Annotated in this window: 53 protein-coding genes, 4 tRNA genes and 1 pseudogene (1 of these 58 only partly in view); 33 read left to right on the top strand and 25 right to left on the bottom strand. The window is 69.4% G+C overall.

Annotated features, from left to right (window positions below):
* The 3 genes in view from MWU75_RS07690 to MWU75_RS07680 are tightly spaced (at most 10 nt apart) and all read right to left on the bottom strand, a layout consistent with a single transcriptional unit that may run on beyond the window.
* Window positions 1-428: the 5' portion of an allophanate hydrolase subunit 1 gene (locus tag MWU75_RS07690; RefSeq protein ID WP_247089386.1), read on the bottom strand. 181 nt of this gene lie to the left of the window's left edge; 428 of the gene's 609 nt are visible here — the first part of the coding sequence; its start codon is at window positions 426-428; its stop codon lies off the left edge, out of view.
* 2 nt (window positions 429-430) lie between these two features.
* Window positions 431-1,195: a 5-oxoprolinase subunit PxpA gene (locus MWU75_RS07685; RefSeq protein ID WP_247089385.1), complete on the bottom strand. Its 765-nt coding sequence runs from the start codon at window positions 1,193-1,195 to the stop codon at window positions 431-433.
* A gap of 10 nt (window positions 1,196-1,205) precedes the next feature.
* Window positions 1,206-2,444 carry an NRAMP family divalent metal transporter gene (locus tag MWU75_RS07680; RefSeq protein ID WP_247089384.1) on the bottom strand — a complete coding sequence of 413 codons (1,239 nt, stop codon included), beginning with the start codon at window positions 2,442-2,444 and terminating at the stop codon, window positions 1,206-1,208.
* A 116-nt stretch (window positions 2,445-2,560) separates the two neighbouring features.
* Between MWU75_RS07680 and MWU75_RS07675 the strand changes: the two genes are divergently transcribed.
* The 3 genes from MWU75_RS07675 to MWU75_RS07665 all read left to right on the top strand — a co-directional run bounded on the left by MWU75_RS07675 (window position 2,561) and on the right by MWU75_RS07665 (window position 4,693).
* Window positions 2,561-3,214, top strand: coding sequence for a GntR family transcriptional regulator (locus MWU75_RS07675; protein ID WP_247089383.1), 654 nt, complete (start codon window positions 2,561-2,563; stop codon window positions 3,212-3,214).
* A gap of 114 nt (window positions 3,215-3,328) precedes the next feature.
* Window positions 3,329-3,883, top strand: coding sequence for a Uma2 family endonuclease (locus tag MWU75_RS07670; RefSeq protein WP_247089382.1), 555 nt, complete (start codon window positions 3,329-3,331; stop codon window positions 3,881-3,883).
* A gap of 12 nt (window positions 3,884-3,895) precedes the next feature.
* Entirely contained in the window at window positions 3,896-4,693 is a 798-nt protein-coding gene (locus MWU75_RS07665) for a putative hydro-lyase (RefSeq protein ID WP_247089381.1), read from the top strand.
* Window positions 4,694-4,797: 104 nt separating this feature from the next.
* Here the strand turns inward: MWU75_RS07665 and MWU75_RS07660 are convergent, their stop codons facing one another.
* Window positions 4,798-5,577: a dienelactone hydrolase family protein gene (locus MWU75_RS07660; protein WP_247089380.1), complete on the bottom strand. Its 780-nt coding sequence runs from the start codon at window positions 5,575-5,577 to the stop codon at window positions 4,798-4,800.
* Between the two features lie 228 nt (window positions 5,578-5,805).
* On the opposite strand from MWU75_RS07660, the gene MWU75_RS19880 reads away from it, so the two are divergent.
* From MWU75_RS19880 to MWU75_RS07640, 4 genes are all read left to right on the top strand, one after another.
* Entirely contained in the window at window positions 5,806-10,011 is a 4,206-nt protein-coding gene (locus tag MWU75_RS19880) for a LamG-like jellyroll fold domain-containing protein (RefSeq protein ID WP_281496983.1), read from the top strand.
* Window positions 10,012-10,257: 246 nt separating this feature from the next.
* On the top strand, window positions 10,258-10,605 hold the full coding sequence (locus MWU75_RS07650) for a metalloregulator ArsR/SmtB family transcription factor (RefSeq protein WP_247089379.1): 348 nt from the start codon (window positions 10,258-10,260) through the stop codon (window positions 10,603-10,605).
* On the top strand, window positions 10,602-11,264 hold the full coding sequence (locus MWU75_RS07645) for an SRPBCC family protein (RefSeq protein WP_247089378.1): 663 nt from the start codon (window positions 10,602-10,604) through the stop codon (window positions 11,262-11,264). Before MWU75_RS07650 ends, MWU75_RS07645 begins: the two co-directional genes overlap by 4 nt.
* 54 nt (window positions 11,265-11,318) lie before the next feature.
* Window positions 11,319-11,708, top strand: coding sequence for a PPOX class F420-dependent oxidoreductase (locus MWU75_RS07640; RefSeq protein WP_247089377.1), 390 nt, complete (start codon window positions 11,319-11,321; stop codon window positions 11,706-11,708).
* A 109-nt stretch (window positions 11,709-11,817) separates the two neighbouring features.
* Here MWU75_RS07640 and MWU75_RS07635 read toward each other — a convergent pair whose 3' ends face one another.
* A complete protein-coding gene (locus tag MWU75_RS07635; protein WP_247089376.1) occupies window positions 11,818-12,327 on the bottom strand; it encodes a hypothetical protein in 510 nt (169 codons plus the stop codon).
* Window positions 12,328-12,517: 190 nt separating this feature from the next.
* Here MWU75_RS07635 and MWU75_RS07630 point away from each other — a divergent pair, with 190 nt between their 5' ends.
* The 7 genes from MWU75_RS07630 to cutA all read left to right on the top strand — a co-directional run bounded on the left by MWU75_RS07630 (window position 12,518) and on the right by cutA (window position 17,603).
* A complete protein-coding gene (locus MWU75_RS07630) occupies window positions 12,518-12,931 on the top strand; it encodes a universal stress protein (protein WP_247089375.1) in 414 nt (137 codons plus the stop codon).
* A gap of 55 nt (window positions 12,932-12,986) precedes the next feature.
* Entirely contained in the window at window positions 12,987-13,445 is a 459-nt protein-coding gene (locus MWU75_RS07625; protein ID WP_247089374.1) for a pyridoxamine 5'-phosphate oxidase family protein, read from the top strand.
* Window positions 13,446-13,534: 89 nt separating this feature from the next.
* Window positions 13,535-14,041, top strand: a complete 507-nt coding sequence (locus MWU75_RS07620; protein ID WP_247089373.1) for a hypothetical protein — start codon at window positions 13,535-13,537, stop codon at window positions 14,039-14,041.
* 66 nt (window positions 14,042-14,107) lie between these two features.
* Window positions 14,108-15,256: an acyl-CoA dehydrogenase family protein gene (locus MWU75_RS07615; protein ID WP_247089372.1), complete on the top strand. Its 1,149-nt coding sequence runs from the start codon at window positions 14,108-14,110 to the stop codon at window positions 15,254-15,256.
* 61 nt (window positions 15,257-15,317) lie between these two features.
* Window positions 15,318-15,848 carry a pyridoxamine 5'-phosphate oxidase family protein gene (locus MWU75_RS07610; protein ID WP_247089370.1) on the top strand — a complete coding sequence of 177 codons (531 nt, stop codon included), beginning with the start codon at window positions 15,318-15,320 and terminating at the stop codon, window positions 15,846-15,848.
* Window positions 15,849-15,907: 59 nt separating this feature from the next.
* Window positions 15,908-17,224, top strand: a complete 1,317-nt coding sequence (locus tag MWU75_RS07605) for an aspartate aminotransferase family protein (protein WP_247089368.1) — start codon at window positions 15,908-15,910, stop codon at window positions 17,222-17,224.
* Window positions 17,225-17,240: 16 nt separating this feature from the next.
* Window positions 17,241-17,603 (top strand): divalent-cation tolerance protein CutA, encoded by a 363-nt coding sequence (cutA, locus tag MWU75_RS07600; protein WP_247089366.1) that lies wholly within the window; start codon window positions 17,241-17,243, stop codon window positions 17,601-17,603.
* Window positions 17,604-17,742: 139 nt separating this feature from the next.
* Here cutA and MWU75_RS07595 read toward each other — a convergent pair whose 3' ends face one another.
* The 5 genes from MWU75_RS07595 to MWU75_RS07575 form a co-directional block, all read right to left on the bottom strand.
* Window positions 17,743-18,051, bottom strand: coding sequence for a hypothetical protein (locus tag MWU75_RS07595; protein WP_247089364.1), 309 nt, complete (start codon window positions 18,049-18,051; stop codon window positions 17,743-17,745).
* Window positions 18,052-18,734: 683 nt separating this feature from the next.
* A complete protein-coding gene (locus MWU75_RS07590) occupies window positions 18,735-19,361 on the bottom strand; it encodes a hypothetical protein (RefSeq protein WP_247089362.1) in 627 nt (208 codons plus the stop codon).
* Window positions 19,362-19,400: 39 nt separating this feature from the next.
* Window positions 19,401-19,474: transfer RNA gene (locus MWU75_RS07585), tRNA-Gly, on the bottom strand.
* Between the two features lie 82 nt (window positions 19,475-19,556).
* Window positions 19,557-19,841 carry a hypothetical protein gene (locus tag MWU75_RS07580; protein WP_247089360.1) on the bottom strand — a complete coding sequence of 95 codons (285 nt, stop codon included), beginning with the start codon at window positions 19,839-19,841 and terminating at the stop codon, window positions 19,557-19,559.
* Window positions 19,842-19,851: 10 nt separating this feature from the next.
* Entirely contained in the window at window positions 19,852-20,748 is an 897-nt protein-coding gene (locus tag MWU75_RS07575; RefSeq protein WP_247089358.1) for a hypothetical protein, read from the bottom strand.
* Window positions 20,749-21,010: 262 nt separating this feature from the next.
* Here MWU75_RS07575 and dcd point away from each other — a divergent pair, with 262 nt between their 5' ends.
* From dcd to MWU75_RS07540, 7 genes are all read left to right on the top strand, one after another.
* Window positions 21,011-21,586 (top strand): dCTP deaminase, encoded by a 576-nt coding sequence (gene dcd, locus MWU75_RS07570; protein WP_247089356.1) that lies wholly within the window; start codon window positions 21,011-21,013, stop codon window positions 21,584-21,586.
* A gap of 1 nt (window position 21,587) precedes the next feature.
* Window positions 21,588-23,222: a cell wall-binding repeat-containing protein gene (locus tag MWU75_RS07565; RefSeq protein WP_247089355.1), complete on the top strand. Its 1,635-nt coding sequence runs from the start codon at window positions 21,588-21,590 to the stop codon at window positions 23,220-23,222.
* A gap of 36 nt (window positions 23,223-23,258) precedes the next feature.
* On the top strand, window positions 23,259-24,365 hold the full coding sequence (locus tag MWU75_RS07560) for an ATP-binding cassette domain-containing protein (protein ID WP_247089353.1): 1,107 nt from the start codon (window positions 23,259-23,261) through the stop codon (window positions 24,363-24,365).
* Window positions 24,362-25,003, top strand: a complete 642-nt coding sequence (locus MWU75_RS07555; RefSeq protein ID WP_247089351.1) for an ABC transporter permease — start codon at window positions 24,362-24,364, stop codon at window positions 25,001-25,003. Before MWU75_RS07560 ends, MWU75_RS07555 begins: the two co-directional genes overlap by 4 nt.
* Window positions 25,000-25,689 carry an ABC transporter permease gene (locus MWU75_RS07550; RefSeq protein WP_247089349.1) on the top strand — a complete coding sequence of 230 codons (690 nt, stop codon included), beginning with the start codon at window positions 25,000-25,002 and terminating at the stop codon, window positions 25,687-25,689. Before MWU75_RS07555 ends, MWU75_RS07550 begins: the two co-directional genes overlap by 4 nt.
* Window positions 25,690-25,793: 104 nt before the next feature.
* Entirely contained in the window at window positions 25,794-26,708 is a 915-nt protein-coding gene (locus MWU75_RS07545) for an ABC transporter substrate-binding protein (protein ID WP_247089347.1), read from the top strand.
* A gap of 119 nt (window positions 26,709-26,827) precedes the next feature.
* Window positions 26,828-27,484: a hypothetical protein gene (locus MWU75_RS07540; protein ID WP_247089345.1), complete on the top strand. Its 657-nt coding sequence runs from the start codon at window positions 26,828-26,830 to the stop codon at window positions 27,482-27,484.
* A 316-nt stretch (window positions 27,485-27,800) separates the two neighbouring features.
* Here the strand turns inward: MWU75_RS07540 and MWU75_RS07535 are convergent, their stop codons facing one another.
* On the bottom strand, window positions 27,801-30,134 hold the full coding sequence (locus MWU75_RS07535) for a (Fe-S)-binding protein (protein WP_247089343.1): 2,334 nt from the start codon (window positions 30,132-30,134) through the stop codon (window positions 27,801-27,803).
* A gap of 161 nt (window positions 30,135-30,295) precedes the next feature.
* On the opposite strand from MWU75_RS07535, the gene cysK reads away from it, so the two are divergent.
* Both cysK and epsC read left to right on the top strand, forming a co-directional pair.
* A complete protein-coding gene (gene cysK, locus MWU75_RS07530) occupies window positions 30,296-31,228 on the top strand; it encodes a cysteine synthase A (RefSeq protein WP_348647751.1) in 933 nt (310 codons plus the stop codon).
* Window positions 31,228-31,860: a serine O-acetyltransferase EpsC gene (epsC, locus tag MWU75_RS07525; RefSeq protein ID WP_247089340.1), complete on the top strand. Its 633-nt coding sequence runs from the start codon at window positions 31,228-31,230 to the stop codon at window positions 31,858-31,860. The genes cysK and epsC overlap by 1 nt, the downstream gene beginning before the upstream one ends.
* A 28-nt stretch (window positions 31,861-31,888) precedes the next feature.
* Here epsC and MWU75_RS07520 read toward each other — a convergent pair whose 3' ends face one another.
* The 4 genes from MWU75_RS07520 to MWU75_RS07505 form a co-directional block, all read right to left on the bottom strand.
* On the bottom strand, window positions 31,889-33,961 hold the full coding sequence (locus tag MWU75_RS07520) for a hypothetical protein (protein ID WP_247089339.1): 2,073 nt from the start codon (window positions 33,959-33,961) through the stop codon (window positions 31,889-31,891).
* A gap of 153 nt (window positions 33,962-34,114) precedes the next feature.
* Window positions 34,115-34,474 (bottom strand): hypothetical protein, encoded by a 360-nt coding sequence (locus tag MWU75_RS07515; RefSeq protein ID WP_247089338.1) that lies wholly within the window; start codon window positions 34,472-34,474, stop codon window positions 34,115-34,117.
* Between the two features lie 76 nt (window positions 34,475-34,550).
* Window positions 34,551-35,753, bottom strand: a complete 1,203-nt coding sequence (locus tag MWU75_RS07510; protein WP_247089337.1) for an aminotransferase class I/II-fold pyridoxal phosphate-dependent enzyme — start codon at window positions 35,751-35,753, stop codon at window positions 34,551-34,553.
* 73 nt (window positions 35,754-35,826) lie between these two features.
* Window positions 35,827-35,912 (bottom strand) — tRNA-Ser (locus MWU75_RS07505).
* A gap of 384 nt (window positions 35,913-36,296) precedes the next feature.
* Here MWU75_RS07505 and MWU75_RS07500 point away from each other — a divergent pair.
* Window positions 36,297-36,500 carry a cold-shock protein gene (locus tag MWU75_RS07500; RefSeq protein WP_247089336.1) on the top strand — a complete coding sequence of 68 codons (204 nt, stop codon included), beginning with the start codon at window positions 36,297-36,299 and terminating at the stop codon, window positions 36,498-36,500.
* A 92-nt stretch (window positions 36,501-36,592) separates the two neighbouring features.
* Here MWU75_RS07500 and MWU75_RS07495 read toward each other — a convergent pair whose 3' ends face one another.
* A complete protein-coding gene (locus tag MWU75_RS07495) occupies window positions 36,593-38,722 on the bottom strand; it encodes a hypothetical protein (protein ID WP_247089335.1) in 2,130 nt (709 codons plus the stop codon).
* A 194-nt stretch (window positions 38,723-38,916) separates the two neighbouring features.
* Between MWU75_RS07495 and MWU75_RS07490 the strand changes: the two genes are divergently transcribed.
* A complete protein-coding gene (locus MWU75_RS07490) occupies window positions 38,917-39,348 on the top strand; it encodes a hypothetical protein (RefSeq protein ID WP_247089334.1) in 432 nt (143 codons plus the stop codon).
* 107 nt (window positions 39,349-39,455) lie between these two features.
* Here MWU75_RS07490 and MWU75_RS07485 read toward each other — a convergent pair whose 3' ends face one another.
* A complete protein-coding gene (locus MWU75_RS07485) occupies window positions 39,456-41,138 on the bottom strand; it encodes an LCP family protein (protein WP_247089332.1) in 1,683 nt (560 codons plus the stop codon).
* A gap of 169 nt (window positions 41,139-41,307) precedes the next feature.
* Here MWU75_RS07485 and MWU75_RS07480 point away from each other — a divergent pair.
* Window positions 41,308-41,398 (top strand) — tRNA-Ser (locus tag MWU75_RS07480).
* A 220-nt stretch (window positions 41,399-41,618) separates the two neighbouring features.
* Here MWU75_RS07480 and MWU75_RS07475 read toward each other — a convergent pair.
* Together MWU75_RS07475 and MWU75_RS07470 are read right to left on the bottom strand one after the other, a co-directional pair.
* Window positions 41,619-42,806, bottom strand: a complete 1,188-nt coding sequence (locus MWU75_RS07475; protein ID WP_247089330.1) for a glycosyltransferase — start codon at window positions 42,804-42,806, stop codon at window positions 41,619-41,621.
* On the bottom strand, window positions 42,803-44,623 hold the full coding sequence (locus MWU75_RS07470; RefSeq protein WP_247089328.1) for a phosphoenolpyruvate carboxykinase (GTP): 1,821 nt from the start codon (window positions 44,621-44,623) through the stop codon (window positions 42,803-42,805). The genes MWU75_RS07475 and MWU75_RS07470 overlap by 4 nt, the downstream gene beginning before the upstream one ends.
* 187 nt (window positions 44,624-44,810) lie before the next feature.
* Between MWU75_RS07470 and MWU75_RS07465 the strand changes: the two genes are divergently transcribed.
* Window positions 44,811-44,883 (top strand) — tRNA-Arg (locus MWU75_RS07465).
* A 398-nt stretch (window positions 44,884-45,281) separates the two neighbouring features.
* Window positions 45,282-46,118: a DUF559 domain-containing protein gene (locus MWU75_RS20245; protein WP_247089325.1), complete on the top strand. Its 837-nt coding sequence runs from the start codon at window positions 45,282-45,284 to the stop codon at window positions 46,116-46,118.
* 222 nt (window positions 46,119-46,340) lie between these two features.
* Here MWU75_RS20245 and MWU75_RS07455 read toward each other — a convergent pair whose 3' ends face one another.
* A complete protein-coding gene (locus MWU75_RS07455; protein WP_247089323.1) occupies window positions 46,341-48,068 on the bottom strand; it encodes a DUF6345 domain-containing protein in 1,728 nt (575 codons plus the stop codon).
* Between the two features lie 201 nt (window positions 48,069-48,269).
* Here MWU75_RS07455 and MWU75_RS07450 point away from each other — a divergent pair, with 201 nt between their 5' ends.
* Genes MWU75_RS07450 through MWU75_RS20240 form a run of 3 tightly spaced genes read left to right on the top strand, consistent with a single transcriptional unit; the run spans window position 48,270 to window position 49,221 of the window.
* Window positions 48,270-48,641 carry a hypothetical protein gene (locus MWU75_RS07450; protein ID WP_247089321.1) on the top strand — a complete coding sequence of 124 codons (372 nt, stop codon included), beginning with the start codon at window positions 48,270-48,272 and terminating at the stop codon, window positions 48,639-48,641.
* Between the two features lie 3 nt (window positions 48,642-48,644).
* Window positions 48,645-48,821 (top strand): hypothetical protein, encoded by a 177-nt coding sequence (locus MWU75_RS07445; RefSeq protein ID WP_247089319.1) that lies wholly within the window; start codon window positions 48,645-48,647, stop codon window positions 48,819-48,821.
* Window positions 48,814-49,221, top strand: a complete 408-nt coding sequence (locus MWU75_RS20240; protein ID WP_247089317.1) for a PH domain-containing protein — start codon at window positions 48,814-48,816, stop codon at window positions 49,219-49,221. The genes MWU75_RS07445 and MWU75_RS20240 overlap by 8 nt, the downstream gene beginning before the upstream one ends.
* 87 nt (window positions 49,222-49,308) lie before the next feature.
* Here MWU75_RS20240 and MWU75_RS07435 read toward each other — a convergent pair whose 3' ends face one another.
* The 4 genes from MWU75_RS07435 to MWU75_RS07420 form a co-directional block, all read right to left on the bottom strand.
* The gene (locus MWU75_RS07435; RefSeq protein WP_247089315.1) at window positions 49,309-49,620 is read right to left on the bottom strand and encodes a PIN domain-containing protein; all 312 of its coding nucleotides are present in this window, start codon (window positions 49,618-49,620) and stop codon (window positions 49,309-49,311) included.
* Window positions 49,621-49,706: 86 nt separating this feature from the next.
* A complete protein-coding gene (locus tag MWU75_RS07430) occupies window positions 49,707-49,985 on the bottom strand; it encodes a hypothetical protein (RefSeq protein WP_247089313.1) in 279 nt (92 codons plus the stop codon).
* Window positions 49,986-50,043: 58 nt separating this feature from the next.
* Window positions 50,044-52,218, bottom strand: coding sequence for a hypothetical protein (locus MWU75_RS07425; protein ID WP_247089310.1), 2,175 nt, complete (start codon window positions 52,216-52,218; stop codon window positions 50,044-50,046).
* Window positions 52,218-52,748, bottom strand: coding sequence for a SigE family RNA polymerase sigma factor (locus tag MWU75_RS07420; protein ID WP_247089308.1), 531 nt, complete (start codon window positions 52,746-52,748; stop codon window positions 52,218-52,220). The genes MWU75_RS07425 and MWU75_RS07420 overlap by 1 nt, the downstream gene beginning before the upstream one ends.
* Before the next feature lie 164 nt (window positions 52,749-52,912).
* On the opposite strand from MWU75_RS07420, the gene MWU75_RS07415 reads away from it, so the two are divergent.
* Window positions 52,913-54,622, top strand: a complete 1,710-nt coding sequence (locus tag MWU75_RS07415; RefSeq protein WP_247089306.1) for a rhamnan synthesis F family protein — start codon at window positions 52,913-52,915, stop codon at window positions 54,620-54,622.
* Window positions 54,623-54,681: 59 nt separating this feature from the next.
* Window positions 54,682-55,806: a glycosyltransferase family 4 protein gene (locus MWU75_RS07410; RefSeq protein WP_247089304.1), complete on the top strand. Its 1,125-nt coding sequence runs from the start codon at window positions 54,682-54,684 to the stop codon at window positions 55,804-55,806.
* Window positions 55,807-56,197: 391 nt separating this feature from the next.
* On the opposite strand, the pseudogene MWU75_RS07405 reads toward MWU75_RS07410, so the two are convergent.
* A pseudogene (locus MWU75_RS07405) lies at window positions 56,198-56,385 on the bottom strand (IS1634 family transposase); the annotation flags it as partial.

Below are 56,385 nucleotides of genomic sequence, written 5' to 3'. Positions count from 1 at the left end.
GTGCGCGGGCTGGACCGGCGCGGGGTGTCCCAGGTGAACTTCGCGCCGGCCAGATAGCCGAAGCCCGGCGCGAACCCGCAGAAGGCTACGGTCCACTCCTCCTCGAGGTGCCGGCGCACCAGCTCCTCCGGTGAGCACCCCAGCAGGTGAGCGGCGTCGGAGAGGTCCTCCCCGTCATACTGCACCGGGATCTCCACCGGCGCCCCGGTGACGCCGGTGTGCTCACCCGGCTCGATGCTCGCCAGCCGCCCGGCCAGCGCCTTGAGGTCGGTGTCGCGGTCCCCGATGACCAGGATCGTGCGCCCGGCCGGCACCAGGTCAAGGACGGGGAGCTCGGCGGCCTGCAGCGCGGCATACTGCGCGAGCACCTCCTCCAGCGAGTCGAGCTCGAGCAGCAGGGCGCGCGTGCCGCTGGGGAGGATGCGCACGGCTATCCGGCCTGGGCGAACGGCGCCAGCGGCACGCCGGCCCCCTCGAGCGCCGCCCGCACCTGGCGGGCGATCTCGACGGCGCCGGGGGTGTCGCCGTGCACGCAGATCGAGTCGGGCTGCAGCGTGAGCGGGTCGCCGTTGATGTCGTGGATGGGCTCGCCCGTGGCCATCGCGATGCAGCGCCGGGCGATCGCCTCCGGGTCGTGCAGCACGGAGTCCTTCTCCTTGCGGGAGACGAGGTGCCCCTCGGGGGTGTAGGCGCGGTCGGCGAAGGCCTCGTGCGCAGTCTGCAGGCCGGCCTCCTCGGCGAGTCTGAGCACCACGGAGCCGGGCAGACCCATCAACACCAGGTCGGGGTCGAAGGCCCGGACCGCGGCGACGACGGCCCCGGCCTGCTCCTCGTGGGTCACGATCGCGTTGTAGAGCCCGCCGTGCGGCTTGACGTAGCTGATGCGGCCACCGGCCTGCCGGGCGAAGCCGTCCAGGGCGCCGATCTGGTAGGTCACCTCGTCCTGCAGGGTCACCGGGTCGACGTCGATGAAGCGGCGACCGAAGCCCGTGAGGTCGCGGTAGGCGACGTGCGCGCCGATCGACACCCCGTTGGTCACCGCCTGCGTCGTCACGTGGCGCATGATCGAGGGGTCCCCGGCGTGGAAGCCGCAGGCGACGTTGGCGCTGGTGACGATCGACAGCAGGGCGTCGTCGTCGCCCATCGCCCAGCTGCCGTGCCCCTCGCCCAGGTCCGAGTTCAGGTCAACAGTCATCGTGTCCTCCTCAGCCGGTGACCAGGTCGATCGCGGGCTGGATCGAGTTGATCGCCAGGTAGATGGTCAGTACCCATGCTGCCGTACCGAGGGCGGCGAGCCACTTCGGGTAGGTGTAGTCGTTGAGCAGGTCGCGGCGGCGCCAGGCGACCCACATGATGACGCCGATGCCGACGGGCAGGAGGATGCCGTTGAACGCGCCGGCGAAGACGAGCAGTTCCTGGGGGGCGGCGCCGATGACCAGGTAGAGGACCAGGGACAGGGCGATGAACCCGGCGACGAGGAAGCCGGTGAGGCGCGGGGTCGTCCTGGTGCTGGAGGTCAGGAAGGTGATGGTGGTGTAGGAGCAGCCGATGACGCTGGTCAGGGCGGCGGCGGCGAACACGACGCCGAAGAGGCGGTAGCCGACGGTGCCGGCGGCGACCTCGAAGGCGGAGGCGGCCAGGTTGTCGGGGTCAAGGGTGGCGCCGGCGTGGACGACACCGAGGATGGCCAGGAAGAGGATGACGCGCATCAGGCCGGTGACCAGGATGCCCAGGATGGCGCTGTTGGTCAGCTGCTTGACGCGGCTGGGGCCGGTGATGCCGGCGTCGACCAGACGGTGGGCGCCGGCGTAGATGATGTAGCCGCCGATGGTGCCGCCGATCAGGGTGGTGATGGCCAGGGCGCTGAACGTCTCGGGGGCCACGGAGTTCTTCAGTGCCGAGGCGACCGGTGGACCGGAGGTGATCGCGACGTAGAGGGTGAGCAGGATCATCAACGCCCCGAGGACGACCACGACGCGGTCCATGGCCAGGCCGGCCTTCTTGGACAGGAAGATGCCGAAGGCCAGGGCGGCCAGGATGACCGCGCCGATCTTGGGGTCCAGGTCGAGCATGATGTTCATGCCCAGCCCGGCGCCGCTGACGTTGCCGATGTTGAAGACCAGGCCGCCGATGAGCAGCAGCCCGGCCATGAACCACCCCAGGCCGGGCAGCACGGAGTTGCCGAGCTCCTGGGCGCGCCGGCCGGAGACGCCGATGACCCGCCACACGTTGGTCTGGATGGCGATGTCGACCAGGATCGAGATCAGGATCGCGAAGGCGAACGCCGCCCCGAGCTCCACGGTGAACGTCGTGGTCTGGGTGATGAAGCCCGGTCCGATGGACGAGGTCGCCATCAGGAAGATGGCGCCCAACAGGGTCCCACGACTCGTGGCGCTGAGGCGTGAGGGCTCCTCCGTCGTGGTGGCTCCGGTGTGCTCTGACATGGGTTCCTCCGGGTGGGGCGGTCCGGTCGTCTGGCCTGTTCACCCGAACGTAACGGATTGTTCAACAATCTGTCTAGAGTGTTGAACAATTCTTTACCTCCCGGCACAATGGCGGGATGAGTCAGGGATCGACCGCCCGCGCGGTGGGCGAGCACCTCAGCGAGTGGATCACCGAGGGGCGGCTGGCCCCGGGCGACAAGGTGTCCGAGACGTCCGTCGCCTCGCAGCTGGAGGTCTCACGCAACACGGTGCGGGAGGCCTTCCGGCTGCTCGCGCACGACGGCCTGCTGGTCCACGAGTTCAACCGTGGGGTCTTCGTCCCGCAGGTGACCAGCGCCGATGTGCGCGACGTCTATCGGTTGCGCCTGATCATCGAGCCCGGGGTCGTCCGGGCCCTGACGGCCCGCGACACCCACCGGCTCGGCACTCTCGAGGCCGCGGTCGCCGAGGCGCGCACCGCCGCCCGGCGCCGGGACTGGCCGCGGGTCGGCACCGCCAACATGCACTTCCACCGCTCGCTCGTCGCACTCGCCGGCAGCCCCCGGCTGGATGTCATGATGCGCCGGCTCACCGCCGAGCTGCGGCTGCTGTTCGCCGTGATCGACGACCCCCGCTACCTCTACCAGCCCTTCGTCAAGCGCAACAAGGAGCTCCTGGCGCTGATGACCAAGGGACGCTTCGAGGAGGGCGCGGACTATCTGGAGAGCTACCTCGGCGACTCCGAGGGCGCCATCCTCGCCGCCTTCGAGGAGCGGGAGCGGACGGCCTGACGCTCCCTGGCGCCCGACGCACCCGTCGGGTGGCGCTGTGGATGAGTTCGGAGCCGTGTCGGTGAGTCCTGTCATCCTTGGCAGCCATGAGACGAAGGGGGCACCATGGTGGGTATGACCGTCGAGGAGATCGCGATCTACACGGTCGCGGACCTGGAGCGGGAGCGCGTTCTCGATGACCGGCTCCGCTGGGAGTTGCTCGAGGGCGAGTTGGTCATGACACCGTCTCCCCGCACGGTTCACCAGCAGCTGGTGCTCAGGCTCGCCGTCCGACTGCTGGCAGCGGTTGATGAGACGGTGCTTGATGTCATCCCGGCACCGGTCGACGTCCGGATGTCAGACCGCACGGTCCTGCAACCAGACCTGGTCGTGGCCACGCTCAAGCAGATCCAGGACGACGGGATCGTGGGTGCCCCGGTGCTGGCCGTCGAGGTCCTCTCGCCGTCCACCAGGCGGCGCGACCTGGTCACCAAGCTCGAGATCATGCAACGCTCCGGTTGCCCCCACTACTGGGTGCTCGACCCGGACGAGGTCTCCCTGCGGGCCTGGCGACTGGTCGAGGGCCGCTACGTGCTCCACGCCCATGCCGTCGGCGACCAGCAGGTGCGGCTCGCCGAGCCCGCCGACGTCACCTTCAGCGTCGTCGAACTGCTGCCAGCCCGACGCTGACAGGGGACCGTGATGACCAGCCAGAACAAGGCCGCCTCGACCGACACGCCGGCCGGTGCGCGCACGGCATACCGCGGCGGTGCGGTGGTCCCCACCAGCGGCCACGCGAGCGGCTTCACCCAGGCCAACCTGGTGATCCTGCCGCGCGACTGGGCGTGGGACATGCTCCTGTTCGGCCAGCGCAACCCGCAGCCGGTGCCGCTGCTGGACGTGACCGAGCCCGGCTCGCCGCACACCGAGCTGGCGCCCGGAGCGGACCTGCGCACCGACCTGCCTCTCTATCGAGTATGGCGTGAGGGCGAGCTGGTCGAGGAGGTGCCGGACATCTCCGCGCTGTGGGCCGAGGACCTGGTCTCGTTCCTCATCGGCTGCTCATTCAGCTTCGAGCGGGCGCTGCTGGACGCGGGTGTGCCGGTGCGCAACATCGAGCAGGGGCGCAACGTGGCGATGTACCGCACGAACCGGCAGTGCCGGCCCGCCGGGCGGCTCTCGGGTGAGCTGGTGGTCTCGATGCGGCCGGTGCCGGCGGCGCTGGTGCCGACGGCGGTGCAGGTGACCGGTCGGATGCCGGCGGTGCACGGCGCGCCGGTGCACGTGGGCGACCCGGCCTCGCTGGGGATCACCGACCTGGGTGCACCCGACTTCGGCGAGCCGATCGAGGCGGACGAGGGCGACGTGCCGGTCTTCTGGGCGTGCGGTGTGACCCCGCAGGCAGCGCTGATGGCCTCCAGGCCGCCGTTCGCGATCACGCACGCGCCGGGTCACATGTTCGTGACCGACGTGCCGGACGCGGTCTACCGGCTCCCCTAAAAGTTCAGGGGTTTTGCGCCTCCGCCCCGTCTTTTCTCAGGGGTTTTGCAGGTCTTGCCCGCCCTTTCTCAGAGCTCTTGCTGCCCGGCGGGGCAGGGTCGCAGCTACACAGAGCGCACGTCCCGCAGGAAGCGCAGCACCAGGCGCCACGACTCGTCGCACGCCTCCGAGTGGTCGCCGTGGGTCCGGTCGAAGAACGAGTGCGGCGCACCGTCGAAGGTGACGAACTCGTGCTCCACCCCGGCGCTGCGCAGCGCACCGTCGAACCGGTCGCGCATCTCCTGCGTGATCGAGGCGTCCGCGCCGCCGTAGATCGCCAGCAGCGGACCCCGCATCCGGTCGGCCGCCTCGGCCGGGTCGTCGAAGACCCCCAGCCGGCTCCCGTCGAGACCGCCGTAGAACGCGATCGCCCCGGCCACGTCCAGCGCCGGGTCGGTGGTCGCGTAGTAGGACATCGTCCCGCCCAGGCAGAACCCCACGGTCACGACGTCCCGCACCCCGAGCTCCTCGCGGAGCCAGCCCGCCGCCACCCGCGCGTCGGCCTGGACCTGCTCGACGGTCAGCTGGCGCACGTGCGGCATGAAGTCGAAGTCGGCGCCCCGGTCCGTCGAGGCCTCCGTGCGGGCGAAGTAGTCGATCGCGATCGCGTGGTGCCCGGCCGACGCGAACCGGTCCGCGAGCCGTTTGTAGTAGTCGAACAGCCCCCGCACGTCGGGCAGGATGACCACCGCGGCAGTATGCGGGTCGCTGGCGACCGCGGAGTAGGTCGCCAGCGGCGCGCCCTCCTCGGTGGTGAGCGTCAGGTCCTGCGAGCGGAAGTCCGCCGGATGGGGGAGGGCGTCGGCGGGGATGGCGGGGGGTGTGGCGGCCGGGTCGAAGCACATGCCTTCGCACTGTAGTCACACGATCCCCTGCCCGGACGGGCACGACCCGTTGCCTTTACGTGCAAGCAGGCCACCTCGGGCCGCGTCGCCACTACGTTGGAACCCGCGCCCCGATCTCGGTTGCCGGGTAGGTGACCAAGGTTGTTGAGGAAGCCGACTCCCGGGCGGGATCCAACGTCCCGGGCTCAGGAAACAACTGTTCACCGATCACGTCCGAGGACCACGGCCATGGCCGAACGCACTCTGTTCACTCTGCAAGTTGGCGCCGGGGGGCCGTTCGACGGCTCGCTCAGCGCCCGGGCACTCGTGGTGTCCCCCAAGGTCAAACAGCTCAAGGGCACCGGTGCGGTGCGCTTCACCGAGGGTGCCTATATCGAGGTGCCGCCACCGGAGAAGGCCGCCGCGTTCGAGGAGTTCAGCGTCCGGGCCGAGCTCGTCGCCGGCAGCACGGACCGGCGGCAGAGCATCGTCGAGGGGGCTGACCCGCCGGTGTCGCTCTATCTCGACAAGGGCGGCCACGTGGTGGGAGCCATCCACACCGCCCGCGGCTGGCAGAAGGTGACCAGCGACAAGCCCGTGCCCGCCGACAAGAAGGTCGCGATCACGTTCACCCGCGAGGGCGGTGAGCTGCGCCTGGCGGTCAACGGCACCGCGGCTGGCATCCGGAAGGTGTCCGGACAGCTGGCCAGCACCGGCGCTGCCGGCCTTGTGGTCGGCACCGCGATCGACCACAAGAGTCACCAGTTCCAGGGGCAGCTGATCGACCTGGTGATCAAGGACGGCCTGGTCTCGCAGCAGGTCAGGACCGCCCGCCTGCAGAGGTCCGAGGCGCTCCAGGCGACGATCAAGGAGTCCCTCGGCCTGCAGAAGGTGCGGATCGACCCTGGGCTGGAGAACGGCTATGCGCGACTCCAACCGATCAAGAGCATCATCCGGGCCGTCGGCGTCGAGAAGCTCACCGACCTGGCCACGCTCAACGTGCCCAGCGGGACCGTCATCACGCCCGGCAAGATCATGGTTGCCCCGCCGAAGTCGAGCGGCCCGGTCATCCATATCGACTGGAGCAAGATCGCCGTCGAGCTGCGCGCGGCCAAGGCGACCGAGGGGCGTGGGCTGCTGGCCAAGTACGTCCCGAACCGCAACAGCACCACGACGATCCTGAAGGCCATCGAGGCGGGAAGCGCCAAGCCCACGAAGCCGACCGGGCCCACGAAGCCGACCAGGCCCACGAAACCTTCCACGCCGGACCCGAAGCTCGAGACCAAGCCAGGTCCGGTCGTCCCGCCCGTCCTGCGCGGTGGGGGACTTGGGCGTGGTGGGGAGCTGGGCCCGATCCTGCGCGGCCGGTTCCCGACACTCCCGGTGACCCCGCTCGGGGACACCCATGGGGACACTCCCGGAGCGCGGCCCATCGACCGGATCGAGCGTCAACTGGTCAGCCGCCGGCTGGCCGACCTGACGAACCTGTCCTCGCTCATCGAGCTGAAGGGGGCCGGCCTGCACATCAAGGACACCGGGCTGCCCGACCGGCTGGAGAGCGCGGCCCCGCAGGAGTGGCCGCTGCTGGACGGGCCGAGGGTGCTGATCTCGGACTCGTTCGTCATCCCCGTCGACACCTCGGTGATGATGGCCGACGTCCTGGACCTGCGGGGCGTGGAGCTCCGGGTCGAGCCGGGGGTGGCCAAGCTCTATCTCATCGCCGAGCAGATCAGGGTCGACGCCGCCACCACCATCACCTGGCGGGAACCGGGCGGGTCGACCCCGCCCCGCGCGGACAACGCCGACCTCAATGGGCGCGGCTACAGCGGCCAGCACCTCAAGCCCAACTCGTGGGACGGCCTGGACGGTGAGGACGGCCGCTCCGGCGGGAGCGGCATCGGTGGAGGAGCCGGACGCTCGGCCCCCGCCCTGGAGATCTGGGCGCGCTCGATGACCGGTATGCCGAACCTCGACCTCAACGGCCAGGACGGCATCCGCGGCGGGCGTGGTCAGCGCGGCGGGCGTGGCGGCGACGGTGCCGACGGTCGCGTCGGCAAGCGCATCTGGGTCTTCGACTGGATCTGCACGAGCGACCCCGGCGACGGAGGCGACGGCGGTGACGGCGGCGATGGTGGCCGCGGTGGCCGGGGCGGCCCGGGCGGTGACGGCGGCGACATCACCATCGGCACCCTGGAGGACACCCTCGAGGCGGTGGTGACCGCCAACACCTTCCGCGTCAAGAACGAGGGCGGCCGCGCGGGCCGCGGTGGCGACGGAGGACCCGGCGGTGCGGGCGGCCGCGGCGGTCGAAGCGGCGCGGGAGAGACCTGCAAGGACGCCGACGACGGCCACACCGGGTCACGCGGTCAACCGGGGCGCACCGGCGAGGACGGCACCTCCCGCGGAGGAGACGGCTACCTCGACTTCTTCGAGTTCGACGAGGACGCCTGGGACGAGCTCCTCACCCGCCCCTGGGTGACCGAGGTGTCGCCGGAGTACCTCTTCCCCGGCAACACGGTGACGCTCTCCGGCAGCCGGTTCACGCCGACGGACCGCGTCCACGTGGGCAGTCACGTGCTGGCCCCGGTCGTCAACGCCGACGAGTCGATCTCGGTGGACCTGCCCGACTCGATCTCTGGCGGCGAGCAGACTGTCTTCGTGCGACGTCCGGACGGCACTGAGAGCAACCGGCTCAGGTTGTGGGTCAAGCCGCAGCTGAGCGCCTTCAGCGCGGTGCTCGCACCGGGTGCGACCGTCGGTCTGACCGGCAAGGCGTTCCGGCACGGCGCGAGCGTCGTGATGGACGGCGAGGCCGTGCCGACGACCTTCGTCTCGGAGAGCGCCGTGGACTTCGAGGTGCCGGGCACGGGCGGCGGGGGCAGCACCGAGCGCAGCGTGCAGCTGCGGGTCCGCAATCCCGACGGCCTGGTGTCCAACCCCCGGACCGCGACCGTGCCGCAGATCCTGGAGATCCCGTTCCGCTTCCCCGAGCACGCGCTGAACTTCAGCAACTTCGCGGAGGGAAGCCCCTCGTGGGGGACCTACGAGGACACCTACGGGGCCGCCGAGGTCTACCACGAGCTGCTCGACCCGATCTTCGGGCACCCGGTGCTCACGGCTGCCTTCTACGGCTTCTACCACTACTTCCTGCTGGGCGACGACAACGGCGGGCTGGCCACGGGCTTCTGCACGTCACTGACGACCAAGGTGCTGGACGAGCTGTGGACGGGCAGCACGGACACCTTCACCCGAGTCAACCTGAACGCCGAGACGCGACGTGACCTCACCGCCATCCACGGGCGGCTGCTCAGCCGCGAGAGCCTGATCCACTTCCACGACCAGGGCCGCCAGGGCGTGAGCCGGGTCGAGACGACCTACCGCGAGATCGAGTCCACCTTCCACGACGGGTGCGACCGGCACAACGCCCCGATGCTCTTCTTCATCCCGGCCGGCGCGGTCTGGGACTCGGGCTACGTCGACGGGCTGGGGTCCAGCCACTGCATCGCGCCGATCCGTTTCGTCTACCCGCCCGGCCATCCCGGCCCGTCACCCGCCGGGCTGACCGACCCCGACGGCGTCACCCTCTTCTGCTGGGACTGCAACCACTCCCCGACCGACGACACCGCCGCCCGGGAGTCGGAGAACTGCCGGCTGGTCTTCAAGCGGGTCGACGGGGTGCTGCACTACGACTACTTCGACGGCGGCTCGACACCGAAGTTCTGCTCCGAGGACGGCATCACGCTGGGCATGATGACCAACGGTGCCTACCTGCACTCCGACCACGACCTGCCCTTCAGCGGGCCGTTCGGCGTGACCCGCTTCGTGCTCGACTTCCTGCTCTCCCCGGCGGACCTGCAGGTGACCGACGAGGACGGGCTGCGCACCGGGCGGTTCGGCAGCCAGATCCTCTCGGAGATCCCGGGCAGCCACCCGTGCTACCTGACGAAGGGTGCCTACCTGCTCCCGGCGGACACGGCGCTGGTGCGCACCATCACCGGGCTGGACAGCGGGGAGTACGCCTACCACTCCGTCGCCCCGGGTGGCACCTCCATCTCGCTGGAGGGGGTGTCGACGGCGGCCGGGCAGGCCGACCAGCTGTCAATGAGCGCGGACGGCTCGCAGATCAGGGTTGCTCCCGGTGCCGCCAAGGACTTCTCCCTCCAGATCGCCCGTGAGGTGGGCGAGGAGATCCGCGCGGTCTCCGTCCAGGGAGTCGGCGGCACCGCCACCGAGGAGGTCGACATCACGGTGTCGCCGGACCTGTCGGTCCTGCGGGTCGGCAACCGCGCCGCGGACCGCTCCGTGAGCGTGAAGGCGTTCGCGGCCAACAAGACCACGATGGCGCACGCGTCCGCCGACCGGGGCGGCGTCTCGCTGCCGCAGGACCACGACCTGGTCGTCACCGTCACCGACTGGACCGATCTGGACCTGGACGTGGGCACGCTCCACTTCTGATCTCACCCAGTCGTCGGCGAGCGGTGCGACTCTCGCCCAGTCGTGGGCGAGCCGCGACTCTCGCCCAGTCGTGGGCGAGCCGCGACTCTTGCCCAGTCGTGGGCGAGCCGTGCGACATTTCTGTGCGCCGCGGGAGCGCCAGGACGTCTCAGGGCGCACATCTGGTCGCATGGCGCGTCGCGGGGAGACCACCCATCTAATAGTGTAAGGGTTGACTTATATAAGCGTTGACTGCATGATGGGCACGTGCACGCCTTCGACATCCTCGGCGACCCGGTGCGACGCCGGATCCTCGAGCTGCTCGCGGACGGAGAGGCGACGGCCGGAGCCGTCAGCGACGTCATCCGCGCCGAGTTCGGGATCAGCCAGCCCGCGGTCTCCCAGCACCTGCGGGTGCTGCGTGAGGCCGGGTTCGCCCGGGTCCGTGCGGAGGGCACCCGTCGGATCTACGCGGTCCAGGCGGAGGCGCTGCACGAGGTCGACGAGTGGCTCACCCCGTTCCGCAGGTATTGGGGTCCGCGGCTCGCGGCACTGGACACCGAGATCGCGCGCGGCAAACGTGCGCGACGACAGACCGAGGAGCGCACACCATGAGAGAGAACCAGCAGGACACCAGCACGGCAATGCCCGCGGCCGACCCACAGGCCATCAGCCGTGGGCTGGTCAGCCGCCCGCACGATCAGGGCGAGGCCTACGTCCAGACGGTCGCGCAGACCTACGCCACCACCGTCGACGACCTCTGGGACGCGGTGACCAACGTGGAGCGGTTGCCGCGCTGGTTCAACGCGGTCAGCGGCGACCTGCGGCAGGGAGGGCGCTACCAGATCGAGGGCAACGCAGGCGGCACGATCCAGACCTGCGAGGCGCCCCGCAGCTTCACCGCGACCTGGGAATTCGGCGGCAACACCAGTTGGATCGTGGTCCGGATCAGCCCGGAGGGCGAGGGGGCACGCCTCGAGCTCGAGCACACCGCGCTGGTGCCGGAGGACACGACCTTCTGGGACGAGTTCGGCCCGGGCGCCACCGGCGTCGGCTGGGACCTCACCCTCATGGGCCTGGGCGCGCACGTCGCCACCGGCGAGACCATCACCGGCGACGTCGCACAGGGCTGGGAGACGACTCCGGAGGGTCTGGCGTTCATCAGCGGCAGCAGCCGGTTGTGGGCCGAGGCGAGTGTCGCCTTCGGCACACCCCCGGAGGCCGCCGAGGCTGCGCAGGCACGCACGACCTCGTTCTACACCGGCCAGCCCTGACCCGTCCCGGACCCCAGCGGTTGAGTTCGCCGGCTACTGCGGCACGATGGCAGGGTGAGCATCGAGATCCCTGAGAAGTACCGGCATCTGTTCGAGAACGCCAACTTCGGCAGCCTGGGCACCGTCCGACCTGACGACACGGTCCAGGTCTCGCCGATGTGGTTCGAGTATGACGGTGAGACGTTGCGCTTCACGCACACCACGAAGCGCGCGAAGTACCGCAACCTGCAGCGCAATCCGTCGATGTCGCTCGCGGTGATGGACCCGGACAAGCCGGTCCACTACGCCGAGGCGCGCGGTCGCCTGATCGAGGTCGTGCCCGACCCGACGGGTGCGTTCTACGACCAGTTGCACCGCCGCTACGGCGGGGAAGGGATGATCCCTCCCGACGCGGCGGACCGGGTGATCCTGGTGATGTCGATCGAGAAGGTTAACGGCCAGTAGGTGCCGCGTCCCCGGGGAGGGGGAAAGCCCGGCAACAGGGGGTGTGCCGGGGCCTTCGTGGGGGTGGGGACTGGGGTGGCGAGGCGGATGTGCTCCTCGCCGTCGAGGGTCAGGCGCCGTAGCTGTCCGGGGAGTCGGCCGACACGGACTCGGGGCTGTCCGGGGTCTGCGGGCTGTCGGGGCTGTTCGGCGAGTCGACCGAGGCGGGGGACTGGACCGAGGCCGGCGAGTCGACCGAGGCCGAGGCCGGGGACTGGGCCGACTGTGCGCTGACCGCAGAGTCGGCGCTCTGGACGGACTGGACGCTGGCGGACTGGACATCCTGGGCAGCGGTGGCCCCGCCGGCCTTGCTGAACGGGCTGTCCGCGCTCGGAACGCTCTCCGCCTGCCAGTCGCCGACCTTGGCGGCCAGGGCGGTCCACTGGGCGCTGCCGGCGGGCTTGCTCTCGGCGGCGATCGGACGCTGCTCGGACAGGGCCACGTTGACCGTCTCGCTCTGCGGGACCTGGGCGTTGCTGCCCCAGGCGGCTGCGGCGGTGGCACCACCGATGGCGGTGACGGCGGTGGCGGCGACGACGACGGTCCAGGCGCGGGACTTCGGGCTGGTGCTGCTACTCATGATCGTTCCTTTCGGGACCGGTGTTCCGGGCTGATGACTCAATCTTCGAAGACCCAGATGAGCAGATTCTTTGACCGTCGTGAGAAAGCTCTCACCAGCCACGACCCGGTCAGCACTCGCACATTCTCCGCCAAGACGCGAGGCTGGGTCCAGCCCGGGAGAGTCCAGCCAGGAGAAGGAGGAGCTCGTCATGGTCAACGAGGTGATCGTCGTGGGACTGGACGGGTCCGACCGTTCGCACGACGCGTTGCGGTTCGCCCTCGAGGAGGCACGGTTGCGCGACGCCGCCGTCGAGGTGATCACGACCTGGCGCGAGGACAGCCAGGGTGACACCCGCGAGCAGGCCGAGGAGGTCCAGGCCGTGGCGCGGGGCCAAATCCCCGCGGACGGCGCACCTCCCGTCGACTTCCAGATCGTGCACGGCCGGCCCCAGGAGGCACTGGTCAACGCCTCGGCCCGGGCGAGCCTGCTGGTGATCGGCGCGCACGGGGTGCAGTCCATCCGTCGCGCGGCACTCGGCTCGATCAGTGAGTATGTCGCGCGCCTGGCCAGCTGCCCCGTCGTGGTCATCCCGGCGGGAGCGGCCCCGCGGACCACCGGCTGACAGCGGTGCGGCACCGCCCCTTGCCCGTCCGCGGATAACCGGGGAGGCTGGCGTCATGAGCGCGCACCCAGGAACTGAGGTGCTGGACACCGCGACCTGTCTGGCCCTGCTGCGCGAGGCGGCGTTCGGCCGGCTCGCCGTCATCGTCAACGGACGTCCGGAGATCTACCCCGTCAACCACGCCGTGCACCACGGGTCGGTGGTCTTCCGCACCGGCAGGGGCTCCAAGCTGGCCGGTGCCGTCGGGCAAGCCGTGGCCTACGAGGTCGACGGCGTCGATGAGGCCACCGGGCAGGCCTGGAGCGTCGTGGTCGCCGGGCACGCCCACGAGGTCCAGCAGCTCCACGACATACTCGAGGCTCTTGACCTGCCCGTCTTCCCGTGGGAGGAGGGCCCCAAGCCCCACTTCGTGCGGATCGACCCCGACGGGATCACCGGCCGCCGGTTCGTGATCCACGGCGGCAAGCAGGGGGCAGGCGCCGGGCTAGCCGGCGAGACGGAGGGCTCCGACTAAAGTCACCGACTTCGGTCGGTTTCCCGGGCCCACCAGGGGCTGTCAGGCTGGGTCGTCGTGGACGAGACGATCATCCGGGAGGACAGCCCATGAGTATGCCGGGACACCAGGGCGGCACGGACCCGGCCGGGGCGACCCGGCTCGGGATGTCTGGTGGTGACACCGCCTTCCTGGCAGTGCTCGGAGCGGGCCTGGGGGCGGGCGCCGCGGCCGTGCTGCCGGTGGTCGCACGGTGGACGGAGCAGCGTGGCGTGCCGTTCCCCGGCCCACTGCAGCTGCTGGCCTCGTTCGACTCGGACTGGCTGGTGTGGGGCCGTCCCGTGATCGGCCTGGTCGTCGGTGTGGTCGCGGCACTGCTCATCGCCCACCACCAGCCGGTGCTGCACATCACCCGCGACTCCGTGCTCGTGGAGAAGGGGTCCGACCGCCGCCGGATCCGCCGCGAGGACGTGGCCGGGGTCTTCCGGGAGGGCAGTAAGCTGGTCATCGAGACCGAGCAGGGGCGCCGGCTCTACGAGGGCGATGTGGACGGCGGCCGCGAGAAGGTGCGGGACGCGTTCCGCGGACACGGCTACCCCTGGGAGAACGAGGACTGACCCCACCCGAGGTTCGACCGGGCATGATGTGGGGCAACCGACCGGTAACCAACCCAGGAGCCACCCGTGCGCCGCACCATCTTCACCGAGGACCACGAGGCCTTCCGCGCCTCCGCCCGCGAGTTCATCGACAGGGTCGCCCGCCCGCGAGCCGAGGAGATGATCCGGTCCCACGGCATACCTCGCGAGGTCTGGTTGGAGGCCGGGCGGCAGGGGCTGCTGGGCCTGTCCATCCCCGAGGAGTATGGCGGCAGCGGCGCAGGTGACTACCGCTTCAATGCGGTGCTCGCCGAGGAGCAGTCCCGGCTGAGCGCGGCGTTCTCGTCGTGTCTGGGGATCCACTCCGACGTCTGCCCGCCCTACCTCGTGGCGCACGGCACGGAGGAGCAGAAGCAGCGGTGGCTGCCCGGCATCGCCTCCGGGGAGTCCATCATCGCCATCGCCATGACCGAGCCCTCGGGCGGCTCGGACCTGGCGGCGCTGAAGACCACCGCGGTCCGCGACGGCGAGGACTGGGTGCTCAACGGGTCGAAGACGTTCATCACCAACGGCTACAGCTGCGACCTGGTGATCGTCGCCGCCCGCACCGACCCGAGCCGCGGCGCCAAGGGCATCACGCTCTTCGTGCTGGAGGCCGGGATGGAGGGCTTCACCAAGGGCGAGCCGCTGGACAAGGTCGGGCAGGACGAGGCGGACACCTGCGAGCTCTTCTTCGACGACGTGCGCGTGCCGGACAGCCACCGGCTCGGGGAGGAGGGCCGCGGCTTCATCCTCATGATGGAGCACCTCACCCAGGAGCGCGCCGGTGCGGCGGTGTCCAACATCGCGCACGCCGCGCAGATCCTCAGCGAGACCCTCGCGTACGCCAAGGACCGGCAGGCCTTCGGGCAGCCGATCGGTCAGTTCCAGCACAACAAGTTCCTGCTCGCCGAGCTGATCACCAAGGTCGACGTCACCCAGGCCTTCGTCGACCAGTGCGTCCTCGCGCACGGCCAGGGCGCGCTCACTCCGGTCGACGCCGCCAAGGCGAAATGGTGGTCGGCGCAGGTGCAGGGCGAGGTGCTCGACGCCTGCGTGCAGCTCTACGGCGGCTACGGCTTCATGAACGAGTACCGCGTCGCCCGCGCCTGGCGCGACGCGCGCGTCACCCGCATCTGGGCCGGCTCCAACGAGATCATGAAGGAGATCATCGGGCGCGACCTCGGTCTCGGCTGAGCCGATGAGTTGCGGTGGCCGTGCCGGTCGGTATCAGTGACCCGAGGCACCTGGAGGAGCCATGACGACACCGACACCGACTCATGAGCGCAATCTCGACACGCAGTATGGCGGAGGTCCGCTCACCTGGGAGACCGTCAGTCAGGCGGTGGCCGAGGACGTGCAGAAGATGGAGACGGCCGTCTTCCTCGGCACGGTCCGCCCCGACGGGCGCCCGCACTCGGCGGCGATCGGAGCCTTCTGGACCGACGGGGAGATCTTCGTGGTCAGCGGTCCCGGCACCCGCAAGTCCCGCAACCTGGCCGCCAACCCGCACTGCACCCTGTCGGTCCGGACCAGCGTCGGTGACGTGATCTTCGAGGGCACGGCCGCGCGCGTCACCGACGCGCCCACCCTGGAGCGGGTCGCCGCCGGCGCGCGGGACGGCGGCTGGCCCGCACAGGTCGAGGGCGAGGCAGTCACCGCGCCCTACAGCGCACAGTCGGCCGGCCCACCGCCGTGGTGGGTCTACCGGATCACCTACGACACGGTCTTCGGTGTGGCCACCAGCGAGCCGTTCGGTGCGACCCGTTGGAGTTTCACCGCCACCTGACCTGGGCACAGGTCGGGTCCCCGTGTCCGCCCGGGGCGCGCACGCGGCATACTCAAGTCATGTCACTGAGCACCGAGCAGAGCCAGCGCGACCGCATCAAGGAACTGAGTCGCAAGCACGTCTTCACATCCTGGTCGGCGCAGGGCGCGCTCGATCAGCTGCCGCTCGCCGGCGGTGAGGGCGCGCACTTCTGGGACCACGAGGGCAACCGCTACCTCGACCTGACCTCGCAGCTGGTCAATGTCAACATCGGCTACCAGCACCCCAAGCTCGTCGCCGCCATCCAGAAGGCGGCCGGGCAGCTGATCACCATCGGCCCCGGGTTCGACAGCGACTCCCGGGCCGAGGCAGCGCGGATGATCTCCGAGCGCGCGGGCGAGGGCATGAGCAAGGTGTTCTTCACCAACGCCGGTGCCGAGGCCGTGGAGAATGCCATCCGGTTCGCGCGCGTCCACACGGGGCGGCACAAGATCCTGGCGGCCTACCGCAGCTACCACGGCGCGACCCACGGGGCGATCTCGCTGACCGGTGAGGCGCGGCGCCTGGGCTCCGAGCCGGCGATCCCCGGCGTCGTGCACTTCTGGGGTCCCTACCTCTACCGCTCGGCGTTCCACGCCAGCAGCGAGGAGGAGGAGAGCCAGCGCGCGCTGGAGCACCTGCGGGCGACGATCACGTTCGAGGGGCCCTCGCACATCGCCGCGATCATCCTGGAGCCGGTCGTCGGGTCCAACGGGATCCTCGTGCCGCCGCCCGGCTACCTCGAGGGTGTCCGTGCCCTCTGCGACGAGTTCGGCATCATGCTGATCGCCGACGAGGTGATGGCCGGCTTCGCCCGCACCGGGCAGTGGTTCGCGTTCCAGAACTGGGACGTGCAGCCCGACCTGATCACCTTCGCCAAGGGCGTCAACTCCGGCTACATCCCGCTTGGCGGAGTCGTGATCTCTGATGCGATCTCCGCGACCTTCGATGAGAAGCCCTACCCGGGCGGGCTCACCTACTCCGGCCACCCGCTGGCCTGCGCGTCAGCCGTGGCCTCGATGACGATCATGGAGGAGGAGGGGATCCTGGAGCACGTGCGCCAGCTTGGCGAGAACGTGCTCGGCCCCGGCCTGCAGGCTCTGTCCGAGCACCCGGTCGTGGGTGACGTGCGCGGCCTGGGTGCCTTCTGGGCGGTGGAGCTCGTGGCGGATCGGGAGACCCGTGAGCCCTTGGCGGCCGACAAGCTCGCTGCGATCGGGCGCGCCTGCAAGGACGAGGGCGTGTGGCCGCTCATCATGGGCAACCGGGTGCACGTGGTGCCCCCGTGCGTCATCACCGAGGGCGAGGCCCGACAGGCGCTCGGCGTCCTCGGCCGGGCGCTCGCCGCCGTCTCCTGAGAAGGGGGCCCCCCGTATGAGTGAGCTCACTCCGGTGCAGAAGGCCGCCGGGGACCACGCGCTCATCGAGGTGCACATCAGCATGCCGGAGGCCGAGGCCGCGCGTGCGATGGCGACCGAGCTGGTCCGGACGCAGGTGGCTGCGTGTGTGCAGATCCTCGGGCCGATGGCCTCGATCTACACCTGGCAGGGCGAGCCGCAGCAGTCCACGGAGTGGTTGCTGCTGGTGAAGTCCACCGCCGAGAGGTTCGAGGAGCTCGTGGAGGTGGTGGTGGACAACCACTCCTACGACACCCCGGAGATCGTCGCGGTGCCCGTCACCCACGCCCTCGGCACGTACGGAGCGTGGGTGCGGGACTCGGTGGCCGCCGACGTCTGAGGCTGGTCTTACCCAACCCGCTCGAATCGGACGTCCAGGTCCGACGCGTGGGTGCGGCCCCCCTGACCGCAGCCGCGAGTGACATCTCGGAGAACGTGCGCGCCGGGATCAGTGCTGAGGACCCTGGTGCCGAAGGCCGTTACGAGGCGCCTTCGTCGGGGTACAGGTTGTCGGGGTACATGTTGTTGTACGGCCATCGCGGTCGTCCGTCCTCCCCGAGCGTCGGCTTCTTGCCGTATCTCGTGCCCGGAGGCGGGGTGAAGCCTTCCGCCGTCCACTGCGGACGAGGCCCGTTGCCGCGAGTGCCGTAGGCCTCGTGATAGTGCCACCAATAGGGACCCCAGGGACTCTTCTTCACCTCGCGGTGAGCCGGGAACCGGCCGCCCGCCCGCGTGCGGGCCTCCACGTCGGTCGAGTCCCACCACGGGCCGCCGACGGCCCACCCCACGGGGAGAACAACCAGTTCGAGTCCCGTCCCGTCGAGGAGCTCTGTGATCGTGTCGAGCCGCAGCCTGCTGGCGTCGACCTCTGCCCGGGCCAGGATGTCCCGACTGATCTCGCGGCCGGCCGCATAGGCAGCTGGCTCTGCTGGAGGTGGCGCCGATCAGCCCGCAGAGCCAGACCCACCTGCTCGTGCACCGGCGGGGTGCTTGGGGGCGTCGGTTGCCGCTCGTCACTCATCTGGGCATGGTGCTGGATCGGCTGCCGCCGCGTCTCGCGTGAGGGGCCCGCTGTGGATCGGTTCGCGGAGCCCGGCCGGCCTGTGGACGAGGGCTCGTCGCCTGTCCCGGGTCCCGCAGAAGCCCCTCCGACGAGAGCCAGACAGGGCCCCTTCCCGAGACGTGACATTGGTGCCTCGTGTGCACCAGCCCACGACTGGTGCATCTCGTGCACCAGGTTCGCGGGGCGGTGCATGCGGCGCACCAGGTTCGGCGGGCGGTGCATCCCGCGCACCACGTCGGCACGCGGTGCATCCCGCGCACCAGGTTCGGCGGGCGGTGCTCCTGCGCACCAGGTTCGGCGGGCGGTGCATCCTGCGCACCAGGTTCGCGCGCGGTGCATCTCCCGCACCACTTCAGGGCTGGTGCGTGTCGTGCACCGATGTCACGTCTCCGGGCAGGGGGGCGGCGGTCAGGCGGAGGGGAACGTCTCGAGCTCGGGCGGCTGCTGCTCCAAGGGGCCCTGACGCAGGTGCGCCGGCGTGAGGCGCGGCTGGACCCGGTCCACGAGCCAGCCGAGGACGAGCACGATCAGCAGCGTGCTGATGCCGACGTCGGCGCCGCACAACCAGCCGACGAGCATGCCGCTGGCCTGCAGTGCCGTGTAGCCCCAGCGGAACGGCACCCACCGCTCCCACGACTGGGCGGCTGCCTCGGCGGGGCCGGCGCCGAGGTCGACCGCGAGGTAGCCAGCCACGCCGACGCCGAGGACGAGGATGCCCAGCACGGACTCCAGCCCGCGCACCGGCAGAGACTCCGGGGCGGGCAGCAGCGGCAGCACCACGTTGACGGTGGCGCCGACCAGCACGGTCTGGACGACCGTGCCGACCCCGGGCGGGCGACCCAGCGCCCAGGCCATGGACAGCAGCGCCACGCCGACCACGAGGCTGATCAGCAGGAAGCTCCATCCACTGACCAGGACCAGGCCGTTGAGCAGCGTGGAGTAGCCGTCCGAGCCGAGCCGCGCGTCCAGCAGCAGCGCGACACCGAGCCCGAGCACGATGCAGGCGAGGATCAGTTGCAGGAGGCGGCGCGGCATACCAGGTCAAGAGGTGGGCGGGACCGGGCATTCCCGTCGTGGAGCGGGCGACGAGAATCGAACTCGCGTATTCAGCTTGGGAAGCTGATGTTCTACCATTGAACTACGCCCGCAGGGTGTGCTCCGAGAGTGTAACCGACACCTCGACGCGGCTCCGAAACGCCCGCGTAAGGCGCCGACGCGTTGTGAGATCGGTCAGCGATCCTGCCAGCATGCCAAGGGTGGGTACCGTCCGGCCTCCTCCGCCAACCAGCGACCGTCGGATCCCGCCTCCAGGGTGACCGTCAGCAAGTTGTCCCGCTGCTTCACGTCGATCACCCGCTCCGTGAGGCTCGCGACGGTGAGGCCGGAGCGATTCTCGGCATCCGGCAGCCATGAGGCCTCCACCATTGGCCGTGCCTGGGTTGCCATCGCGGCATGGGGGAAGTGATAGACCACATAGGTGATGATCGAACCGTCGAAGGAGACCGCTGCCCCCACCCCCACGTAGTCACAGGGCTGCTCGATGAGGACCTGTTCGGTGCGGCGGTCTATCAGGACGTCGCGCGGCTCTGTCGCGGGAATCGCGCAGGTCTGCCAGGGGATCGATCGCGATGGCGACAGTCGCGACGAAGGCTTCGTGTTCGTCGAGCTGGTCGATGATGGCCATCACGGCTTCGTCGGCGGCCATTGAGGCGTCGAGGTCCTGATTGAGCCACGCGCGAGCCTCGGGAGTGCTCCCGCTGAGGAACACGTCGGTGGCGGAGCGGGCGATCCGGACGGGCGCACCGACGGGACTCAGTCGAGGCAGGTCGGGGTCGATCTGAGTGGATTCGAAGTCATCGGCTTCGACCACCGTGTGCAGACCGACATCATGTGGGGCAACACCGTCCGGGAAGGGCACCTCTGCGAGGGGCCCACGGAGCAGGAGGTTGCTGCTGAACCCACTCTTGAAGCAGTGGTGCGAGACAACCCCGGTCGCATCGAGCGGGGGGATGACACCACTGGACATTTCGCCGAAGTCGGTGACCTCCATGGCCCATCCCATGTCGTCGTGGGTCAGATGTGGTGCGCACCCTGCGAACCGGACGTCAGTGAATCCTAAGGCGAAGGAGGCGTCCATGCGCTCATTGTGGGAGAGCCTCGACTGCCGACTCACATCGACAAGGGGGAGCACACGCGACAGGTCAATGGCGACGATGGAGCCGGCGTCCCCGCTCTGCGGATTCCAGAGGCGCGAGTCCGGAACGAAGCCGGCCACCAGCGACCGCATCGTGTGAGGGCCGGCGGTCGTGTTCCCCTCATCGGTGGCCTGCGCCGTCGCATCGTCGTCCTGCTCCGCAGGCTCGTCCTTGACACCTGGTGAGGTGGCTTCGTCAAGGGTGTTGGTAGGAGGAGAGGTTGTCACACGTTGGTGATCTGCTTGCCGCGGTGCATCTGTCGCCCCGCCCGAACAGGCTGCCAGCAGGAGTGATGCGCTCGCCGCCGCGACCACCGCCCCACGCCGGGCGCCCTGGGATCGAGTGAACCGTGGAGTTGGCATGGTCGGAGCATGATCGTGAACTGTCGCGACTAGGTCGCGGTGGGGCAGCACGTCGCTTCTGATCCCTACAGGCGCGCCGTGCCGAGAGCGGCGGCCAGCCAGTCCATCGCCAGATAGCCTGTCTGCTGTGCTGCTCTCCGACCGCGACATCCGCGCCCAGATCGACTCCGGCCGCGTCCGGCTCGACCCGTGGGACCCGAGCATGGTCCAGCCCTCGAGCGTCGACGTGCGCCTCGACCGGTACTTCCGGTTGTTCGACAACCACAAGTACCCCGTCATCGACCCAGCCCAGGACCAGCCCGAGCTGACCCGGCTCGTCGAGGTCGAGGACGACGAGCCCTTCGTGCTGCATCCGGGGGAGTTCGTGCTCGGCTCGAGCTTCGAGGAGATCACCCTGCCCGACGACGTCGCGGCGCGGGTCGAGGGCAAGTCCTCCCTGGGGCGTCTCGGGCTCCTCACCCACGCCACCGCCGGCTTCGTCGACCCCGGCTTCACCGGCCACGTCACCCTCGAGCTGTCCAACGTGGCGACGCTGCCGATCGTGCTGCACCCCGGCATGAAGATCGGGCAGCTCTGCTTCTTCCAGCTCTCCAGTGCGGCCGAGCACCCCTACGGCTCCTCCGCCAAGGGCTCGCACTACCAGGGCCAGCGCGGGCCCACCGCGAGCCGGTCCTTCCAGAACTTCCACCGGACCAAGGTCTGACATGTCGCCTCGGCGACTCGGCGCAGCGCTGCTCGCGGTAGCCCTGGCTGTGGGTATGGCGGCCCCGGCGCTCGCGGACCCCGCGATCCCGGGAGACCCGGCTGTCGACGGGCAGCCGGTCGTGGCGCCGGCCGATGACCACGCGCCCCTCGCGGCACCCGTCCTCACGCTCCCGGTGGACCGGCTCGGCGGCGTGAGCCGCTACGAGACGGCCACCAAGATCTCCGCGTCGATCTTCTCCAGCGCGGACACCGTCTATCTCGCGCGCGCCGACATCTTCGCCGACGCCATCGCGGCCGGGTCCCTGACAGACGGGCCGGTGCTGCTCGTCCCGCAGTGCGGCCACGTCCCGGCGGTCGTCACGGCCGAGGTCAACCGGCTGGACCCCACCGAGGTCATCGCCCTCGGCGGCGCGGGATCGGTCTGCGACAGCACCCTGGAGCAGGCCGCCGGTGGCCGGGAGACCCACCGCCTCGACGGCACCGACCGCTTCGACACCGCGGCCCTGATCGCCGCTCGCGCGTTCCCGGACGGTTCGGAGACCGTCTACCTCGCCGAGCACCGCAACTCCGTCGACGCGGTGGCCGGCGGCACGCTCACCGACGGACCGATCCTCCTGGTGCAGAACGGGTCGACGGCCGTGCCGCAGCGCACGCGCGAGGCGATCGAGGCGCTGGACCCCACGGAGGTGGTGGCCCTCGGCGGCAGCTCCGTCGTGACCGACCAGGCGCTGGCCGCGGCAGCCGGCCCACGGCATACTGACCGCGTCTCCGGCAGCAACCGCTATGCCACCGCCGCCGCGATCGCCGAGCGAGCCTTCCCGCAGGGCAGCAGCCGCACCTACCTGGCCAACGGGTCCTCCGTCGCCGACGCCGTCGTCGGCGGCGCCCTCACCCGGGGACCGATCCTGCTGGTGCCCGGCGACTGCCGGGTGATCACCGAGCCGGCCTGGCGGCGCCTGAGCACGCACCCCCCGGAGAAGGTCGTGGCCCTCGGCGGGAAGGGCGCGGTCTGCACCGAGCAGCTGCAGACCGGCGGGCGACTCGGCGTCTTCTCCGGCATGGAGAGCGACGACACCGGCCGGCTCTACGACCTGCTCACCAAGCAGCTGACGGTGAGCCCGCTGCGCTACGTCCCGCCGGACCTGCTGTCGTGGCGCGGCACCTCCCACCGGTTGCGGCCCGAGACCGCGCAGATGCTGGAGGCGATGTTCGACGGGGCGGCGGGCGCGGACCGTGGCGGGCTCTACGTGACCAGCGCGTTCCGCTCGTATGAGACGCAGCAGGACACCTACGCCTACTGGGTCAGCGTCTACGGCGAGGAGAAGGCCTCGATGCTCTCGGCCAAGCCCGGGCACAGCGAGCACCAGCTGGGGCTCGCGGTCGACATCGCCGGGCCCACGTGCGGTGGCAACTGCTTCGGGACCAGCCCGGAGGGGAAGTGGGTGGCCGCGAACGCCCATCGCTACGGCTTCATCATCCGCTACCCCGAGGGCGGCACGTCGGTCACCGGCTACTACTACGAGCCCTGGCACCTGCGCTATGTCGGGCCGCGCGCGGCCTGGATGATGCACGTCCGGGACCAGGCCTACTGGGACAGCTACCAGCCGGTCGCTGTCGCCGAGAGCATCCTCTAGACCGCGGCGGTGCGGCCACGCCGTTAGGGTCGGAGGATGATCCGCCTCGAGGCCGTGACCAAGCAGTATGACGAGGGGACACCGGCGGTCGACAACCTCACCCTCGAGGCGGGCACCGGGGAGATCACCGTGCTGGTCGGGCCCTCCGGCTGCGGCAAGACGACGTCGCTGCGGATGATCAACCGGATGATCGAGCCGACCAGCGGACGGATCCTCATCGACGGGCAGGACACCGCCCAGGTGCCGGCTGCCAGGCTGCGGCGGGACATCGGCTACGTCATCCAGCACGCCGGGCTGTTCCCGCACCGCACCGTGCTGCACAACGTGATGACGGTGCCGCGACTCAACGGCTGGGGCCGCGCCAGGGCCGAAACACGGGCCCGTGAGGTGCTGGAGCTGGTCGGGCTGCCCGGTGACTTCGCGAGGCGCTATCCGGGCCAGCTCTCCGGCGGTCAGCAGCAGCGGGTCGGCGTGGCGCGGGCGCTGGCCTCCGACCCGTCGGTGATGCTGATGGACGAGCCGTTCAGCGCCGTCGACCCGATCGCGCGCGAGGGCCTGCAGGACGACCTCCTGCGGCTGCAGGGGGAGCTGGGCACCACGATCGTCCTGGTCACCCACGACATCGATGAGGCGATCAAGCTCGGCCACCGGGTGGCGGTCCTGCGGCAGGGCGGCCGGCTCGCCCAGTTCAGCAGCCCGGCCGACCTGCTGGCTCACCCGGCCGACGACTTCGTGGCCGACTTCGTGGGCCGGGACCGCGGCTACCGGGCGCTGAGCTTCCAGCAGCACGAGGTGCCGGTGCACCCCGAGGAGCCCGTCCCGCTCGGTCAGCCGCTGACCCGCCGGGGCGACGAGTGGCTGCTCGCCGTCGACGAGGAGTCACGGCCCCAGGGCTGGGTCGTCCCCGGCGAGGTCGGGGACGCGCCGGTCGGTCGCGAGCACCTGCACCGCGGCGGCACGGTCGCCTCGGTCGACGGGTCGTTGCGGGCGCTGCTGGACGCCGCGCTCTCCTCACCGAGCGGTCGTGGCGTCGTCGTGCGGGACGGCGTGCTGGCCGGCACGGTCCGCGCCGAGGAGGTGCTCGCGGCGATCCAGGCCGCGCCCCGTCCGGACGGCACGAGCATCCAGGACGAGCGCCCGTGACCGTGTTCGGCACCGACCTGTCCGAGGTGGCCGACCTGGCCGTGAGCCACGCCTACCTCGCCGGGCTGCCGCTGGTGCTCGGGCTGCTCATCTCGCTGCCGCTCGGTTGGCTGGCCCTCCGACGCCGCTGGCTCTACCCGCCGGTGATCGCGGGCACCGGACTGCTCTACACGATCCCGTCCCTGGCCCTGTTCGTGCTGCTGCCGGGCATCATCGGCACCCAGATCCTCGACCCGGTCAACGTGATCGTGGCGATGACCCTCTACACCATCGCCCTCCTCACCCGGACCGTCGCGGACGGGCTCGGGTCGGTGCCCGACCCCGTCCGGCAGGCCGCGACCGCGATCGGCTACGGCCCCGTGCGCCGCTTCTTCGTCGTGGAGCTGCCGCTGGCCGTCCCGGTGATCTCCGCGGGCCTGCGTGTGGCAGCGGTCAGCAACGTCTCGATGGTCTCCGTCGCGGCCCTGATCGGCGTGTCCCAGCTCGGCATGCTGTTCACCGACGGCTTCTCCCGCTCGGCCATGGGACCGATCCTGGTGGGGGTCATCGCCTGCGTGCTCCTCGCCATACTCTTCGACCTGCTCATCCTCCTGGGGACCCGCGTGCTCACCCCGTGGCTGCGGGTGGTGCGCGCATGATCGCCACGATCTGGGCCTGGCTCACGGACCCGGCCAACTGGTCTGGCGCCGGGAGCATTCCCGACCAGACCCTCGAGCACCTGCGCCTGTCGTTCATCGCCCTGGTGGTCGCGGCGCTCATCGCGATCCCCATCGGGCTCTACGTCGGGCACACCGGCCGCGGCCGCGTCGTCCTGGTCAACATCGTCAGTGCCTTCCGGGCGATCCCCTCCCTGGGCGTGCTCTTCATCGCCGCGCTCCTGCTGTTGCCGCGGCTGAAGGGCGAGCTAGCCTTCGAGCTGCCCAGCCTGATCGTGCTCGTGCTCCTCGGGATGCCGCCGATCCTGTCCGGGGTCTACGCCGGCATCCAGCAGGTCGACCCCGCCGCCCGCGACGCCGCCCGCGGCATGGGGATGACCGGGCAGCAGCGGCTCTGGCGGGTCGAGGTCCCCTGCGCGCTGCCACTGATCTTCTCCGGGCTGCGATCCTCGATGCTGCAGATCATCGCCACGGCCACCATCGCGGCGGTCGTGGGGCTGGGTGGGCTGGGCCGGTTCCTCATCGACGGGCAGGCCAACCGCAAGTATGACGAGATGGCCGGTGGGGCGATCCTCGTCGCTGTCCTCGCCCTGCTGGTTGATCTGGTGTTTGCCGCCCTGCAGCGGTTTGCGGTCTCACCTGGCCTGGCGCCCGCGGCGCGGCGCTGACGCCAGCCCGGGCGTGGTGCGGTCGTATCACGTCGCCTCAACCCACCGGCATGGTTAAGGTGATTGCTGGCCCGCGTGATCCGGACGAACGGAAGGCTCCATCGATGAACCGACGCCACAGCACCGTGCTCGGACTCGCCCTCGCGGGCGTGCTGGCCCTGTCCGCCTGCGGCGGGGGAGACCCGCTGGACGAGGAGGGCGGCGAGGAGGCCACCGGGGGCGGCGGAGGGGAGGAGGCGCTGGTCATCGGGTCGGCCAACTTCCCCGAGAACGTGCTGCTCGCGGAGATCTACGCAGCCGCGCTGGGTGATGCGGGCGTGCCGGTCGAGACGAACCTCAACATCGGCAACCGCGAGGCCTACATGCTCGGGCTGGAGGACGGGTCGATCGACCTGATCCCGGAGTACACCGGCAACCTCACCCTCTATCTCAACGAGGCTGCGGAGGAGACCGAGAGCGAGGCCGTCTACGCCGAGCTGCAGGAGTCGCTGCCGGACAACCTCACGGTGCTCGACATGGCCGAGGCGGAGGACAAGGACTCGGTGGTGGTGACCCGGGAGACCGCGGACGAGCTCGGTCTGGTCGCGATCGGTGACCTCGCCCCGCACGCCCCCAACCTGGTGCTGGGTGGACCGTCGGAGTGGCGTGACCGCTACACCGGGGTGCCGGGGCTGAAGGAGGTCTACGGGCTGGAGTTCTCCTCCTTCCGGCCGTTGGACGCCGGCTCCACGCTGACCGTGGAGGCGCTGCTGAACGGGCAGATCGACGCGGCCAACATCTTCACGACCGACCCGGCCATCGCGCAGAACGACTTCGTGGTGCTAGAGGACCCTGAGGCGCTGTTCGCCGCGCAGAACGTCGTGCCGCTCATCTCGACCGAGAAGGTGACCCCGCAGATCGAGGAGGTGCTCAACAACGTGTCAGCCAACCTGACCACCGAGAACCTCACGGACATGATGGTCCAGGTGCAGGACACCGACCCGGCCGAGGTCGCGCGGGAGTTCGTCGACGCGCTCTGACACAGCCCCGCGTCGGCGCGGCCTACATCTCGGGCCCGAGGCCAGAGCCGACCCGCGGCGGCCGAGTTCGACCCTGAGGATGACGCCCGCACCGCCCTGCACCTGCTCAGATGGTCGGCATGACTTCTCCGCACCACCCGCCCCAGGCGGGACAGCCCCCCGTGACCGCACCTCAGCAGCAGCCCGGCCAGCTCGGCTACGGCCCACCCCCGCAGGGTGCGCCCCAGCAGGGCCCACCCCCGCAGGGCCCACCCCCGCAGGGCCCAACCCCGCAGGGCCCCTCCCAGCAGACCCCCTCCCGGCAGACCTGGCCCCAGCCACCACCGAGCTACCCGGCCCCGCAGCACTTCGCCGAGGTGACCGCTCCGCCCCTCGACACGGGTGCCAGGGCACGCAGGCTCGCCGGGTGGATCACTCTCGCAGGCGCGGCGATCGTCGTCGTCGGGTCCGTCCTTCCCTGGGCCAGCGTGATGTTCGCCGGGTCGGTCTACGGGACAGACGGTGACGGCATACTCACCATCTTCTGCGCGGTGATCGTCGCGCTCGTCGCGCTCCCGGCCGCCCTGGGCAAGGGCCGCCGGTGGATGTTCGGCGTCGCCGCCTTCTTCGGGCTGGTGGCTACCGCGATCGGCGGTTACGACCTGTCCAACATCTCCGCCCTGGTCTCCGACGAGAGTATGGCGTCACTCGGCCCAGGCCTGCCCATCGTCGTCGCCGGTGGCCTGGTGGTCGTGGTCGCCAGCATCTTCGGGATCGCCAAGGGCAAGCGTCCCTGACGGTCCGTAGTGCGTGGAGGGTGCGGCCTGCTGAGGCCGTGCCCTCCACGCTCTGTGTGGGCACCCCTGGGGGACGTGACATCGGTGCACTCTGCGCACCGGAGTTTCTGGTGGTGCGCCCTGTGCACCGGAGTTTCTGGTGGTGCACCGTGTGCCCCAGAGTTTCGGCTGGTGCACCGTGTGCACCGGAGTTGCGTTGGTGCGCGCTGTGCACCGGAGTTTCTGCTGGTGCACCGTGTGCACCGGAGTTTCTGGTGGTGCGCAGGACGCACCGATGTCACGTCCCCGGCAGGGACCCGTGGGGTCGGCCGCCGCGTCAGGCGGTCGGCGCAGGTTCCGGGTCGGGCGTCGGCTCCGGCGCTTCCTCAACAGGCGCGTCCTGACCGTCCTGGCCGCGACGCACCGCAGCCAGCAGCATCTGCGCGACGTCGACGACCTCGACCTCTTCGCGGGCACCCTCGGACTGCTTCTGGGTCAGCCCGTCGGAGAGCATCACCCGGCAGAACGGGCAACCGATCGCGATCCGGTCGGCGCCGGTGGCCAGCGCCTCCTCAGTGCGGTTGACGTTGATGCGCGTGCCGAGCTTCTCCTCCATCCACATGCGGGCACCGCCGGCGCCGCAGCAGAAGGACTTCTCGCCGGAGCGCGGCATCTCCCGCACCTCGACACCCGGCAGTGCGCCGAGCAGCTCGCGCGGCGGGGCGTAGACGCCGTTGTGACGACCCAGGTAGCAGGGGTCGTGATAGGTCACCGAGTCCGCCGTCGAGGCCACGCCCGAGGTGTCGGCCTGCTCCGGGCGGGCCACCGGGGTCAGCTTCTTCTCCCGCACCAGCCGGTTCAGCAGCTGGGTGTGGTGGACGACCTGGTACTTGCCGCCGAGCTGGGGGTACTCGTTCTTGATGGTGTTGAAGCAGTGCGCGCAGGTCACCACGATCTTGGTGGCGTTGACCTCGTTGAGCACCTCGACGTTCTGCTGCGCCAGCATCTGGTAGAGGAACTCGTTGCCGGCCCGCCGCGCGGGGTCCCCGGTGCAGGTCTCGCCGTCGCCCAGCACCGCGAAGCTCACGCCCGCGGTGTGGAGCAGCTCGGCCACGGCACGGGTGGTCTTCTTGGCGCGGTCCTCGTACGCTCCGGCGCAGCCGACCCAGAACAGGTAGTCGACCTCGTCCAGGTCCTCGACGTCGGCGCCGGCCATCTTGACCTCGAACGGCAGGTCTTTGGCCCAGTCCATCCGGGCGCGGGCCGACATGCCCCACGGGTTCTGCTTGTTCTCCAGGTTCTTGAACAGACCGCCCAGCTCGCTCGGGAAGGCCGACTCGATGAGCGTCTGGTAGCGGCGCAGGTCCACGATCGTGTCGACGTGCTCGATGTCGACCGGGCACTGCTCGACACAGGCGCCGCAGGTGGTGCACGACCAGATCACGTCGGGGTCGATGACGGCGCCGCCGGAGGGGATGGTGGGGTCGCCCTCGGTCGCCCCGACCAGCTCACGCTGCGCCTCCGCCGCCGGCGACAGGAGTATGCCGCCACTCACCGGACCTGCCTGCTCGTCGGTTGCTCCGGTCCCGTTCGCCATGGTGGCGCGGGCCTCCTCGCTGGCCATCAGCCAGGGCGCCTTGGCGTGGTGGTGGTTGCGCAGGTTCATCACCAGCATCTTGGGAGACAGCGGCTTGTCGGTGTTCCACGCCGGGCACTGCTCCTGGCAGCGGCCGCACTCGGTGCAGGTGGAGAAGTCGAGCAGTCCCTTCCAGGTGAAGTCCTCGATCTTGCCGACGCCGAGCGCCGCGTCCTCGTCGAGCTCCTCGATGTTCTCGAAGTCCAGCGGCGCGCCGTCGACCATGATCGGCTGCAGCTCACCCAGGGAGGTGCGGCCGTCGGCGTGACGCTTGAACCAGATGTTGACGAAGGCCAGGAAGCGGTGCCAGGCCACGCCCATCGTCGGGGTCAGCGCGATGGTGATCATCCAGCCCATCGAGATGAGGATCTTGATCAGCGCGACCACGATGATCGTGGTCTCCAGGGCGTCCTCGGACATCCCGTCGAAGAAGGAGCCGATCCAGCCGGTCGTGGGGAAGTGGGCGAAGTCGGCCCACTCCGCTCCGGTGACCTTGCCGAGGGCGAACTCCAGGCCGCGGAGCAGCACGATGCAGAGGCCGACGCCGAGGATCACGAACTCCACGACATACGCCTGCCAGAAGGTGGACCCCCAGAACCGGCTGCGGCGCTCCAGACTGCGCGGGTGGAGCCGCTGGCGCAGCACGATCAGCAGCACGATCCCGATCAGGGTGCCCCAGCCGAACAACTCGGCCAGCCAGATGTAGGGCGGGAAGTGCCCGATCAGCGGCAGTGCGAAGTGCGGGTCGAACAGCTGGCCGTAGGCCGTGGCGAGGGTCGTGGTGAGCAGCAGGAAGCCGAGCATCACGAACCAGTGCGCGATCGCCACCGCCGGTTTGCGGGCCATCCGGGTGTGGCCGAGGAACTCGCGGACGAGCGTGACCGTGCGGGCCAGCGGGTCGTCGGTGCGGTTCGCGGCGGGCTGCCCGAGGCGGAACTTGGCGACGAAGCCGGCGATGGTGCGCACGAAGAGCGAGACGGCGACGAGCGTGACGCCTAGTCCGACGACGAGGGCGATGATCTGCACCGGTGACATGACCCGATCCTAGGGCGTGGACGCTACTGCGTGGACAGGGCGGGCCGTGCCCGACGCATGGTCGGCGGGCGACATGGAATAACGTGTGCTTTCACTACGTATAACCGAAGAGGTTCCCTTGTCCGGGTGACGCATCCGGATCCCCGAGCGAAAGGCGTTTCATCGTGCCCGTGAAGGACGACATCACCCAGGCCATCGGAAACACCCCGTTGGTCCGGCTGAACCGGTTGACCGAGGGGCTGGACGCGACCGTCCTGGTCAAGCTCGAGTCCGGCAATCCGGCCAACTCCGTGAAGGACCGCATCGGCGCCTCGATCATCGACGCCGCCGTCGAGGCGGGCGAGCTGCAGCCGGGCGGCACGATCGTGGAGGGCACGTCCGGCAACACCGGGATCGCGCTGGCCATGGTGGGCGCGGCCCGCGGCTACAACGTCGTCCTCGCCATGCCGGACACGATGAGCAAGGAGCGCCGGGCCCTGCTGCGCGCCTACGGCGCCGAGTTGGTGCTGACACCGGGCTCTGAGGGCATGAAGGGTGCGGTCGCCAAGGCCGAGGAGATCGCCGAGGAGCGTGGCGGCGTCCGCGCCCGCCAGTTCGCCAACCAGGCCAACGTCGCGATCCACCAGTCCACCACCGGCCCGGAGATCTGGGCGGACACCGAGGGAGACGTCGACATCTTCGTCTCCGGCATCGGCACCGGCGGCACCATCACCGGCGCGGGACGCTACCTGCGCGAGCAGAAGCCTGACCTCAAGATCGTGGCGGTGGAGCCGATCGACAGCCCGATCCTGTCCGGTGGTGAGCCCGGCCCGCACAAGATCCAGGGTCTGGGCGCCAACTTCGTCCCGGAGATCCTGGACACGCAGATCTACGACGAGGTCATCGACGTCGGGCTCGAGGACTCGGTGAAGACCTCCCGCGACCTGGCCACCCAGGAGGGCATCCTGGCCGGGATCTCCTCGGGCGCTGCCGTGTGGGCCGCACTCGAGCTGGCCAGGCGTGAGGAGAACGCCGGCAAGACGATCGTGGCGATCGTGCCGGACTTCGGCGAGCGCTACCTGTCCACCGTGCTCTTCGAGGGACTGACCGACTGATGGCGCCCGGTGCTCTGCGGGGCCGGCTCGGCACCGCGTGGGCCCGGGTGACCGAGGAGGCCGGGGCGGTGGCCCATCGGGTCCGGGAGGACATCGACGCGGCGATCGACCGTGACCCGGCCACGGACAGCAGGCTGGAGATGGCGCTGGCCTCGCCGGGACTGCACGCCGTCTGGGCACACCGCGTCTCGCACGCGATGTGGACCCGCGGCGCGCGGCTCCCGGCCAGGCTGCTCTCCCAGGCCTCCCGCGCGATGACCGGCATCGAGATCCACCCCGGCGCACAGGTCGGCCGGCGGCTGTTCATCGACCACGGCATGGGCGTCGTGATCGGTGAGACGGCGGAGGTCGGCGACGACGTGATGATGTATCACGCGGTGACGCTCGGCGGCCGCGCCAACGCCAAGATCAAGCGGCACCCGACCGTGGAGTCCGGCGCGGTGCTCGGTGCCGGCGCCCGGCTGCTGGGCCCGATCGTGGTCGGCAAGGACGCCCAGGTCGGTGCCAACGCGGTCGTGGTCAAGGACGTGCCCTCGAGAGCCACTGCCGTCGGCGTCCCCGCCGTCAACCGCGTCCCGAAGGGCGAGCGGGCCGAGGACGCGATGTTCGCCGATCCCGCGCTCTGGATCTGACAATCCTTGAGGAAGTCGCCGCGCGAGTTCACCAACCACCCCCACCTCCGCCCCCGCCGGGTCCAGCCAGGATCTCCTCCGCGGCCCTCGCGCTCACGCCGTATCCGGTGAGGGCGCTGGCTGGATCGGAGACGAATGGATCGATCTGGCCCAACACCAAGAATCCCGGGGTGGTCTCCACCAGGGTGTGGTGCCGTGAACCACCTAGGAGGCACCAGGTGCGGGCGCTGTCGCAGGCCACCCAGTCTGGGAAGTCGACGACCGGGGTGCCCGGGGCGGCAGCAGTCGCACCGAGCCATGTGAGGAGACCTGGGACGCTGTCGTTCCGCCCCGTCGGCCAGTCGGCCGCGACCTCAGTGGAGCGCCTCAGCCTGGCCGTTCCTGTCGGGTTGTCAAACGAGTACTCGAGCGTGCCGTCGGCCTTGGGCGCGATCCTGATCTCCACCTCCTCCACGCAGCGGGGGAGCCCTTGCGTGATGTTCTCGAGGAACGTGACGGTGTCACCAGACCGGTCGGTCTGTGACCAGGTCCCTGAGCACGAGAGTTCTGGGTAGATGACCTCCGCGGCATACTCCCCTCCGACGCGTTGGAAGGTCACTCGCACCGAGTAGTGGCCAGCTCCTTGCTGGTCCACATCTCCGGTCCAGGTCCCTGTCCAGTCGCTGTCCGGCCCGCTGGGTAGACTCCACATCGGCGCGTCCGTCCACCTCACGCTGATGTCGACGAGGTCTGCCTCGGGAGTCGCGTCATTCACCATGTAGTCGGCGACGATGGATGTCCACCTGGTGACCTCTAGCGCCCTGAGGACGCGGAGGGCTGCAATCATGCGGGACACCCCCGCTGGGTGCCGACCCGTGGGGCCCCACAGCCCCAGGGAGCCCGGCTCGACGCCCCAAGCCCGGACCTCATGCTCGAGGGTCGACGTGAGACAACCGATGAGCTGGTTGCCCGCGCTGACCATGTCGCCGTCGATCGCGTCGCGCGTTGTGTTGTAGGCCTTCCCGAAGCACTCCAGGCTCCACAGCCCGAGGCTCTGGCCACCGGGAAGTGGCAGGTCTACGCCCGCCCGGCTGGATACCTCGATCACGAGGAAAGCCAGCATCGACGTCACGTCGCGTCGCACGTGTCCCGTGACGATGCCATGCTCCGATGCGACGGGGGCGTAGACAACCGCGGCCGACTCCAGAGGAGCCAGGGGGATGCGCTGTCCTCCGGTCACCGTCACCAGATGTGTGATGAGGCTTCTCAGCCCTTGGACGTCAGCCTGGACCCGACCCGGCTCGGCAGCCGTGAACGGCACGCTCAACTCCAGGTCCACGGGGTAGCCGCGGTTGTTGGTGACCTCGATGGCAAAGCCGTCACCGTGGGCCCTGACACATCCGAAGAGTTGAGTGTTGAGGTCGTCGACGGTGATCACGTCCCGGACCCAGTCCGGTGCCGGGGAGTCCGAGCAGTCGGGCTCGGAGGCACGGCTCCCCAACACCTTGAAGAGCTGATATTCCAACCAGCTCACCCAGCCCGTGGCCGTCTGGTGCCTGTCGACGATCCAGGTCTTGAGGGAGAAGCTCGCGAGCTCCGTGTGCAGCCAATTCCCGTCAACCGTCGTCTCCCCTGGGAGCCATAGCTCAGTCAGCTCGTCGTAGGTTGCCACATACGGGACGGCGTCCCCGGCGACTGACTCGGGGGTGAACGGGATGCTGAACGACACTGGGCCCAGCGGCTGCGAGTCGGCCTCGATGGACCACACGACGCCGTCTGGCTGGAGCCCTGCCACGAGGTCGCGCTCGGTTGCCTGCACGGCAGCAAGGCGGACACTGGTCCCCGTGGGAAGGTCGCCGGCGTCCAACTCCAACACGGCCCCCCGAGGATGCTCCAGGAGGAGTCCCTGTGACCCCACGACACCCTGCACGTCGCCGTCCTCGGTGACGTCGAGCGCCTCGCTGGGGATCGGGGACTCGCTCGGCGCATCGGTCGCGGGAGCTGCATCGTGGGATGGCTGACTCGCAGTGCCACCGGCAGGCTGTGCCGCGGAGGTGGCCTCATGAGTGCTGGGCCGCAGGAGGGGAGTGCCGAACCACAGGCCCGCAGCGACCGCGACCACCAGGCACGCTGCTATGGCGAACTTGGTTGACCGGTGACGCGTCGCCATGTGTCGGTCCCTCGGCTCTCCACTCGTCGTGGCGAGTGAGGATACGCGCCTTATGTCGCGGCTACGGGGCGCAGGCGGAGGGGCGAGCGCGTCCCCACGAATAGGTCAGGGGAGCTTGTCGCCGCCGGGTCCGAACCCGGAGTCGTCGACCGAGGCCGTGCCGGTCTTGGCGTCCCAGCTGCCGGTGGCGTTCTCGTAGTCGCCGTGCCGGTCGGTCGTCTCGTGGCCGGTGACCTTGGCCTTGGCCTGGCCCGCGAGGTCCTTGGCCGAGCCGGCGAGGGTGCCCGCGACCTTGCCGGGCGCCTCGGCAGCGACGGACTTCACGTCATCCACCCGGGTCTGGACCATGTCGCTGTTCCAGGCCTTCTCCGCGGTGCGACTGATCTGGTCGTAGCGCTCACGACCGGCCCGCGCGCCGAGGATGTAGCCGATGCTGGCTCCGATGATGAACCACACCTTCTTCATGAGGTGCCCCTTTCCAGGTGGTCAGGCTGTCGCGTTCGACACTAGCGAGATGGGGGCGGGCGCACCAACGCAGACCTCAGGCCTGCGCGACCGCTCGACCCATCCGCTCCACGGCCTCGGTCAGGATCGCCCGGGAGGTCGCCATGTTGAGGCGCACGTGCCCGGACCCGCCCGACCCGAAGGCGGTGCCCGCGCTCAGCCCGACCTTCGCCTCGGCCGCGAACATCGCGGCGGGTCCGACGCTCATCGTCACCAGCCCCGGCTCTAGCTCGGGGTCCTCGATGCCCAGCGCCCGGCAGTCGAGCCACGCCAGGTACGTCGCCTCGGGGATGCGATAGCCCACCGCCGGCAGGTGCTCGGCCAGCAGGTCGGCGAGCAGGTGGCGGTTGCCGTCCAGTCCCTCGATGAGGGCGTCCAGCCACATCCCGCCGTCGCGGTAGGCCGCGATGTGCGCCATCACCGCCAGGTGGCTCGCCCCGTGTCCGACCTCCTCCGGCAGCCGCGCCAGGTCCTTGGCAGCCTCGGGTCCGGCGATGGCCAAGGCGCTCTTGAGCCCGGCGAGGTTCCAGCCCTTCGAGGCCGACATCAGGGACAGGCCGCGCTCGCCACCCGGCACGCTGAGGTACGGCACGAAGGTGTGTCCCGGATACACCAGCGGCGCGTGGATCTCGTCGGCGATGACCCGCACGCCGAACTCCTCGGCGAGGGCGGCGACGGCCTCGAGCTCGGCGGCGGTGTGCAGCGTGCCGGTCGGATTGTGTGGACTGCACAGCAAGTATGCCGCGCCCTTGCCTCCCGTGGTGGCCGCGGCGAAGGCGCGGGACAGGTTCTCAAGGTCGATCCGGTGGTCGGTCGTGAGCGGTGCCTCGACGATGTTGCGGTGCATGCTCCGGACGAAGCTGTAGAACGGCGGGTAGACCGGGCAGTTCACGACGACGTTGTCACCCGGCAGCGTGATCAGCCGCAGCATCTCGGTGACACCGATCATCACGTCCGGCACGATCGCGGTGTGGGCGATGTCCAACCCGTGCCAGCCCCACCGGTCGGTGGCAAACGAAGCCAGCGCCTCGGCATACTCCTGTCCGGTGGCGACATAACCGGCGTCGCTGCGGCGCATCGCGTCGACGACGGCGGTGATGACGGGCTCGGCCAGGACAGAGTCCTGCTCAGCGACCCAGAGTGGCAGGACGTCCGGGGGGAACGCGCGCCACTTGACGCTGGTCCGCTGCGCGCGGAGCTCCTGCTCGGTCAGCTGCTCCAGGGGGTTCGTCACGGTCATGAGGCCAGGCTAGCGACCGCGATGCGGCTGTCGCCAGGGTGCCTCTGACCAGCGCAAATGCCGGAACTTCTCATGGCGGAGGGTGTGGGATTTGAACCCACGGACGTTTCCGTCGGGCGCTTTCAAGGCGCCTGCACTCGGCCACTATGCGAACCCTCCAGGGGCCCCGCCTCGGCCGGGCCCGACCGCTATTGTCCCACTCCCGCCGACGCCACCCAAGAGCGCCGCCGTCGTGTCCTCGGCCCCGGCCGGCGACAAAGGGTGGGTCGCAGCGGGCCCAAGACTTCGTTCCCGCGGGTCAAGACGGCGCCTACCTGCGCAGATATCCACAGCGAGCCCGATTGCGGGATGCGACATTTACGCCGGATGCTGCTACCGTTTGTGTGGTTGCAGTTGCAGTTCCTCGCAGGTCGAGCATGGGTCACGCCGTAGGGCAGGACAGATGGTCAGCAGGTCGGGCATGGTCCCGGTAGTGGGGGGTTTCACCTGGACCGGCCCCCGCGAGGTGCGGGGGTTGTTCGCACAGCAGAGAGAGAATGTCCCATGGCACAGGGAACCGTGAAGTGGTTCAACGCGGAAAAGGGCTTCGGCTTCATCGCGCAGGATGGCGGTGGCCCGGACGTGTTCGTCCACTACTCGGCCATCGAGACCAACGGCTACAAGTCCCTCGAGGAGGCCCAGCGGGTCGAGTTCGAGGTCACGCAGAGCCCGAAGGGCCCGCAGGCGGAGTCCGTCCGCCCGGTCTGAGGCTGACCAGGAGCTGACACTCAGCACCTAAGCCTGAACGAGGCCCCCGAGTCGATTCGACTCGGGGGTCTCGTCGTGTCTGCGGTTGTGCGTCAGGCCGTCGCCCGCGACCATCTCTGCTCCAGACTCAGGAGTCGCTCGGAGAGGTCACTCGCAACGGTCTCGTCTGCTCGGGACATGATGAACTGGGCTACTCGCAGCGCGTCCCGGGTCCGGTCGGCATTCGCCTCATGGGGCGACAGCTCTTGATTGCGCAGCGCCACGTCCGCGAGAGACAGCATCGTGATCGCGTCACTCGTGCCGAATTGTGATGCAAGCGGTTGGGTCCCCGGGTCGTCGAAGACCACGCTCAGCAACTGCCGACAACGGCTTGTGCTGGCAAGTTGATCCTCGATCTCGAGGAGGTATGCCGCGTAGGTGGTGGCCACCTCATGCTCCAGGTCCTCCTGCAGGATGTCGGAGAGTGCCCGACCTAGGACCTGCAGCGTCAAGCGATAGGGCCGATCGTGACGCCTGATCTCGGCGAGTCTCTTGCGCAGGGGGAGGGTCACTCTGTGCCCGACCTCGATGCCACGGATCCGGACTTCGAGGGGACGATCTCCACGGGTCGCGACGGCAACCCAATCGTGCAGAGGTGTAGCCAGTCCGTCGCATCGCCTGAGGAGGTGGTCGAGGTCGTCCTTCATGACGTCCACACCGAGCCTTTGGAAACTCTCGAGCCACCGGGTGAACTGTTGGTCGGCCAGACCTTTGGCGCGCTTCGGATCACTCCGTTGCAGGTTCCGAATCGCGATTGACAACGTCCCAGACACCTGGTCCATGACCGGGAGCCACTCACCCGCCGGGAACGTATCCATCCGGCCGAAGAGATCGCTGCAGTCGTCGACTACGGCCTGTGCGACAGCCTGCGCCCCGCGGGGGTGGTCGGCGGGCGCAGCGCGCCCGATGCGAACGGCTGGCCACAAGAGTTCGTGATAGTAGATCCGCCGGATGACGCTCTCCTCGTGCTCAGCGCCCAGCACGGCCTCCGAGACTTCGGCGAGAGCGAGTGCTCGGGCGCGACACTCTTGCAGAATCTCATCAGGCATGGTCAGGGAACTGCTGCGGAGGGCCCGGAGCAGACCGCCCAGGGCGCGGATGGTGGCCAAGCGCACGACCGGGCGGGCGTGCATCAACTCGAAGGCTGAGGGAATGCGCGGCAGGAGCCTCAGCCAGTGGGGCAGTGACTCCGGGTCGAAAGGAACCCGGACGGAGGCTGAGGTGCCTGATGCCAGACGTGTCGGCACCTTGTCCTGCACGAGTGGCTCGATCTCGTTGTAGACGCGGAGATTCGCATCGAAGAAGGCCCCCAGGACACTCGCTCTGTTGACGACCACGTCGAGTCGTCGGTTGCCGTCCGGACCGGCGGCAATCCGGGCATAGCTGGCATCGGCCAACCCGTTGGTGATGTGCGAGAGCATGCGCCCCACCGTTTCCTCGATGAGGAGCTGGTTGCTCATCTCACCGTCTCCCTCGGTCACGGGGTCGACGACCCTCATGACGCCATCGACGACGTTGAGTTCTGTCTCGACAGGCCGCGAGGGGACGTCCTTTTCCGCTCCGGCCATCTGGAACTCGGGGGTGCGCTTGGCCTCTTGAGGGGGCAGCCTGGGAGGCGTATCGACGACAGGCCGCCAGTTGGCGGTGACTGCTCGCTGGATCGCTCGAGCCCGGTACGCGGCGACAGTGAGGAGCGGCTGAGCCTCGAATGCGTCGAGCTGAAGCGACGCCCAGATGCTGAGCCGGCTGGGGTCGGCCAGGGGGTAGCCGTCATCGCAAAGGCTTGTCATGCGCACGACCTCCCCCATGGTCTCGAAGACATCGCGGAGCAGGGCGTTGGCGCCGTGCAGCACAAGGGCCGCCTTGGAGTCCGGTCCGAACTGGCTGAGCGTGGCTGGTGAGACGACGCCCGAGTCCTCACGGCCGTCGGGCCGACGACCCCTGTCCAGCGCGCCCCACCCGGGCGGTGAGCCACTGCCGATGTCCACGTTCGTGACGTCGTTGTAGTCGCAGAGCCAGGGGGCCCCCGGGTGAGGTGCATCTGGGACGGCGACCCCGAACAGTGCCGCGACGTTCCTCGCGATCCGGGCTGTCGTCGCTTCCCGCGAGTTGCCCTGGGTGGTCGAGACATCAGGCACCGTCACCGCGAGACCTCTGCTGTGCGGGTTGATCAGTTGTGTCACGTCTCGACACTCTAGGAGGCGGCTTGAAACTCTGCAAGTGGCCTGCATCAACATCTGCTGATCTGAAATATATTTCAGACGACCACTTGACACTGCATAGACCTGAAGAGCACACTCTAGATACGAACGAACACATCGGACGTTCGCACACCAGCCGGAGCGGGCTTCGCTCCTGACAGATCGGAGAAGGTCAGATGACTACCACCCTTTCCAAGTTCCGGGCGTTGACCGTGCTGTTCGCAACGGTTGCCCTCATGCTGGGCCTTGCCGTGGCCCCGTCTTCCGCAGTCACGCCGGCCGCCGCGGCGGGTCAGCGTCACGCTCCGTCGGCTCTCTCATCGGCGGTTGTGGAAGGCGCGTTCGACTCCGTGCCCACCGTCTCGGGCGAGTGCAAGAACGGTCGCTGCGTGGTCAAGCTCTCAAAGGCCGAGACGAAGGCCATGGGTGCCGGATCGCTCATCAAGGTGCCGAAGTGGGTTCCCACGGTGATCCGACCGGTCCTGACCATGTCGATCAAGGTCCACGCGTGGATCGCAAAGCAGTACGCCAAGAAGGGACTGTGCTCGCAGTTCGTTCTCGACATTCGCCCGTGGGCTTCGCAGGGCTACATGTCACGCAAGTGCTGAACACCGTGCGGGCCGTTCGCGAGCCGCCCGCACGGTCAGGCGCCTCACCTGGTGCGGCCCACCCTCGGAGAGGGTGGGCCGCACCGCCGTTTCCGGTGAGCCGGAGATCAGCAGACGGTGCCGAGCTCGGCGAGCTCGTCGGTGGGCTCCGTCGTCTCCTCCGCGTCGTCGGTCGGGGTCTCGGCGCCGGTGGGCTCCTCGGTCGTCGGCTCCTCGGTGGTGGGCTGCTCGGTTGTCGGCGCGGCGGTGGTCTCGCCTGCGTCGTCGCTACTGGCCTCGACGGACGGGGTGGGCTCGGGGTGGAGCGCCAGGTAGACCTCTCGGCGGATCGCGGTGTAGTCCGGGTCGACCGTGTTGGTGTTCTTCGAGGTGAACGGCAGGCTCCGCATGGTCCCGCCCTGCACGCGCTCCACGAGCTCGGCCCAGGCGGGGAGCTCGGTCTGGTCGATGTCTGCGGTGATGTGGTCACCGGCCGCTGAGGCGATCGCGGGATAGCGCTGCAGCAGCGTCAACGGGTTGACCTGGTCGACCAGGGCACCGACGACGCAGCGCTGGCGGCGCATCCGGGAGAAGTCGTCCGAGGTGACCCGGGACCGGGAGTACCACAGTGCTTCCTTGCCGCTCAGGTGCTGCGGACCGAGCTCGATCCAGCCGGACTCGCTGCCCTCGACCAGGCGGATGCCGCCGTTGGCGTCGGTGTAGGTGCGTCCGCCGATCGGCACCCGCTCCTGCACGGTGATGTCGACGCCGCCCATCGCGTCCACCAGGGCCTCGAAGCCGTCCAGGTCGATGATCACGGTGTAGTGGATCGGCTGGCCGATGACGGTGGAGATGACCTGTCGGGTGGCGGTCTGGCCCGGGTTCGGGTCGCCGGCGAACCACCCGGGGTTCTCCTCGTGGAGGTTCTCGGCCGCTGTCCAGATGGCGTTCATCAGGCACTCGTTGCCGCAGTCGAAGGAGTCGCCGTAGCGCTTGTAGAGCGGACTGTTGGTCGGGATCGGCACCTTCTGCAGGTTGCGCGGGATCCCGAACAGGACCATGTCGCCGCTGGCGGTGTCGATGCTGGCGACCATCATCGAGTCGGTGCGCACCCCCTCGCGCTCGTCGGCGGCGTCGGACCCCAGCAGCAGCACGTTGACGCGCGGCACGTCGGCCCACGGGTCGGTCTCGCCCACGGCCGGGCCGACGGAGGGGACCCCCTCGTTCGGCGGGCGGTCCGAGGCGCCGGTGAAGATGTGCTCGACGGCGTTGTTGTGCGCGTCGATGTAGCGCAGCCCCAGCGCGGTGGGCGCGGCGATCAGCAGGCACATGACACCGGTGAAGGCAGTCAGCCCCACGCGCTGCCCACCGGTCATCCGACGCGGCCGGGCGGTGAGCGCGGTCAGCACGACCGAGGAGATCCAGATGACACCACCGACGGCGAGCACCACGGCCAGGACGCGCAGCAGGTCGGGGCGCGCAGCCAGGTCGAGGGCGGAGCGGAAGGCCCCGTTCCTGACCAGGTAGTACAGCGCGGCGACACCCGTGCCCAGCGCGAGCAGCAGCAGGGGCACCCCGATGAGCCGACGCCGGGTCGCGATCAGTCCGGCCCCCGGCAGCAGCGTCCCCAGCGCTGTCAGACCGTAGGCCCTCCCGACGCCCTCGTTGGTCTGGGCAGCCAGGCGCGCAGCGCGGGTGGGGTGGGCCACGGCCTCATCGGACGCACGCCGACGCTGACCCGGACGCTGAGCAGCGTCGGGCCGGGTCCGACGGTGCGGGGCCTCACCGTCGGGGTGGTTGTCGTAGGTCATGCGTGCCTTCCACGATGTCTCGTCATTGTCTAACAGACGACCGGGGATCGTCTGGAGGTTTCAGCGGGCGCGCCCACCAGTCTGTGGTGTCCACCAGTGGTTTGGAGAAGCCACCCCACCGCGGGTAACCTGACAGCCGTTCCGCGGCAGGTGACTCCCGGTGGGACGTGGAGGCGTCGCCTAGTCTGGTCTATGGCGCCCGCCTGCTAAGCGGGTTTGGGGCTACAACCCCATCGAGGGTTCAAATCCCTCCGCCTCCGCCGCAGCGTGTCGCACCCGGCACGCCCCAGCAGTTGAGCAGGACCCCCGGTCAGCCGGGGGTCTTTCTCGTACGCCGTGGGCCGGCTCTCCCCGATCCGGCCGGGTTGGCAGTATGTCGTGGGCCGGCTCTCCCCGATCCCGCCGGGTTCGCGGTATGCCGTGAGCCGGCGTTCCTCGATCACGCCGCGACCCGGGCACGCGAGAGGGACAGCTGGTCGGTCATGGGTTCTCCTCAGAAAAATAGTCCGGAGCATCCTGCCACCGCTTCCTGAATGTCGCCTGCGCGTCGATCGGGAGAAGCTCGGCCACGGCCTCGCGCAGCCGGGCACGGAAGCGCGGCTCCGCGAAGGTCGCCACGTGGTCGCGGATCGCCTGCTGGTCCCACGCCCGGTCCTGTGCGGCCCGGACCGCGTCGACGATCTGCTCCGGCTCGGACCTCTCGAAGAAGAGACCCGTGCGGCCCTCGTCGACGGTGTCCAGATAGCCGCCGTCGCGCAGCGCCAGCACCGGCTTGCCGAAAGCGCCGGCCTCCAGCGGGGTGAGGCCGAAGTCCTCCAGGGAGGCGGCGATCAGGGCGGTCGCCCCGGCATACGCCCACCGCAGCTGGGCGTCGGTGAGGTCCTGGACGAACCGGACGTTGGGCGTGGCGGCCGTGACGAGCTGGTCGCGCAACGGTCCCGCGCCAATGACCAGGAGCGGTTCCTCGGGCATCCGGGCGAACGCGGCGCTGACCTGCTGGACGTTCTTGTAGGGCAGGAGCCGGGAGACGACCAGGTGATAGCCGTGCGGCGCCCACTCGGCGACGCCGGGCACCGGGTCCCGAGCACCGTCGGCGGACACACCGTGCGGCGGGGGCAGGACGTCGGCGTCCAGGCCGTAGACGTCGGCGATCCGCGCGTGCACCACCGTCGAGTTGGCCAGATAGCGGTCGGCGCTGGCCGCCGCCCGGCGGTCCCAACGGACCAGCGGCGCCCGCAGGGTCCCGGCTACCGCGGAGGTGAGGCGTCCGCGGACCCCGCTGCCGGCATACTCCCGCGTCAGGTAGAGCCAGCGGGCCGGGGAGTGGCAGTAGACGAGCTTGGGGCCGCGGGCGCGGAAGCCGTGCGCCCAGCCGCTGGAGGAGGCCACGACGACGTCCTCGGGAATCTCCAGGCGGGAGGACGCCGGCGCCAGGAGCGGCAGGGCGAGCCGGTGATGGCGCCGCAGCGGGCCGACCCGGTTGAGCGGGGAGACGACGATGTCGAGGTCGGCGAACTCGGGGTAGGTGCCGTCGGGGTCGTAGAGCGTGGTGTAGATCCGGGCGCCCGGGAACGCCCGCGCCATCGCCAGCACGACCCGCTCCGCGCCGCCGCGCTGGGTCAGGTAGTCGTGGGCGATGGCGACGGACGGCGCCGGACCCGAGGTCACTCGAGCCGTTGCGCCAGGGCGCTGAGCTCGTCCTCGAGCTGTTGGGGCAGCGAGTCGCCGAACTTGTCGAACCACTCGCGGATCAGCGGGAGCTCCTCACGCCACTCCGCCGGGTCGACGGCCAGCGCGGCCTCGAGCTGCTCGCGCGTCAGGTCGAGCCCGCTCACGTCCAGGTCGTCGGCGTGCGGCACCAGGCCGATCGGTGTCTCCTGCGCGCCGACCTTGTCCTCGAGCCGGTCGATGACCCACTTCAGCACGCGGGTGTTCTCGCCGAAGCCGGGCCACGCGAAGCCGCCGTCGGCGTCCCGCCGGAACCAGTTGACCAGGAAGATCCTGGGCATCTTGGACTCGTCGTGCTGCTTGCCGACGTCGAGCCAGTGGCCCAGGTAGTCCCCGGCGTTGAAGCCGATGAACGGCAGCATCGCCATCGGGTCGCGGCGCACCACACCGACCGCGCCCGTGGCGGCGGCCGTGGTCTCCGAGGACAGGGTCGCGCCGAAGAACGTGCCGTGCTGCCACGTGCGGGCCTCGGTCACGAGCGGGACGGTGGTCTTGCGCCGGCCGCCGAAGAGGATCGCCGAGATCGGGACGCCGTTGGGCTCGTGATACTCCGGCGCCAGGCTCGGGCACTGCTCGATGGGCGTGCAGAACCGGCTGTTGGGGTGGGCGGCCTTGGTGCCGGCCTCGCCGTCCTCGGGCGTCCAGTCGTTGCCGTGCCAGTCGATGAGGTGCGCGGGCTCCTCGTCGGTCATCCCCTCCCACCAGACGTCGCCGTCGTCGGTGCGCGCGACGTTGGTGAAGACCGAGTTGCCGCGCTCGATGGTGTGCATCGCGTTGGGGTTGGTGCCGTAGCCGGTGCCCGGCGCGACGCCGAACAGGCCGAACTCGGGGTTCACGGCATACAGCCGGCCGTCCTGGCCGAAGCGCATCCACGCGATGTCGTCGCCGACGGTCTCGGCCTTCCACCCGGGCAGGGTGGTCTGCAGCATCGCCAGGTTGGTCTTGCCGCAGGCCGAGGGGAACGCCGCCGCGATGTAGTGGACCGCGCCCTCGGGGTTGGTGAGCTTGAGGATGAGCATGTGCTCGGCCATCCAGCCCTCGTCGCGGGCGATCGCGGAGGCGATCCGCAGGGCGTAGCACTTCTTGCCGAGCAGCGCGTTGCCGCCGTAGCCGGAGCCGTAGGACCAGATGGCCCGCTCCTCCGGGAAGTGGACGATGTATTTCGTCTCGTTGCACGGCCATGGGACATCTGCCTCGCCCTCGGCCAGCGGTGCACCGACGGAGTGCAGCCCCTTGACGTAGTCGGCCTGCAGCTCCTCCATCTTGGCGAGCACCGGGGCACCGATGCGGGCCATGATGCGCATGGAGGCCACGACATAGGCGCTGTCGGTGATCTCGACGCCGAACATCGGCTGGTCGGCTTCGAGGTGCCCCATGACGAAAGGGATGACATACATCGTGCGGCCGGCCATCGAGCCCGCGAACAGGTCGTTGAGGATGCCCTTCATCTCCGCGGGGGCCATCCAGTTGTTGGTGTGGCCGGCGTCCCGCTCTCGCTCCGAGCAGATGTAGGTGCGGTCCTCCACGCGGGCGACGTCGTCGGGGTCGGAGGCGCAGTAGAAGGAGTTGGGCTTCTTGTCCTCGGCCAGCGGCACGAAGGTCCCGGCCTCCACGAGCTGGGCGTTGAGCGCCCGGCTCTCCTCGTCGCTGCCCGTCACCCAGACCACCTCGGCCGGGGTCGTGTGCTCCGCCACCTGGGTGACCCACTCCGCCAGTTCAGTATGCCGGGTGGTCCCGTGTGTGCTGATCGTCGTCATCGCTTCGCTCCTGGTGCTCGCTGGCCACGCTGCCAGTCCCTGGCTTCCCAACCTAGCGCCGGGCGGGGACGGAGTCAGGTGCGACCGGGGGCTGTGCGGCGTGAGGTCGGTCACCACCGGCCCTCGCCGATTTCGTCGCCGGGACCGCCCTCCGGTAACATCGTGCGTCGTTGCCCATGGCAACCGTGCGCCCGTAGCTCAACGGATAGAGCATCTGACTACGGATCAGAAGGTTAGGGGTTCGAATCCCTTCGGGCGCGCTCGCAGTCGCGACCACTCTGTGTTGAGACAGACCAAGACGAGACGCCCCCGGGAGGCCGGGGGCGTCTCGTGGTTTCCGGGACCCGATTCCTTGAGCCCGTGCGTGACCGGGTTATCGCGCTCGGCGGCCCGACCGTTTCCCCCAACATGCGATCCCGGCCATTCGTCGGCCTATGCCCGGACTGTCGTCACATCGCATGTTGGGCAGAACCGGGCTCGGGCACCTCGGCGGTGAGGTCGAGATACTCGAAGACGAAGAGGGTTGCGCGGCCAAGGACCTGTGGATAAGTCCAGCGGCGCACGCCGTGTCTCGGGCATGCTCGCCGGCGTGCATCCGATCGAAGCACTGCGCGGGTGTGGCGGCAGGGCCACAACGCAACAACTTAGGGCTCTCGGCGTGCGGTCCCGAGACCTCGCGGCCGCAGTCGCGGAGGGGACGGTCACGCGCACCTCTCGCGGCAACTACCGCCTCGCGGACCTCGGCTCGAGTGTCGACACCGCGATCGAGCTCACCGCTGTCCTCTCCCACCGCAGCGCGGCCCAGCACCATGGGCTCGAGGTCGCTCAGGTGCCGGACAAACCGGAGGTCATCGTGCGCAGAGACAGGCGGCTCAGCTCCGCGCAACGTGGTCTCGCGACGGTGCGGTGGCGAAACCTATCCGAGGCTGACACCGAGGATCACGTCACGACCGTGCGCCGCACCCTGCTCGACTGTGCCCGCGACCTCCCCTTCGCCGAGGCGCTCGCCATCGCGGACGCGGCGTTGCGCCACGAGCACGAGGACTACGCCAGCCTGCGGGCGCTCGCGCGTGGGCTGAGCGGCAAGGGCTCACGCCCGGCCCGTCGCGTCTTCGAGGCAGCCAACATGCGCGCGGCCAATGCGTTCGAGTCCTGCCTGCGCGCCATCGCCCTCGACGCCGGGCTCGACGTGAGAGCCCAGGTCCAGATCGCGGACGTCGGCATCTTTTGCGTTGTCGACCTCGCTGACGAGGGGCGCCGGCTCATCGTCGAGGCCGAGAGCTTTGCGCATCACGGGAACCGCAAGGGCTTCCGCAAGGACGTCCGCCGTTACAGCGAGCTGACGACCCTCGGCTGGAGCATCCTGCGGTTCACGTGGGAGGACGTCATGTTCCAACCGGCCTACGTCCGGTGGGCCCTCGAGTCGTGGCGGTTGTTTCACGACTTCGGAGTCCCCGCGGCTGGGCCACCCGAGCACCTGCCGCGACTGGCCTGAGCTGATGCTGCAGGCCACCGCGACCCCGATCACCAGGTCGGCGTGTGACGCCAAACCTGCGATGTGGCCCGCAGGGCGATATCCGTCGAGAAGGTCACGACATCGCAGGTTAGGCGTCACGGTGCTGGGTGAGGGCGCCGGGTGGGGGTGTGGGTGAGGGCGCCGGGTGAGGGCGCCGGGTGGGGGCGCCGGGTGAGCGCGAAGGCAGCATCCATCCGCTCGTCAGCAGGGGCTGAACATGCACCCGCGGTAGGTCGAGTTGCGGATGTCCGGGCCGACTGAGCCGTGGCCCCACAGGTGGTCGCCGGCCGTGTTGCCGCTGGCGTTGCCGATGTACATCGCGGCGGCGTAGACGTCCGGGCCGTAGGGGTCGCCGTAGCCATTGGTGGACGGTTGGATCTCCTGCCCGGTGCGGAACCAGGCCTGCACGAGGGTCATGCCGGATCGGGCATAGCTGGCCAGCCGGCGGCCCTCCTCCGTGTTGTCGTAGGTGACCGCGGCATACCCCAGGAGCAGGTGCAGCCCGTCGAAGGCGCCGCGCCAGCGGTCGAAGACGTTGCCGCCGCCGTTGATGATGTCGTCCTCCAGCGGGCCGCAGGCGGCGATGGCCATCCACTCCAGGTTCTCCTGGCCCCAGTGGTCGGAGGGCACGTTGGGGGAGGCCCCGACATCGGAGTGGTGCAGCCAGTCCGCCGACCCGGCGGTGGCCAGCTGCCAGCCGTTCGGACTGGCGTGGCCGGTGTAGAAGACGAAGTCGACGTCATCGACGTAGGTGTCGTCGTTGCTAACCCAGTCGGACTTGAAGGCGGCCTGGTTGCCCCAGTTGAAGCGGCGCTGCCAGCCCTCGGCGGTCAGCTCGTCGACGAACCCCTGGGCGTTGGCCTGGCTCCCGCCGAGGCCGCCCCAGGTGCCGATCCATGAGGTGCCGAAAGCCCGGGGCCGCAGAGCCTCCAGCAGGATCTGGATGAGCTCGGGCGAGAGCTGCGGCTTGAGGAAGACCTGGCCGCTCGGCGTGCGGGTCAGGACGCGCTCGGGCGAGACGTTCTTGGCGGCCAGCGCGGTGGTGCTCACCGAGAGCCCGGCCGGCAGGGCGAGCCCCGGCTCCAGCCGGGCCGACAGCTCGGCCAGCAGGTCACGCTTGTCCCGGCGGTCCGGTTGCGGCCGCTCGGGCGGGCTGACCTCGCCGACATCCGTGGCCGGCACCAGCCGCACCCGGGTCGGGACCGTCTCCTTGCCGTCGTGGACCTCACCGCGCACGGCGTACACGGGGAAGAGCAGGTCCTGGGCGGCGAAGGCCGGCGCGGCGTAGTAGCCGAGCTCGGCCGAGGTGACCTTGACGCCGGGGCTGGTGCCGATACCGGCCCGTTCAAGAGCCTCGTCCACCTCGAGGAGGGGACGCTCGTCCACGGACTCGGCCCCACGCCATACTCCCGCGACACCGACGACCTGGCCACCGTCCCCGACGGTGGTTGTGAAGCGGCCCCCGCCACCGAACATCGGCAGGGTCTTGGCCTTGAGGTCGTCCCGGTCGGAGACGTCGAGCTCGACCTCCTGGGAGAAGACGGCCTCGCCGCGGCGCGACGAGCGGCCTCCGTCGTCCTCGGTGAGCAGCTGGCCGTAGCGGACCTTGCCCCGGGTCATCCGGAAGCGCTCGCCGAACTCCGGCACCATCCGGGTGCGATCCAGGGTGGACTGGGCGATCTCGGCGACCGCCTCGGCGTCCGGCGTGTCGACCGGCTCGGCGCGCCAGAGCCGGCCCAGGTCGCCGGCCCAGACGCCGCCGCGGCCGGCGTCGACGTCGATCATGACGTCGGCCCCGCGCACCTGTGTGGCGCCCCCGCGGGTGGTGCTGGTCAGGTCCCGACCACCCAGTATGTCGATGGCGAGCCGATCCAGGTCGAGCTCGGGTCGGCCCTTGGGTGGCGTGGCGAAAACAGGCAGAGTTGACATGTGTAGACCCCTCGAGTGTGGTTGTGCTGCCCGCGGAGGTGCCGGGGCAGGTGCCGTTCACGTGCGGCTCTTCCAGTGTGGGGAGCCGAGGGCGGGAGCACCATGGGCACTTTTGCGTAGGTCTGCAGGTGTAGGTCGAGCGGCCGACCGACCCTGTCCGCTGGCCGGGAGCAGTCGGGTCAGTGCTGCTAGACAGGTCGCATGAGTCCGGTCTTCGCCCTCGTCATGGCGGTGATCTGGCTGCCGCTGGCGTTCGTCCAGGCCCGGCAGCTCGCGTCCGACTCGACCCCGCGGGAGCACCGCGAGGTCCTGGAACGGCGCGCGACCGCCGCCTCTGCGCTGCTCATCCCGGGTGTCGCGGCGCTGATCCTCCTGGTTGGCTCGTGGTTCGCCGTGCGCGCCGACGCCGACCTCTGGTGGATGTGGCTGACCGCCGGACTGCTGTTCCTGGTGAACGTGCTGCTGGCGCTGCGCCTGCGCCGTCGGGTCACCGGGCAGTGGTTCGGCGGCGGGTCGCAGGACGCTGGCAAGCGGGCGCTCGCGACACGGCTGGGCGGTGTGGCTGCCGGGTGATACGTGGGCACCTATCTCACCTCCTGGATCGCGGGGCCGGATCCGGCGATCTGGGTCACCGTCCTCACAACAGCCCTCCTGGTTGCCTTCATCGTCCTCGTGGTGACGGTCGGGTTCCTGGTGATCTTTGCCCAGCAGGACGAGGCCTACGAGGAGTGGGAGCGGGACCGCCGTGCGTGAGGATCTCGAGGACCGGACGGTCTGGCGGGCGCAGGGCAGACGGTGGCGGACGTTCGCCTACGCCTGGCTGCCGTTCACCCTCGCCTTCCTGGTCGCGAGGGCGTTGATCGACGACGTGCACTGGGGCACCCGGATCGGTGCGGTCTGCAACGTCATCGCCGGGCTCGGCTTCCTGGTGTTGGCACGCACCGGCACCACCGCCGACGCGCGAGGGCTCACCGTGACCACTCTCGTGTCGCGCCACCTGCCCTGGGCAGGGGTCGTGGAGCTACGCACCGACCCGCCCGGCCGGTTCGCGGCCGACGTGCAGGCGGTGTTGGCCGACGGATCGGTCGTCACCCTGCCGGCGGTCCCGGCCGAGGACCTGCCGCACCTGGAGTCACTGCGAGCACGACACTGACCCTGCTCCCTTGGGCCTGTCGCTGCCGCCGGGCCACGGCGCGGGTGGGTGGCCAAGGGGTGCTTCCGTGCCGACGTCGGCGTCTCCTCACTGCTCCAAAGGGTCTGTCACGGGCAGTCCAAGGTGCTCAGCGACGGTCTGCATGGTGGCGTCGTGAGTTGCGACGGTGAGCGACTCGCCGACGAGGAGAGCTGTCGCCAGGTGCAGGGCGTCGAGGGTCTTGACGTGCCGCTCGATGGACTCGGCGACGGTGTGAGTCTCGGAGGTGATGGCGACCAGGCCGACGCGATCCAGGAGTGGATTGCCTTCGACGAGTGGCCGGTCGTCGCGCCGCAGGACCCGGATCACCTCGGTGCGCAGGAGACGCGAGGAGATGAAGGTCGTCTCCGGAGACTCCATCCAGGACTGCAGCCGTTCGCGCTCGGGGTGTCGAGGATCGTGCGCAGCGCCACCGAGGAGTCGAGGTAGACGAGCCCAGCCATGGGTCAGTGGCTCCCGCGCATCTCGTCGAGCAGTGCGTCGGTCTCGGTGGTGCTGTATGCCGGTCCGCCCGGCGTGCGCGGCCAGGGTGCTGGGTCTGCGGCTGGCGGGGTGTAGCGGCCCTCGCGCTCCAACCGCGCCAGTGTCGTGTCCGGATGCCGGACAGCACTGACCCGCCAGCGCGGCCGGCCCCGCTCGGTCACCACGATGTCGTCGCTCTCGGTGACGTGGGCGAGCACCTGTGCTGTGCGCTGGTTGAGGTCGCGCTTGGTCACTGTCCGCATGTCTCGCATTGTACTACTTGTGTCTGACATTGCCAGAGTGTCAGCCAGTCCGCCGAGGTCAACGTCCGAGATCGCCAAAGACAGGGCCCTGGCCCAGCGGCAGGTCGACCTGTGTCAGCAGCTGGGTGCCGCCGTTCTGGGTGTCCCAGAGGACGTAGTGGTGGAGCCCGTCGCCGGCGACCCGCACGATGAGCGTGCCCCGGTCGCCCCAGCGCACCGGTGTCACAGTCTCGGCGTCGGCCTGCAGGACGCTGAGGCTGTCCAGCGTGCCGTCCTTGACGAGCACCAGACTTACCGACTCCGGCACCTCGCCCTGCCACCCTTCGGATTCGATCACCGTCGGGTCCTGCGTGGTGATGACCGTCGCGACGCGGTCCTCCGCCAGGACGGACAGATAGCCAGGCTGGCTGGTGAAGCCCAGCGGGGTCTCCTCGGCCACTTCTCCGGCCGCGTCCAGGCGCTGCAGCACGACCGGGCCGGACTGCGCGAGCTCACCGGACTCCTCGTCCTCCTCGGCCTGCACGATGATGCGCCACGGGGCGATCTCTCGCAACTGGTTCCACGAGGCGTCGTGGGTGACCTCCCCGGTTGAGGTGTCGATGACCATGGCGCGGTCCTCGCGCTGGTTGACCCCGAGGCGGTTGTCGTCAAGCCATAAGAAGTCATGAGGAACTGTGTCGGGATACTGCCCGCCGGCCTGGTGCTGGACTACGTCACCGGTCGATGCTGTGACGATCACGATGCCCTCGTTGGTGCGGTGTGCGAGCTGGTGACCCGTGGGAGAGACGGAGGTGTCCAAGAGGGGTGGCGACCCACCTATTAAGAGGTGTGGGGTCGGAGTCACCAGGCCTACGCCGGTCGCGGCCGTGCGCCACCGCTGGTCGGACCCCAGGATGAGCAGTGCGTTGTCGTGGTCCTCGGACGCGAAGGCCGCGACAAACGTGTCGGTCGGGTCCTCGGCCAGCGCCGGTATGCCGTCACCTGGCACCGCGAGCACCTCCGGGAGGAGGGTGTCGGCGTGGGTTAACTGCTTGAGCTCAGGCAGTTGCGTGGGCGGGCTCAGCAGCGCCGGGCGGGTGTCCACGGTCGGTTGCGGGTCGAAGAAGGCGGGGTCGACCCACCCGTCGATGACCAGGTAGTCACCGTGGACGCTGATCTCGGCCCCACCGGTCAGCATCCCCGTCACCAGGGACTCCTGACGCGCCCCGGGCTCGAAGCAGCCGATGGCGGTGCGGAACTGCTCAGGGTCCAGGAACAGTGACGTCCCCCCGGTCGGGAGCAGCCAGGACTGCGTGAAGCCGCCGCCGACACAGCCAGGCCCGGTGATGCGGAGCACGCCGACTTCCGGTGAGGTGAGCTGCAGGTCCGTCTCCGGGTCGGGCTCGGTGTCGACGAATTCGCGACCGTGGATCTGCGCCGTGAGGTACTCCAGAGGGGCCTCGACCCAGTCCTGGGCCAGGTCGTCCCAGGTCGCGGCCCGCGCCGGACCGACCTGGGGATCCGTAACGTCAGCGCGTGCGAAACCGGCGGACACGGGCTCGAAGACGGGCTGGGCACCGATCGTGCCGCTCATGAGCAGGGTCGTGCCGTCCCGCGCGACCAGCGGGCCCTCGCCGAGGAAGGACTCCCAGCGTGCGGCGTCGAGCCACGGATGGCTCACGCAGGCAGCCCCGGGGTCAGGGTCGGGGTCGATCTCCCAGGTGCCGGTGACCCGGGCGCGCCCGTCCTCGACCGCTCCGGGGGCCTTCATGTCCAGCCCGCACCCCCGCACCAACCATAGGCCGGAGTCGAAGGTCAGTGTGACCCCGGCCCCGCCCGACCCCATCACCTCCTGCAGCAGCCACGCGGACACCGTGCCGTTCGGGGGAGCCCACGGCTCCAGCACGCCGGTCGGCTCGACCTCCTCGCTGCCATCGATGAACTGCAGCACGGTCGGCTGACCGCTTACCGGCTGCTCGTCGCCGCCCAGCGTCGGCTCGGCGTCGGAGGTCTGCCGCGAGTCGTCGCCGGCGGTGCCCGCTGGCCCGGAGTCGGGGAGCTGCAGCGCGCCGCCGCCCCAGGCGACGGCGCCGACCACGGCGGCCGCAGCAACCGCGCCACCGGCGCCCCACCACGCACGGGAGGTGCGGCGCTTGCGGGACCGCCCGGCATACCAGGCAGTCTGTGACAGATCCCGGTCGGGGACGATGTCGGCGGCGCGCTCCAGCGCGTCAAAGAGTTCGTCGTCGGACATCAGCGCTCATCTCCTTCGCCGGATGACGCGGAGGCCAGGTCGGGCAGCAGCTCGCGCCGCGTGGCGAGGGCTCTGTGGGCCTGGCTCTTGACGGTGCCGGGGCTGATCCCGAGGTAGTCGGCGATCTGGACCTCGGACTGGTCCTCGTAGTAGCGCAGCACCAGCACCGCCCGTTGCCGAGGCGGCAGCTGGGCCAGGGCGTCGCGCATGTCGGCGCCGGCGATCCAGGACTCCACCGGGTCGTGCTCGTCGCTCTCGCGGCCGGCGAGGGCGGTGTCCTGGTGGTCGTGCGGCCACTCGCGCCCGACCTTGCGCCAGCGCGAGATCGCGTCGCGATAGTCGATGCGGCGCACGAACCCCTCCGGCGAGCCGGTGCGCACCCGCTCCCAGCGGTGGGCCAGCTTGGTCAGGGCCTCCTGGACGAGGTCCTGGGCGACGTGGTGGTCACCGCAGACGAGGTATGCCGCGCGCACCAGGGCGCGTTGCCGCGCACGCACGAAGGCGACGAACTCCTCCTCGAGCGGGTCCACGTCACCTCCCTGTGCTGTCTCCGGTGGTCACAGTCTGCCGTGTTGGGCCGGGTGTGCCGAGAGGTGAACGCGAAACTGTCGTCGAAGGGTTGCATTCGGCACGCACCCGCTCCCGGGCCGTGCTCACGGGCACGCAGAGGACCGGGGATGATGTGAGGGTGAGTGTGGCGTTCGATCACTTCCTGCTGACCCGCTTCAGTGCGGTGCTGCGTCCGGACGCGCCACCGCCGGATGAGGACTGGCTCTACTACCGACTCGCCTTCTTCGTGGACGCCTGTCTGCCTTCGGTGCTGTCGCAGAAGGGCGCGGAACCGTTCGAGTGGCTGATCATGTTCGACGACCGGTGCTCACCGGAGTTCCGCGCCGATGTCGAGGAGCTCGCCCGGGATGCGTTCACGCCGATCTGGACGCACGCACCGTTCCGGCGCGACAGCTTCGCCGAGGCGGTTGGAGAACGCAGCCACACGGCATACGTCATCACCACCCGGATCGACAGCGACGATGCCATGGCGACCGACCTCATGGCGGCGGTGCAGGGCCAGTTCTCCAGGCAGGAGCGGTTGTTCGTCAACTTCCCTCGCGGGATCCAGATCGACCGCAGCGGTGCGGTCTATCGCGCCGACGTGCTGTCCAGCCCGTTCCTGTCGTTGATCGAGAAGCGCAGGAACGGTGAGCTGCCGGAGACGGTGTATGTCGCCAAGCATGCCCGGGCGCGTGGCCACGGACCGTTGCGCGAGGTAAAGGCACCGGTGATGTGGGCCCAGGTGCTGCACGGGACGAACCTGTCCAACATCGTCAACGGGGTGCGGGTGGACCCGAGGGTGGTGGGGGAGCGCTTCGAGTTCGACCTGGGGTATGACGCGTCGCTGGCTCGGTCGGTCCTCGTGCGTGGCCAGGTGAGTCACCTCGGGCGGCTGGCCAGGTTGTGGGCGGCCCACCCGGGCGAGTTCACCAAGTGGGCCGAGGCGCGAGCCTGGACAGCACGCGGCACCCACGAGCGGGCTCAGCAGGCGGGTGCGCCGACGTTGACGGATCGGGTGCAGGACTGGGAGCGGGACACCCGGAAGCGGTTCCGGGACGCCCGGTGGGGCCTGAAGGGATGGGCGAACGAGACGCTGCCAACCCGCGAGGGCGTGGTCAGCGGGGATATGGAGGACGTGCTCAAGCGTGAGCAGGTCGTCGTGCTGGCGGAGTGGTCGCCTAACACTTCGGTCCGGGAGGATGCGCTCCGAGCAGCGCGGGCCTACGCCGATGCAGGATTCGGCGTGCTGATCGTCGCGGCTCGCGACCCGTGGGTGCGGCTGCGGCGGACTCAGGTGCCCGAGTGCGTCACGGTGGTGCGGCGTCGGAACTCTGGCTACGACTTCGGCTCCTGGTCGCACGCACTGCTTACCTGGCCGCAGATCGCGGACAAGGACCTGGTGGTGCTCACCAACGACTCACTCATCGGACCGTTGCGCCCGCTGGACGAGTTGCTCCGGCGCCTGCGGGCCAGCACGGCGGACGTCTGGGGCATTACGGAGAGTCGGACGCCGGCACATCACTTGCACAGCTTCTTCCTTGCCTTCGGCGGTGGGGTGCTCGGGCGGGGTGCGCTGCATGAGTTCTTTGCGGGCGTTCGCCCGCAGGAGTCCAAGCGCGACGTCGTGGTGTCTTACGAGATCGGCTTAACCCAAGTGCTCGAAAAGGCCGGCCTGCGGCGCGAGGCGGGCTGGACGCAAGAGGAACTAGGGCTACCTCGAGAGACTGTCCTGCCACTCTGGGCTTGGCAATCCCTGCTTGAGGCTGGATTCCCATTCGTGAAAAGAGTTCTGATGACCGCACCGCAGTTCGCAGATCAACGGGCGGCGCTCAAACAGGTCGTTGGCGGCTAGTGCGCCAACTCAAGGCCAACTCGCCTCCGCCGCGCCCGCGGTGTCTGTAGGCTGTCTTCGTGAGCTCGGGGCGGCAAATCCATGTCATTACTCCAGGTGACCACTACTCACCGAGGACAGGCAGTGCCGTCGTGCAGGTAGTTCATGGCATTGCGGAGCACACGTTTCCTCGTCCTGCAGTGCTCGTCGCGTGCGGCACGTACCCTGAACGCTACGAGAGTGCAGAAGTTCTCGAGTACCCCTACAGGAGGAAGGTTCCGGGAAGAGTTGGGCGCGTTCTCGACGTTGCACGCGGTCGGTTTGGTCAGCCTCGGAATCATGCACGGGCCGAGTGGAGGCAAGTGCTCGGCGCCCTCCCTTCAGCCCCCTCTATGGTCATTGCGCACAACGGACCGGCGCTCGTGGGAATGATTCCTGAGTCTCATGAATCAGTTCTGTACGCACACAACAGCATCCTCCACACCTACTCCAGGCGAGAGACGAGCACGGCGCTTGGCCGGGTGGACCACATCGTTTGTGTAAGTAACTACATCGCTGAAGTTACATCCGAACGGCTCCCCCACGGCCTCCGCGACCGAATTGCAGTGATCCATAATGGTGTGGATATCGCGCGCTTTCAGGCGCTACCCCGCCAAGACCGACAGGACAAACTCAGGGTGTTGTATGTTGGCCGCGTCGTGCCTTGGAAGGGTGTCCATGTGCTAATTAAAGCGATCCGTGCACTAGAGCGAGACGATTTGGAAGTGACTATTCTTGGCTCGAGTGGGTTCGACGCGGCCGCCCCGTTAACCGGCTACGAGACCCGACTCAGAAGAGTCGCCGAGAACAGTAAGTCAAAGGTGCAGTTCATGCCCTTCCAACCGCCCGCAATGGTCGCTAGAATCATGCGGGAGGCCGACGTCGTAGTCGTGCCGTCCGTTGAGCCAGAACCATTCGGGCTCACGGCCCTGGAAGGCTTGGCCGCTGGTGCAACAGTTGTGGCCTCAGACATTGGTGGTCTTCCCGAAGTGGTCGGTAAGGCAGGAATACTTATCCCTCCTGGAGATCCGGCCATACTGGCAGGAGTGCTCGAGCGTATTGTAGTGGATTCATCTACGGACGCTGTTGGGATTCAAGCCCACGTGGAGGCATTTAGTTGGGAGAATGCTGCCAAGAGCTTGGCCCAAGCACTGAACACAGCGTGAGTGAGTGACGCAACCCTTGGTGGATCCGTGTGCATCAGACTTGAGAGCGGAACTGTGGAGCAAGTCCCAACTCGTCTAGAGGTCTGACAGTCCGCGAGCCAGCGGTCTCGTGCGCGTGTAGGCAGGGGGATGATCTTGTGCCAGACGGCGGCGAGGCCGACGAGTGCGGCGATGACGCCTCCTGTGATGGTGAGCCAGTCGTGCATGGGGTGTCTTCCCGTGGGCCTCGGGGTCGGCGGGTGGTGGGGCGGTATCAGGTGGAGTCCCGGAACCTCTGAAGCGCTGCTTGTAGACCATCGACCAGGGCCGGGCCGTGACGCGATCAGCGTCAGCGGTGACTGCGACGTCGCGCAGTTCCTCGAGAGTGGTGTCCGGCCTGAGTTGGCTACTTTTAGTGACCACCCGGGTTTAGCGCTGCCAGGAGTTCCGCGGCTTCGGCCGGGATGGCCGGGGCAGCTGTGGTCGTTGACCCGCCGCTGGTGATGACTGCCGAGCGCAGCGGGCGCAGGGTGTTGAGGATCTTCTTGATCGAGGCGCCGGTGCGTTGCTGGGCCTCGCGGGAGATCGCCAGGGCGGCGA

The sequence above is a fragment of the Ornithinimicrobium sp. F0845 genome, assembly GCF_023015765.1.
Classification (GTDB): Bacteria; Actinomycetota; Actinomycetes; order Actinomycetales; family Dermatophilaceae; genus Ornithinicoccus.
The sequence above is the reverse complement of the archived record's forward strand: the minus strand, read 5'-3'. Positions and strand labels throughout refer to the sequence as shown.

Coding starts and splice junctions, on each gene's coding strand:
- MWU75_RS07645 (WP_247089378.1), top strand. CDS start 10,602: ATGAGAGAGAACCAGCAGGACACCAGCACGGCAATGCCCGCGGCCGAC.
- MWU75_RS07685 (WP_247089385.1), bottom strand. CDS start 1,195: ATGACTGTTGACCTGAACTCGGACCTGGGCGAGGGGCACGGCAGCTGG.
- MWU75_RS07625 (WP_247089374.1), top strand. CDS start 12,987: ATGAGCGCGCACCCAGGAACTGAGGTGCTGGACACCGCGACCTGTCTG.
- MWU75_RS07545 (WP_247089347.1), top strand. CDS start 25,794: ATGAACCGACGCCACAGCACCGTGCTCGGACTCGCCCTCGCGGGCGTG.
- MWU75_RS07660 (WP_247089380.1), bottom strand. CDS start 5,577: ATGTGCTTCGACCCGGCCGCCACACCCCCCGCCATCCCCGCCGACGCC.
- MWU75_RS07485 (WP_247089332.1), bottom strand. CDS start 41,138: ATGACCTACGACAACCACCCCGACGGTGAGGCCCCGCACCGTCGGACC.
- MWU75_RS07550 (WP_247089349.1), top strand. CDS start 25,000: ATGATCGCCACGATCTGGGCCTGGCTCACGGACCCGGCCAACTGGTCT.
- MWU75_RS07620 (WP_247089373.1), top strand. CDS start 13,535: ATGAGTATGCCGGGACACCAGGGCGGCACGGACCCGGCCGGGGCGACC.
- MWU75_RS07665 (WP_247089381.1), top strand. CDS start 3,896: ATGACCAGCCAGAACAAGGCCGCCTCGACCGACACGCCGGCCGGTGCG.
- cutA (WP_247089366.1), top strand. CDS start 17,241: ATGAGTGAGCTCACTCCGGTGCAGAAGGCCGCCGGGGACCACGCGCTC.
- MWU75_RS07670 (WP_247089382.1), top strand. CDS start 3,329: ATGACCGTCGAGGAGATCGCGATCTACACGGTCGCGGACCTGGAGCGG.
- MWU75_RS07510 (WP_247089337.1), bottom strand. CDS start 35,753: ATGACCGTGACGAACCCCCTGGAGCAGCTGACCGAGCAGGAGCTCCGC.
- MWU75_RS07635 (WP_247089376.1), bottom strand. CDS start 12,327: ATGAGTAGCAGCACCAGCCCGAAGTCCCGCGCCTGGACCGTCGTCGTC.
- MWU75_RS07435 (WP_247089315.1), bottom strand. CDS start 49,620: ATGGAGTCTCCGGAGACGACCTTCATCTCCTCGCGTCTCCTGCGCACC.
- MWU75_RS07470 (WP_247089328.1), bottom strand. CDS start 44,623: ATGACGACGATCAGCACACACGGGACCACCCGGCATACTGAACTGGCG.
- MWU75_RS07630 (WP_247089375.1), top strand. CDS start 12,518: ATGGTCAACGAGGTGATCGTCGTGGGACTGGACGGGTCCGACCGTTCG.
- MWU75_RS07565 (WP_247089355.1), top strand. CDS start 21,588: ATGTCGCCTCGGCGACTCGGCGCAGCGCTGCTCGCGGTAGCCCTGGCT.
- MWU75_RS07500 (WP_247089336.1), top strand. CDS start 36,297: ATGGCACAGGGAACCGTGAAGTGGTTCAACGCGGAAAAGGGCTTCGGC.
- MWU75_RS07430 (WP_247089313.1), bottom strand. CDS start 49,985: ATGCGGACAGTGACCAAGCGCGACCTCAACCAGCGCACAGCACAGGTG.
- MWU75_RS07515 (WP_247089338.1), bottom strand. CDS start 34,474: ATGAAGAAGGTGTGGTTCATCATCGGAGCCAGCATCGGCTACATCCTC.
- epsC (WP_247089340.1), top strand. CDS start 31,228: ATGGCGCCCGGTGCTCTGCGGGGCCGGCTCGGCACCGCGTGGGCCCGG.
- MWU75_RS07610 (WP_247089370.1), top strand. CDS start 15,318: ATGACGACACCGACACCGACTCATGAGCGCAATCTCGACACGCAGTAT.
- MWU75_RS07450 (WP_247089321.1), top strand. CDS start 48,270: ATGAGTCCGGTCTTCGCCCTCGTCATGGCGGTGATCTGGCTGCCGCTG.
- MWU75_RS07455 (WP_247089323.1), bottom strand. CDS start 48,068: ATGTCAACTCTGCCTGTTTTCGCCACGCCACCCAAGGGCCGACCCGAG.
- MWU75_RS07535 (WP_247089343.1), bottom strand. CDS start 30,134: ATGTCACCGGTGCAGATCATCGCCCTCGTCGTCGGACTAGGCGTCACG.
- MWU75_RS19880 (WP_281496983.1), top strand. CDS start 5,806: ATGGCCGAACGCACTCTGTTCACTCTGCAAGTTGGCGCCGGGGGGCCG.
- MWU75_RS07675 (WP_247089383.1), top strand. CDS start 2,561: ATGAGTCAGGGATCGACCGCCCGCGCGGTGGGCGAGCACCTCAGCGAG.
- MWU75_RS07590 (WP_247089362.1), bottom strand. CDS start 19,361: ATGCCGCGCCGCCTCCTGCAACTGATCCTCGCCTGCATCGTGCTCGGG.
- MWU75_RS07425 (WP_247089310.1), bottom strand. CDS start 52,218: ATGTCCGACGACGAACTCTTTGACGCGCTGGAGCGCGCCGCCGACATC.
- MWU75_RS07560 (WP_247089353.1), top strand. CDS start 23,259: ATGATCCGCCTCGAGGCCGTGACCAAGCAGTATGACGAGGGGACACCG.
- MWU75_RS07680 (WP_247089384.1), bottom strand. CDS start 2,444: ATGTCAGAGCACACCGGAGCCACCACGACGGAGGAGCCCTCACGCCTC.
- MWU75_RS07605 (WP_247089368.1), top strand. CDS start 15,908: ATGTCACTGAGCACCGAGCAGAGCCAGCGCGACCGCATCAAGGAACTG.
- MWU75_RS07490 (WP_247089334.1), top strand. CDS start 38,917: ATGACTACCACCCTTTCCAAGTTCCGGGCGTTGACCGTGCTGTTCGCA.
- MWU75_RS07540 (WP_247089345.1), top strand. CDS start 26,828: ATGACTTCTCCGCACCACCCGCCCCAGGCGGGACAGCCCCCCGTGACC.